Annotated in this window: 57 protein-coding genes and 1 pseudogene (2 of these 58 cut by a window edge); 27 read left to right on the top strand and 31 right to left on the bottom strand. The window is 71.6% G+C overall.

Annotated elements, in window-relative coordinates:
• Positions 1–189, top strand: partial view of a TetR/AcrR family transcriptional regulator gene (locus tag ACA511_RS04865; protein WP_375022823.1) — the end only. It extends 492 nt beyond the left edge of the window; only the last 189 of its 681 coding nucleotides appear in the window; the start codon falls outside the window, past its left edge; its stop codon occupies positions 187–189.
• 11 nt (positions 190–200) lie between these two features.
• On the opposite strand, the gene ACA511_RS04860 is transcribed toward ACA511_RS04865, so the two are convergent.
• Complete coding sequence (locus ACA511_RS04860; protein ID WP_375022822.1) at positions 201–1,934, bottom strand: pyruvate dehydrogenase; 1,734 nt, start codon at positions 1,932–1,934, stop codon at positions 201–203.
• 114 nt (positions 1,935–2,048) lie between these two features.
• Here ACA511_RS04860 and ACA511_RS04855 point away from each other — a divergent pair, with 114 nt between their 5' ends.
• The 4 genes from ACA511_RS04855 to fahA all read left to right on the top strand — a co-directional run bounded on the left by ACA511_RS04855 (position 2,049) and on the right by fahA (position 5,894).
• A complete protein-coding gene (locus tag ACA511_RS04855) occupies positions 2,049–2,585 on the top strand; it encodes a MarR family winged helix-turn-helix transcriptional regulator (protein ID WP_375022821.1) in 537 nt (178 codons plus the stop codon).
• A gap of 104 nt (positions 2,586–2,689) precedes the next feature.
• Positions 2,690–3,895, top strand: coding sequence for a homogentisate 1,2-dioxygenase (locus ACA511_RS04850; protein WP_375022820.1), 1,206 nt, complete (start codon positions 2,690–2,692; stop codon positions 3,893–3,895).
• On the top strand, positions 3,892–4,731 hold the full coding sequence (locus tag ACA511_RS04845) for a hypothetical protein (protein WP_375022819.1): 840 nt from the start codon (positions 3,892–3,894) through the stop codon (positions 4,729–4,731). The genes ACA511_RS04850 and ACA511_RS04845 overlap by 4 nt, the downstream gene beginning before the upstream one ends.
• The gene (gene fahA / locus ACA511_RS04840) at positions 4,728–5,894 is read left to right on the top strand and encodes a fumarylacetoacetase (RefSeq protein WP_375022818.1); all 1,167 of its coding nucleotides are present in this window, start codon (positions 4,728–4,730) and stop codon (positions 5,892–5,894) included. The genes ACA511_RS04845 and fahA overlap by 4 nt, the downstream gene beginning before the upstream one ends.
• Positions 5,895–6,088: 194 nt before the next feature.
• Here the strand turns inward: fahA and ACA511_RS04835 are convergent, their stop codons facing one another.
• Positions 6,089–6,886: an NAD(P)H-binding protein gene (locus ACA511_RS04835; RefSeq protein ID WP_375022817.1), complete on the bottom strand. Its 798-nt coding sequence runs from the start codon at positions 6,884–6,886 to the stop codon at positions 6,089–6,091.
• 76 nt (positions 6,887–6,962) lie between these two features.
• On the opposite strand from ACA511_RS04835, the gene ACA511_RS04830 reads away from it, so the two are divergent.
• Positions 6,963–7,472 (top strand): TetR/AcrR family transcriptional regulator, encoded by a 510-nt coding sequence (locus ACA511_RS04830; RefSeq protein ID WP_375022816.1) that lies wholly within the window; start codon positions 6,963–6,965, stop codon positions 7,470–7,472.
• 187 nt (positions 7,473–7,659) lie between these two features.
• On the opposite strand, the gene ACA511_RS04825 is transcribed toward ACA511_RS04830, so the two are convergent.
• The 3 genes from ACA511_RS04825 to ACA511_RS04815 all read right to left on the bottom strand — a co-directional run bounded on the left by ACA511_RS04825 (position 7,660) and on the right by ACA511_RS04815 (position 9,124).
• Positions 7,660–8,061 (bottom strand): cupin domain-containing protein, encoded by a 402-nt coding sequence (locus tag ACA511_RS04825; RefSeq protein ID WP_375022815.1) that lies wholly within the window; start codon positions 8,059–8,061, stop codon positions 7,660–7,662.
• Between the two features lie 104 nt (positions 8,062–8,165).
• Positions 8,166–8,678 carry a nitroreductase family deazaflavin-dependent oxidoreductase gene (locus ACA511_RS04820; protein ID WP_375022814.1) on the bottom strand — a complete coding sequence of 171 codons (513 nt, stop codon included), beginning with the start codon at positions 8,676–8,678 and terminating at the stop codon, positions 8,166–8,168.
• On the bottom strand, positions 8,675–9,124 hold the full coding sequence (locus ACA511_RS04815; protein ID WP_375022813.1) for a DUF6069 family protein: 450 nt from the start codon (positions 9,122–9,124) through the stop codon (positions 8,675–8,677). Before ACA511_RS04815 ends, ACA511_RS04820 begins: the two co-directional genes overlap by 4 nt.
• Positions 9,125–9,245: 121 nt before the next feature.
• Here ACA511_RS04815 and ACA511_RS04810 point away from each other — a divergent pair, with 121 nt between their 5' ends.
• Positions 9,246–9,695: a MarR family winged helix-turn-helix transcriptional regulator gene (locus ACA511_RS04810; RefSeq protein ID WP_375022812.1), complete on the top strand. Its 450-nt coding sequence runs from the start codon at positions 9,246–9,248 to the stop codon at positions 9,693–9,695.
• Positions 9,696–9,872: 177 nt separating this feature from the next.
• Here the strand turns inward: ACA511_RS04810 and ACA511_RS04805 are convergent, their stop codons facing one another.
• The 3 genes from ACA511_RS04805 to ACA511_RS04795 all read right to left on the bottom strand — a co-directional run bounded on the left by ACA511_RS04805 (position 9,873) and on the right by ACA511_RS04795 (position 12,089).
• A complete protein-coding gene (locus tag ACA511_RS04805; protein WP_375022811.1) occupies positions 9,873–11,297 on the bottom strand; it encodes a hypothetical protein in 1,425 nt (474 codons plus the stop codon).
• 244 nt (positions 11,298–11,541) lie between these two features.
• Positions 11,542–11,829 (bottom strand): hypothetical protein, encoded by a 288-nt coding sequence (locus tag ACA511_RS04800; RefSeq protein ID WP_375022810.1) that lies wholly within the window; start codon positions 11,827–11,829, stop codon positions 11,542–11,544.
• Complete coding sequence (locus ACA511_RS04795; RefSeq protein ID WP_375022809.1) at positions 11,826–12,089, bottom strand: hypothetical protein; 264 nt, start codon at positions 12,087–12,089, stop codon at positions 11,826–11,828. Before ACA511_RS04795 ends, ACA511_RS04800 begins: the two co-directional genes overlap by 4 nt.
• Before the next feature lie 70 nt (positions 12,090–12,159).
• Here ACA511_RS04795 and ACA511_RS04790 point away from each other — a divergent pair, with 70 nt between their 5' ends.
• The 6 genes from ACA511_RS04790 (at position 12,160) to ACA511_RS04765 (ending at position 16,921) form a co-directional block, all read left to right on the top strand.
• The gene (locus tag ACA511_RS04790) at positions 12,160–12,900 is read left to right on the top strand and encodes an ArsR family transcriptional regulator (RefSeq protein ID WP_375022808.1); all 741 of its coding nucleotides are present in this window, start codon (positions 12,160–12,162) and stop codon (positions 12,898–12,900) included.
• Positions 12,897–13,271 (top strand): VOC family protein, encoded by a 375-nt coding sequence (locus ACA511_RS04785; RefSeq protein ID WP_375022807.1) that lies wholly within the window; start codon positions 12,897–12,899, stop codon positions 13,269–13,271. The genes ACA511_RS04790 and ACA511_RS04785 overlap by 4 nt, the downstream gene beginning before the upstream one ends.
• Positions 13,272–13,382: 111 nt before the next feature.
• Entirely contained in the window at positions 13,383–14,195 is an 813-nt protein-coding gene (locus ACA511_RS04780) for a M24 family metallopeptidase (protein WP_375022806.1), read from the top strand.
• Positions 14,196–14,225: 30 nt separating this feature from the next.
• The gene (locus ACA511_RS04775; RefSeq protein WP_375022805.1) at positions 14,226–15,137 is read left to right on the top strand and encodes a metal-dependent hydrolase; all 912 of its coding nucleotides are present in this window, start codon (positions 14,226–14,228) and stop codon (positions 15,135–15,137) included.
• A gap of 74 nt (positions 15,138–15,211) precedes the next feature.
• The gene (locus ACA511_RS04770; RefSeq protein WP_375022804.1) at positions 15,212–16,378 is read left to right on the top strand and encodes an acyl-CoA dehydrogenase family protein; all 1,167 of its coding nucleotides are present in this window, start codon (positions 15,212–15,214) and stop codon (positions 16,376–16,378) included.
• Between the two features lie 12 nt (positions 16,379–16,390).
• A complete protein-coding gene (locus ACA511_RS04765; RefSeq protein WP_375022803.1) occupies positions 16,391–16,921 on the top strand; it encodes a TetR/AcrR family transcriptional regulator in 531 nt (176 codons plus the stop codon).
• Positions 16,922–16,976: 55 nt separating this feature from the next.
• Here ACA511_RS04765 and ACA511_RS04760 read toward each other — a convergent pair whose 3' ends face one another.
• Positions 16,977–17,183, bottom strand: coding sequence for a hypothetical protein (locus tag ACA511_RS04760; RefSeq protein ID WP_375022802.1), 207 nt, complete (start codon positions 17,181–17,183; stop codon positions 16,977–16,979).
• Positions 17,184–17,291: 108 nt separating this feature from the next.
• Positions 17,292–18,275 (bottom strand): alpha/beta fold hydrolase, encoded by a 984-nt coding sequence (locus ACA511_RS04755; protein ID WP_375022801.1) that lies wholly within the window; start codon positions 18,273–18,275, stop codon positions 17,292–17,294.
• Between the two features lie 101 nt (positions 18,276–18,376).
• Here ACA511_RS04755 and ACA511_RS04750 point away from each other — a divergent pair, with 101 nt between their 5' ends.
• The gene (locus ACA511_RS04750; RefSeq protein WP_375022800.1) at positions 18,377–18,877 is read left to right on the top strand and encodes a nuclear transport factor 2 family protein; all 501 of its coding nucleotides are present in this window, start codon (positions 18,377–18,379) and stop codon (positions 18,875–18,877) included.
• 80 nt (positions 18,878–18,957) lie between these two features.
• On the top strand, positions 18,958–19,491 hold the full coding sequence (locus tag ACA511_RS04745) for a GNAT family N-acetyltransferase (RefSeq protein ID WP_375022799.1): 534 nt from the start codon (positions 18,958–18,960) through the stop codon (positions 19,489–19,491).
• Between the two features lie 25 nt (positions 19,492–19,516).
• Here ACA511_RS04745 and ACA511_RS04740 read toward each other — a convergent pair whose 3' ends face one another.
• Both ACA511_RS04740 and ACA511_RS04735 read right to left on the bottom strand, forming a co-directional pair.
• A complete protein-coding gene (locus ACA511_RS04740) occupies positions 19,517–20,677 on the bottom strand; it encodes a glycosyltransferase (RefSeq protein ID WP_375022798.1) in 1,161 nt (386 codons plus the stop codon).
• A gap of 1 nt (position 20,678) precedes the next feature.
• Positions 20,679–21,260 (bottom strand): TetR/AcrR family transcriptional regulator, encoded by a 582-nt coding sequence (locus tag ACA511_RS04735; protein ID WP_375022797.1) that lies wholly within the window; start codon positions 21,258–21,260, stop codon positions 20,679–20,681.
• Positions 21,261–21,412: 152 nt separating this feature from the next.
• Between ACA511_RS04735 and ACA511_RS04730 the strand changes: the two genes are divergently transcribed.
• Positions 21,413–21,604 (top strand): hypothetical protein, encoded by a 192-nt coding sequence (locus ACA511_RS04730; protein ID WP_375022796.1) that lies wholly within the window; start codon positions 21,413–21,415, stop codon positions 21,602–21,604.
• 54 nt (positions 21,605–21,658) lie between these two features.
• Here the strand turns inward: ACA511_RS04730 and ACA511_RS04725 are convergent, their stop codons facing one another.
• The gene (locus tag ACA511_RS04725) at positions 21,659–22,240 is read right to left on the bottom strand and encodes a hypothetical protein (protein ID WP_375022795.1); all 582 of its coding nucleotides are present in this window, start codon (positions 22,238–22,240) and stop codon (positions 21,659–21,661) included.
• Between the two features lie 382 nt (positions 22,241–22,622).
• Here ACA511_RS04725 and ACA511_RS04720 point away from each other — a divergent pair, with 382 nt between their 5' ends.
• On the top strand, positions 22,623–23,579 hold the full coding sequence (locus ACA511_RS04720) for a helix-turn-helix domain-containing protein (RefSeq protein ID WP_375022793.1): 957 nt from the start codon (positions 22,623–22,625) through the stop codon (positions 23,577–23,579).
• Positions 23,580–23,628: 49 nt separating this feature from the next.
• Here the strand turns inward: ACA511_RS04720 and ACA511_RS04715 are convergent.
• From ACA511_RS04715 to ACA511_RS04690, 6 genes and pseudogenes are all read right to left on the bottom strand, one after another.
• Positions 23,629–24,042: pseudogene (locus ACA511_RS04715) on the bottom strand (DUF4032 domain-containing protein); the annotation flags it as partial.
• Positions 24,043–24,060: 18 nt separating this feature from the next.
• Positions 24,061–25,326 carry an ABC transporter ATP-binding protein gene (locus tag ACA511_RS04710; protein ID WP_375022792.1) on the bottom strand — a complete coding sequence of 422 codons (1,266 nt, stop codon included), beginning with the start codon at positions 25,324–25,326 and terminating at the stop codon, positions 24,061–24,063.
• 8 nt (positions 25,327–25,334) lie between these two features.
• Entirely contained in the window at positions 25,335–26,165 is an 831-nt protein-coding gene (locus ACA511_RS04705) for a carbohydrate ABC transporter permease (RefSeq protein WP_375022791.1), read from the bottom strand.
• On the bottom strand, positions 26,165–27,103 hold the full coding sequence (locus tag ACA511_RS04700) for a carbohydrate ABC transporter permease (RefSeq protein ID WP_375022790.1): 939 nt from the start codon (positions 27,101–27,103) through the stop codon (positions 26,165–26,167). Before ACA511_RS04700 ends, ACA511_RS04705 begins: the two co-directional genes overlap by 1 nt.
• 13 nt (positions 27,104–27,116) lie before the next feature.
• Complete coding sequence (locus ACA511_RS04695) at positions 27,117–28,484, bottom strand: extracellular solute-binding protein (RefSeq protein WP_375022789.1); 1,368 nt, start codon at positions 28,482–28,484, stop codon at positions 27,117–27,119.
• Between the two features lie 343 nt (positions 28,485–28,827).
• Positions 28,828–29,796 (bottom strand): hypothetical protein, encoded by a 969-nt coding sequence (locus tag ACA511_RS04690; RefSeq protein WP_375022788.1) that lies wholly within the window; start codon positions 29,794–29,796, stop codon positions 28,828–28,830.
• A 188-nt stretch (positions 29,797–29,984) separates the two neighbouring features.
• Here ACA511_RS04690 and ACA511_RS04685 point away from each other — a divergent pair, with 188 nt between their 5' ends.
• From ACA511_RS04685 to ACA511_RS04675, 3 genes are all read left to right on the top strand, one after another.
• Complete coding sequence (locus tag ACA511_RS04685) at positions 29,985–31,112, top strand: hypothetical protein (protein WP_375022787.1); 1,128 nt, start codon at positions 29,985–29,987, stop codon at positions 31,110–31,112.
• A gap of 103 nt (positions 31,113–31,215) precedes the next feature.
• Positions 31,216–32,292 carry a quinone-dependent dihydroorotate dehydrogenase gene (locus ACA511_RS04680; protein WP_375022786.1) on the top strand — a complete coding sequence of 359 codons (1,077 nt, stop codon included), beginning with the start codon at positions 31,216–31,218 and terminating at the stop codon, positions 32,290–32,292.
• Between the two features lie 139 nt (positions 32,293–32,431).
• Positions 32,432–33,682, top strand: a complete 1,251-nt coding sequence (locus tag ACA511_RS04675; RefSeq protein ID WP_375022785.1) for a sodium:proton exchanger — start codon at positions 32,432–32,434, stop codon at positions 33,680–33,682.
• Here ACA511_RS04675 and ACA511_RS04670 read toward each other — a convergent pair.
• The 4 genes from ACA511_RS04670 to ACA511_RS04655 all read right to left on the bottom strand — a co-directional run bounded on the left by ACA511_RS04670 (position 33,624) and on the right by ACA511_RS04655 (position 37,660).
• Entirely contained in the window at positions 33,624–35,093 is a 1,470-nt protein-coding gene (locus ACA511_RS04670; RefSeq protein WP_375022784.1) for a methyltransferase, read from the bottom strand. The genes ACA511_RS04675 and ACA511_RS04670 overlap by 59 nt on opposite strands.
• Before the next feature lie 93 nt (positions 35,094–35,186).
• Positions 35,187–36,014: an N-acetylmuramoyl-L-alanine amidase gene (locus ACA511_RS04665; protein WP_375022783.1), complete on the bottom strand. Its 828-nt coding sequence runs from the start codon at positions 36,012–36,014 to the stop codon at positions 35,187–35,189.
• An 85-nt stretch (positions 36,015–36,099) separates the two neighbouring features.
• Complete coding sequence (locus ACA511_RS04660; protein ID WP_375022782.1) at positions 36,100–36,336, bottom strand: hypothetical protein; 237 nt, start codon at positions 36,334–36,336, stop codon at positions 36,100–36,102.
• A gap of 322 nt (positions 36,337–36,658) precedes the next feature.
• The gene (locus tag ACA511_RS04655; protein WP_375022780.1) at positions 36,659–37,660 is read right to left on the bottom strand and encodes a LacI family DNA-binding transcriptional regulator; all 1,002 of its coding nucleotides are present in this window, start codon (positions 37,658–37,660) and stop codon (positions 36,659–36,661) included.
• Between the two features lie 380 nt (positions 37,661–38,040).
• Here ACA511_RS04655 and ACA511_RS04650 point away from each other — a divergent pair, with 380 nt between their 5' ends.
• Positions 38,041–38,730, top strand: a complete 690-nt coding sequence (locus ACA511_RS04650) for a TetR/AcrR family transcriptional regulator (protein ID WP_375022779.1) — start codon at positions 38,041–38,043, stop codon at positions 38,728–38,730.
• Between the two features lie 268 nt (positions 38,731–38,998).
• Here ACA511_RS04650 and bldC read toward each other — a convergent pair whose 3' ends face one another.
• Together bldC and ACA511_RS04640 are read right to left on the bottom strand one after the other, a co-directional pair.
• The gene (gene bldC / locus ACA511_RS04645) at positions 38,999–39,202 is read right to left on the bottom strand and encodes a developmental transcriptional regulator BldC (protein ID WP_012850682.1); all 204 of its coding nucleotides are present in this window, start codon (positions 39,200–39,202) and stop codon (positions 38,999–39,001) included.
• A gap of 273 nt (positions 39,203–39,475) precedes the next feature.
• Positions 39,476–40,393, bottom strand: coding sequence for a hypothetical protein (locus ACA511_RS04640; RefSeq protein WP_375022778.1), 918 nt, complete (start codon positions 40,391–40,393; stop codon positions 39,476–39,478).
• An 84-nt stretch (positions 40,394–40,477) separates the two neighbouring features.
• Here ACA511_RS04640 and ACA511_RS04635 point away from each other — a divergent pair, with 84 nt between their 5' ends.
• Positions 40,478–41,560: a Leu/Phe/Val dehydrogenase gene (locus ACA511_RS04635; RefSeq protein ID WP_375022777.1), complete on the top strand. Its 1,083-nt coding sequence runs from the start codon at positions 40,478–40,480 to the stop codon at positions 41,558–41,560.
• A gap of 357 nt (positions 41,561–41,917) precedes the next feature.
• Positions 41,918–42,124, top strand: coding sequence for a DUF3073 domain-containing protein (locus ACA511_RS04630; protein ID WP_176404772.1), 207 nt, complete (start codon positions 41,918–41,920; stop codon positions 42,122–42,124).
• Positions 42,125–42,446: 322 nt separating this feature from the next.
• Here the strand turns inward: ACA511_RS04630 and purM are convergent, their stop codons facing one another.
• On the bottom strand, positions 42,447–43,472 hold the full coding sequence (purM, locus tag ACA511_RS04625; RefSeq protein ID WP_375022776.1) for a phosphoribosylformylglycinamidine cyclo-ligase: 1,026 nt from the start codon (positions 43,470–43,472) through the stop codon (positions 42,447–42,449).
• Positions 43,469–44,923 (bottom strand): amidophosphoribosyltransferase, encoded by a 1,455-nt coding sequence (gene purF / locus ACA511_RS04620; RefSeq protein WP_375022775.1) that lies wholly within the window; start codon positions 44,921–44,923, stop codon positions 43,469–43,471. The genes purM and purF overlap by 4 nt, the downstream gene beginning before the upstream one ends.
• Before the next feature lie 126 nt (positions 44,924–45,049).
• Between purF and ACA511_RS04615 the strand changes: the two genes are divergently transcribed.
• The gene (locus ACA511_RS04615) at positions 45,050–45,460 is read left to right on the top strand and encodes a hypothetical protein (RefSeq protein WP_375022774.1); all 411 of its coding nucleotides are present in this window, start codon (positions 45,050–45,052) and stop codon (positions 45,458–45,460) included.
• On the opposite strand, the gene ACA511_RS04610 is transcribed toward ACA511_RS04615, so the two are convergent.
• Both ACA511_RS04610 and ACA511_RS04605 read right to left on the bottom strand, forming a co-directional pair.
• Positions 45,426–46,052, bottom strand: coding sequence for a LamG domain-containing protein (locus ACA511_RS04610; RefSeq protein ID WP_375022773.1), 627 nt, complete (start codon positions 46,050–46,052; stop codon positions 45,426–45,428). The genes ACA511_RS04615 and ACA511_RS04610 overlap by 35 nt on opposite strands.
• 43 nt (positions 46,053–46,095) lie before the next feature.
• Entirely contained in the window at positions 46,096–46,539 is a 444-nt protein-coding gene (locus tag ACA511_RS04605) for a sterol carrier family protein (RefSeq protein ID WP_375022772.1), read from the bottom strand.
• A 65-nt stretch (positions 46,540–46,604) separates the two neighbouring features.
• Here ACA511_RS04605 and ACA511_RS04600 point away from each other — a divergent pair, with 65 nt between their 5' ends.
• The 3 genes from ACA511_RS04600 to ACA511_RS04590 all read left to right on the top strand — a co-directional run bounded on the left by ACA511_RS04600 (position 46,605) and on the right by ACA511_RS04590 (position 50,985).
• A complete protein-coding gene (locus ACA511_RS04600; protein ID WP_375022771.1) occupies positions 46,605–48,539 on the top strand; it encodes a serine/threonine protein kinase in 1,935 nt (644 codons plus the stop codon).
• A gap of 136 nt (positions 48,540–48,675) precedes the next feature.
• Entirely contained in the window at positions 48,676–49,836 is a 1,161-nt protein-coding gene (locus ACA511_RS04595) for a S8 family peptidase (RefSeq protein ID WP_375022770.1), read from the top strand.
• A 246-nt stretch (positions 49,837–50,082) separates the two neighbouring features.
• A complete protein-coding gene (locus ACA511_RS04590) occupies positions 50,083–50,985 on the top strand; it encodes a coiled-coil domain-containing protein (RefSeq protein WP_375022769.1) in 903 nt (300 codons plus the stop codon).
• Between the two features lie 206 nt (positions 50,986–51,191).
• Here the strand turns inward: ACA511_RS04590 and purL are convergent, their stop codons facing one another.
• Complete coding sequence (gene purL, locus ACA511_RS04585) at positions 51,192–53,393, bottom strand: phosphoribosylformylglycinamidine synthase subunit PurL (RefSeq protein WP_375024680.1); 2,202 nt, start codon at positions 53,391–53,393, stop codon at positions 51,192–51,194.
• Between the two features lie 1,238 nt (positions 53,394–54,631).
• On the bottom strand, positions 54,632–54,926 hold the final stretch of the coding sequence (gene purQ, locus ACA511_RS04580; protein WP_375022768.1) for a phosphoribosylformylglycinamidine synthase subunit PurQ. It continues 386 nt past the right edge of the window; only the last 295 of its 681 coding nucleotides appear in the window; its start codon lies off the right edge, out of view; it ends in the stop codon at positions 54,632–54,634.

Here is a 54,926-nt window from a genome sequence, read left to right as displayed (position 1 = left end):
GAGCGAACCCTCGCCGACCTGATCGCCGCCCGCGACGGCCTCCCGCCGCTGCGCGCCCGCGTCATGGCCGGCGCGTTCATCACCGCGCTCCGCATCGCGACCGTGACCTGGATCGACGAGCGGCGCGCCCGCACCATGCCCGAAGTGGTCGACGAGACCCTCACCGAGATCGCCCGCGAGTTCCGCTAGGCCCCGTCCCGCTATGGCCGGGGGATGTTGCGGAGGTTGCTCCGGGCCAGGTCGAGCATCCTGCCGACGCCGCCGGTGAGGACGGTCTTGCCCGCCGACAGCGCGAATCCCTTCACCTGCTGCGGCGTGATGTGCGGCGGGATGGACAGCGCGTTCGGGTCGGTGACGATGTCCAGCAGGTACGGGCCGGGGGAGGCGAGCGCGCGTTCCATCAGCGTGCGGACGTCGGACGGGCGCTCCACCCGCGCCGACTCGATCCCCATCGCCGCGGCGACCGCCGCGAAGTCGACGGGCTCGTGGTCGGTCTCGAACGCCGGGAAGCCGTCCACCATCATCTCCAGGCGCACCATGCCGAGCGACGCGTTGTTGAACACGATGATCTTCACCGGGACGCGGTGCAGCCGCACGGTGAGCAGCTCGCCGAGCAGCATGCCGAGGCCGCCGTCGCCGGAGAGCGAGACGACCTGGCGTCCGGGCGCGCCGTACTGGGCGCCGATGGCGTGCGGCAGCGCGTTGGCCATGGAGCCGTGGACGAACGAGCCCATCACGCGGCGGCGCCCGTTGGGGGTGAGGTAGCGGGCGGCCCAGACGTTGCACATACCGGTGTCCACGGTGAATATCGCGTCGTCGGCGGCGAGGTCGTCCAGGACGCTCGCGACGTACTCGGGATGGATCGGGATGTGCTTCTCGATGTCGCGCGTGTAGGCGGAGACGACGTTCTCCAGAGCGCGCGTGTGGCGGTGCAGCATGTCGTCCAGATACGACTGGTCCTGCTTCTGCTCGACCTGTTCCATGACGAGCCTTAGCGTCTCCCCCACGTCGCCGTGGACCGCCAGGTCGAGCGGTGTGCGCCGTCCCAGTTTCGCTGGGTCGTCGTCCACCTGGATGGTGTTCTTGCCAGGCAGGAACGGGTCGTACGGGAAGTCTGTGCCCAGCAGCAGGACGAGATCGGCCGCCTGCATCGCCTCGTAGCAGGCGCCATACCCGAGCAGTCCGCTCATCCCCACGTCGAACGGGTTGTCGTACTGGATCCACTCCTTGCCGCGCAGCGCGTGGCCGACCGGCGAGAGCAGCCGGTGCGCCAGTTCCATCACCTCGGCGTGCGCGTCCTTCACGCCGGAGCCGCAGAACAGCATCACCCTGCGCGCCCGGTTCAGCGCGCCGGCGAGCTGCGCCACCTGGTCGGGCGGCGGCCGGACGATCCCCTTCGTGACGAGGAAGTCGTGCTCGCCGGCCGGCGCCACGGCGTCCCTGCCGGCGGTGTCGCCGGGCATCGTCAGCACCGCGACGCCACCGTGCCCGAGCGCGTGCTGGATCGCCGTCCGCAGGATGCGCGGCATCTGCTCCGGCGTGACGATCGTCTCGCAGTAGTGGCTGCACTCGACGAACAGCCGCTCGGGATGCGTCTCCTGGAAGTAGCCGCTGCCGATCTGCACGCTCGGGATCTGCGACGCCAGCGCCAGCACCGGCGCCCCCGACCGGTGCGCGTCGTAGAGGCCCTGGATCAGGTGCGTGTTCCCGGGGCCGCAACTGCCCGCGCAGACGGCGAGCCGCCCGGTCGTCTGCGCCTCGGCGGCCGCCGCGAACGCGCCCGCCTCCTCATTGCGGACGTGCACCCACTCGATGCCGTCCGTCCGGCGGACGGCGTCGACGACCGGGTTGAGACTGTCGCCCACCACGCCGTACACGCGCCGCACGCCGGCCTGCCGCAGCACCTCGATGAACTGGTCGGCGACGGTCGCCATCGGCCCTCCCCCGTGTCGCTCCCGCTCGGGGAATGCCCGGTGATCTCCCCCTGACACACTGGCCGCCCGGCGGGTTAAATGGTCAATCCATGAATCGGATTGGGGTGCGAGGCGATGGGCGCGGACGATGAGCGGGCCGATCCCGATTTCTGGACGTTCGTCGACCTCGCGGGACGCCGCCTGGCCGACGAGTTCGGGTTCCCCGACCGGCTCGCGACCCGGCTGCTGCTCACCCTCAACCGGGCCTCGGCGATCGTCACCTACGACCTGGAGTCCACGGTGCACCGCCCGCGCGGGCACTCGTGGGCCGGGTTCCGGCTGCTGTTCGTGACCTGGCTCGCCGGTCCGCTGGAGCCCGGACGGGCCGCCACCCTCGCCGGGATGAGCCGGGCCGCCGTGTCCAACCTCGCGAAGACGCTGGTCGCGGACGGGATGATGACCCGCACGCCGGGTGAGCGCGACGGCCGGTCGGTCATCCTGTCGCTCACCGAGCGGGGCCGCGCGGCCATGCTGGAGATCTTCACCGCGCAGCACGAGCGGGAGCGGCAGTGGGCGGCGACGCTGACCGAGACCGAGCAGCAGATGCTGATCATGCTGCTGGACAAGCTCATCGCGGGCCGGACGTCCTTCGACGTGCGGGAGCGCACCTAGCCGGCCCGCGGGCCATGACCGGGTTAGGCCCTTCCCTGCACGGAAGAAGAGTCGTAGTGTCGGCAGAAAGTAGTTAATGCGTTAATCATCGGAGGCGAGGGACCATGGCCCATTACCGCCGGGTCGGCCACGTGCCGCCGAAACGCCACACCCAGCACCGTCACATCGGCCCCGGGAACGGCGAGGAGCGGCTCCACTTCGAGGAACTGATGGGCGAGGAGGGGTTCTCGTCCGACTCGTCCCTGCTGTACCACCGGGAGATCCCGTCGGCGATCACGGACTCCCGGACCTGGGACGTCCCCGACACGGCGACGACGCCCAACCACCCGCTGAAGCCGCGCCACCTCAAGCTGCACGAACTGTTCCCCAAGGAGACGTGGGCCGAGACCGACGTCGTCACGGGGCGCCGGGTGATCCTCGGCAACGGCGACGTGCGCCTCTCCTACGTGGTCTCCGCCGCCGACTCGCCGCTGTACCGCAACGCGACCGGCGACGAGGTCGTCTACATCGAGTCCGGCGCCGCCACCGTCGAGACGATCTTCGGGACGCTCTCCGCCGAGCAGGGCGACTACGTCGTCGTCCCGGCGTCCACCACGCACCGCTGGCTGCCGGTAGGCGACCAGCCGCTGCGCGCCTACGCGATCGAGGCGACCGGCCACATCGCGCCGCCCAAGCGCTACCTCTCCCGCTACGGCCAGTTCCTGGAGAACTCCCCGTACTGCGAGCGCGACCTGCACGGCCCGTCCGAACCGCTCCTCGCGGACGGCGCCGACACCGAGGTCTACGTCAAGCACCGCACCTCGCGCGGCATCGCCGGCACCCGGATGACGTACGCGCGGCACCCGTTCGACGTCGTCGGCTGGGACGGCTGCCTGTACCCGTTCACGTTCAGCGTCCACGACTTCGAGCCGATCACCGGCCGCGTCCACCAGCCGCCGCCCGTCCACCAGGTGTTCGAGGGCCACAACTTCGTCGTGTGCAACTTCGTGCCGCGCAAGGTCGACTACCACCCGCTGTCGATCCCGGTGCCGTACTACCACTCGAACGTCGACTCCGACGAGATCATGTTCTACTGCGGCGGCGACTACGAGGCGCGCAAGGGCTCCGGCATCGGCCAGGGCTCGGTGTCGGTCCACCCGGGCGGCCTCGCGCACGGCCCGCAGCCCGGCGCCTACGAGCGCAGCATCGGCGTCGAGTTCTTCGACGAACTCGCGGTCATGGTCGACACCTTCCACCCGCTCGAACTGGGCGAAGGCGGCCTGGCCTGCGAAGACCCCGGCTACGCCTGGACGTGGGCGGGCCGGCGATGATCCCCGCGTTCGCCCTCGGCCTGTGCGACGACGCCGCCGTGTTCCCGCCGGGCCTCGCGCCGCTCGCCGACGCCGTCCCGGCCCACCGCGCGCACCGCGCCGCCCCGTACGCCGGCCTCGTCGGCCCCCTCGTCCTGCCGGCGACCGCGCTGGACGAGGCGTACCCGCTGCTCCGCGACGGCGAGCCCCTCGACGTGTCGATCACCGCGCCCGCCGGGCCGTGCCAGGCCGCCAAGGCCCTGCTCGCGGCCGCCGACCTGCCCGTCACCGTGCGCGGCCTGGAGGTCGCGGTCCCGCCCGGCATGCGGCCGGACGAGTTCTTCCGGCTGCTCGGCCCCGTCACCGCGCCCGTCTACGTCGAGATCCCGCGCGACGACCGCCGCCCCGCGATGATCGCGGCGGTCGCGGCCCGCCGGCACCGCGCGAAGTTCCGCACCGGCGGCGTGAAGGCGCACCTCTACCCGAGCCCGGACGAACTGGCCGCCGGGATCACGTCGGTCGTGGACGCCCGCCTGCCGTTCAAGGCGACGGCGGGGCTGCACCACCCCGTCCGCAACACCGACCCGGAGACCGGCTTCCACCAGCACGGCTTCCTGAACCTGCTGCTCGCGACCGACGCCGCCCTGCGCGCCCGTCCGGTCGCGGAACTGGCCGCGATCCTCGCCGACCGCGACGCGCCGTCCATCGCGTCCCGCGTCGCGTCGCTCGGCGAGGCCCGGACGATCGCCGCCCGCGGCCGCTTCCTGTCCTTCGGGACGTGCAGCATCACCGACCCCCTGAACGAACTCGCGGACCTGGGCCTGCTCGCGTCCGCCCTCCAGGAGACCACCCGATGACCCGCATCGCGATTCCCGAAGGCTCCCTTTTCGGGCTCGCCAACCTCCCCTACGGCGTCTTCTCTCCCCCCGGCGGCGCACCCCGCGTGGGCGTCCGCGTAGCCGACTCCGTCGTGGACCTTGCCCTGGCGTTGGACGACGAGGTCTTCGCGGCTCCGTCCCTGAACCCCTTCCTGGCCCAAGGCCACGCGCGCTGGGTAGAAGTACGCGAACAGATCCTCGACCTGGTCTCGGACGACGTTCCCGACCCGGCCGTCCACCCCGTGGACGCGGTCACCATGCACATGCCGTTCGACGTCGCCGACTACGTCGACTTCTACGCGTCCGAACACCACGCGTCGAACCTGGGCCGCCTGTTCCGTCCCGACTCCGAGCCGCTGATGCCGAACTGGAAGCACCTCCCGGTCGGCTACCACGGCCGCGCCGGCACGGTCGTCCCGTCCGGGACGGACATCGTCCGCCCCACCGGCCAGCGCAAAGGCGAGAACGCGCCGACCTTCGGCGAGAGCCGCCGCCTGGACATCGAGGCCGAAGTCGGCTTCGTCGTAGGCACGGGCTCCCCGTTGGGCACCCCTGTGCCCACGGACGACTTCTCCGAACGCGTCTTCGGCGTCGTCCTGGTGAACGACTGGTCGGCCCGTGACATCCAAGCCTGGGAGTACGTCCCCCTTGGGCCGTTCCTAGGGAAGAGCTTCGCGACGTCCATCTCCCATTGGGTCGTCCCCCTCCTCGCCTTGGAAGCGGCCCGCGTGGCGACCCCGTCCCAAGACCCGGAGCCCCTCCCGTACCTCCAGGAGAAGAACCCGTGGGGCCTGGACCTTTCCCTTGAGGTCTCATGGAACGGACAGGTCGTCTCCCGTCCGCCCTACCGCGAGATGTACTGGTCCCCTGCGCAGATGCTCGCGCACATGACGGTGAACGGCGCCGCGTCCCGCACCGGCGACCTGTTCGCCTCGGGCACCATCTCAGGCCCCGCCAAAAACGAACGCGGCGCCTTCATAGAACTGACCTGGGGCGGCAAGGAACCGATCGAGGTCAACGGCGAAACCCGCACGTTCCTAGAGGACGGCGACGAGATCTCGATAACCGCCACCGCCCCGGCCCCGTCCAACACCCGAATAGGTTTCGGCGAAGTAAAAGGCCGCATCCTCCCCGCCCCCTAACCGCCCCAACCCCCGTTGACCTGCGGCGTGTTGTTGTTATCCGCCCCTCCATAACAACAACACGCCGCAGGTCAACGAACTCGTCCGGCGGACATCCACCACGGCCCGACGTCCCGGACGGTTCCCCGCGCGCGGCGACCCCTTCGGCGAGCGGATCCAGGCACCGGACGGCCATGCGCCGCCGCCGCACACGTCTATGCGAGAAACTCGCGCAGTGAACGCGGTTCGCGACCCAGGATGTCGGCCACGGTCGTGGTCGTGCTCGCCCAGCGCCCGTCGCCGATCTGCGACATGAGTTCGGCCAGGTCACGGGCCGCTTCGGCGGGCATGCCGCGCCCCTTCAGGTGGACGGCGGCCTCTTCGACCGTCAGGTCCACGTAACGCACGGTCCGGCCGAGCGCCCGGGTGAGTTCGGCGGCGACCTCGTCATGCGTCGGCGCCGCCGGCCCGGTGAGCTCGTACGTGGCGTCGGCCCCGACGGGACGCGTGAGCAGCACGGCCGCGACCGCCGCGATGTCACGCGCGTCGATGTAGCCGACCCCGCCCCTGCCGTACGAGCCGAAGATCCGCCCCTCCTCGTCGACGTCGCCCGCGAGATTCTGCATGAAGCCGACGGGCGCCAGGATCGACCACGGCACTCCCGACGCCTTCAGATGCGCGTCGACCCGCCCGTGCATGCCGAACCCGAGCAGGCTCGCCGACGACACGCCGCGCACGGAGACGGTCACCACCTGCGCCACGTCCGCGGCCGCCGCGTGATCGATGACCGCCTGGTGCGCACGCGCGAAGCCCGGCCACAGCGCACTGTTGAGAAAGAGCCTGTCACCCGGTTCGAGCGGGATGCTCTCGGGCCGCTCCAGGTCGCCGACCACGTAGTCGCATCCCAGTTCCTCGCCCTGTTCCGCGCGCCGCACCACGGCTCGTGCCGCGCCGCCGAGTTCGTCGATCAGCGCACGTCCGATCGTGCCCGTCGCACCCGTCACCACGATCATCGCAACCCCCTAAGCGGAATGCCAGCTTCCGGTTATATACTAAGCGGAAGCCTGTCGTCCAGTTCAAGGGAGTTCAATGCGCGCCGACGCCCGCCGCAATCGGGACAAGATCCTGGAGGCCGCACGCGACGCGGTGGCCGAGCGCGGCGCGGACGCGCCGATGGAGCTGATCGCCCGCCGGGCCGGCGTCGGCGTCGGCACGCTCTACCGCCGCTTTCCCGACCGCGGCGTGCTGCTCGCCGCCCTGGCGGAGCAGTACGTCCACGAGCTCATGGACGGTCTCGACCGCGCAGTGGCGGCCGAGCCCGACGCGCGGGCGGCCGTTCGCGCCTTCGTCGTCCACAGCGTGGAGAAGGGCCGCGGCGCCATCGCGGCCGCGCTGGCCGGGACTACCGCTCCAGAGGCCAGGCAGGCGCTCGTGCAGCGACTCGACGAGCTGGTACGGCAGGCGCAGGCGGACGGTGCGATGCGTTCAGATGTCGGCACCGACGACCTCATGGAACTGCTCAACGTTTTCGCCTGCCACCCGGGCGTCATCCCGGAGCGCTTCCTGTCCCTCATGCTCGACGGCCTCGACCGGCATTAGCCCCACCATTCCAGCAGGTGCTTTTCACCGGTCTGGCAGGCGCCGGCCGCCTCACGCCCAGATCCCGGAGCCGCCTCACGCTGAGCTCGGCAGGCAGGTAGACGGGGACCGGACGGACGGCAGCCCCCGCCCGCCCGGTCCCCTCTCCCGCGTCGGCGGTGTCCGCGGCGCGGACCGCCGCCGGTTCTCAGGGGCGGGGGACCCGCAGGTGCCGGCGTTCGGCCATCTCCTCATCGCCGACCACGGTCAGGATCGGGGTTCCGGGAGGCGCGAACATGGTCACCACCAGCTGCGACTGCGCGTCCGGGAGGTTGTTGGCGCCCTGGATGTGGATCACGTCGCCGCCCGGCTCGAACACGCTGTCACCGGCCTTGATCACCCGGGGCGCCTGCCCCTCCAGTTCGAAGAGGATCTCGCCCTGGGTCACGTAGCCGAACACCGGCCCGGGGTGTCGGTGCGGCGGCGCGCCGGGGTCGCCGGGCGGCAGCGTGACGCGGATCGTCCTGGCCTCGGCCCCGTCCATGATCCTGGCCGCGGCATCCGGCGGGGTCGAGACCACCTCGACGCCCGGGGGCAGGTGAGAGCTCATGCGTTCCTCCCAGCAGTGATTGTCCACAGGTAAGGACAAGACGTCCTGCCCGTTTGTGACAGCACCGCGCGACGAAGGCCGCTGCGCCCGCCATGAGCCGGGCTCTATCCCGACACACTCGGATTCTTCGCTCCTTGGAACGGCGCATACTCCACCTGGCTCTGACGGGCGGGCCGGGGAGTGACGGCGTCCAGGATCACCAGTGGGATGTCTTGTCCGGAGGCGGCCTGGTAGGTGTCGTAGAGAGGGAAGACCGAGGTCACCAGGTCCCAGAGCGGCGGCCTCTCCTGCGGGGCGGCCGTGCGGGCCCGCGCGGTGAACGTGTCGGGTCCGATCTGCACGGTCACGTGCGGATCCGCGGTGAGGTTGAGGTACCAGGCGGGGTTCCGGGGGGCTCCGGCGTTGGAGGCCACCAGCAGGTAGCGGTCCCCGTCCCGGCCGTAGATCAGCGCGGTGCGGCGCAGCCTGCCCGACCGGCGGCCTCGCGTGGTGAGCAGCAGCGTCGGCCAGCCCTGGTAGAGGTGGCCCTCCGCGCCATCGGTTTCGAGGTAGGCGCGGACATGGTCGGCGACCCAGGGGGTGGGGCTGTCGAAGATCTGCTCGTCGGGTGCGGTCACCGTCCGCCCCCGCCGCCCGCGCGGCGGACCTTGGCCGTCCACCAGAAGACCGGGATGAGGACGGCGCCCACGGCCACGTGCGCGAGGGCGAGCACCGCCTTGCTCCCGCCGGACGCGTGGACGCTGAGGACGGGCAGGAACGACACCGCGAGGAAGACCAGGGCGGTGGCCGTCCAGATCCGGGCCGCCAGCGGCGTCACCCGCTCCAGCACGGCCAGCAGCGCCCAGCCGAGCAGCGACGGGACCAGCGCGAAGACGCCGATGGCGGACGCCCCCAGGTCCCGCGGCTCCTGCCCCTCCTGCTGGATGACCAGGTCATGGCCCAGCAGCGGATCTCCGGCCGCCCAGACCACCAGGGCCGCCGCGACCGCGCCCGCCACGGCGAGCGCCCGCGCACCTCGGGGACTTGGGACGCCGACATGCCTGCCCGCACTCACCTGCGTCATCGCGACCAGCTCCTTAAGCAGCTCGATAGTTCAGCTCATGAAGTTCTTGTGCCGCCGGATCGTAGCATTTACTGAAGGAGCTGAACAGTTCAGACGCTTAAACGGCCGCTATGCTGGCCGTATGAGCCCCGACGCCGACACCGATGCCGATCAGGTCGTGGCGGAGCTGAGCGGCCTGGTCTTCGAGGTCACCGGGCGGCTGCGCGCCCAGTTCAACGCCGCCGCGGCGGAACTCGGCCTCCCCCCGGCCCAGGCGCTCGTCCTCACCAACCTGTCCGGCGCCGCGCCGATGCGTCAGCTGGCCGACTGGCTGTCGTGCGAGCCGTCGAACGTCACCGGCATCGTCGACGGCCTGGAGCGCCGCGGTCTCGTGACCCGCCGGTCCGCCCCGGACGACCGCCGCGTCAAGCACGTCGTGCTCACCGAGGCGGGAGAGCTCAAACGCCGGGAGTTGCGCTCCAGCGCCCAGGCGCTGGCCACGACGTTCTTCGACCTTCCCGGCGGCGACCGGCGGCACCTTCGCGACCTGCTGGCGCGCATCTTGGCCGGCCCGCCGTCACGGAACCCCTGATCGCGTACACGCGGATCCGGCAGGTCGCCGGTGGACCGTTGCGGTAGCCGTCCGCGCGGAGCAGCTCGTCCGCCCGGGGGACCTTGTCGAGCGTCGTCACCGGGGGGCCTTGTGGTCCCGCTCCACCGCAACGCGTCCGCCCGCCGGCAACTGCGTTGCGGCGGACGGGGCGGCGGGTCAGGCGCCCAGTGCGCCGAGGATCGACGCCAGGATCGCGGAGGCCGGACCGGCGATGTCGGCGGCCTGGGTGAGGCCCGTGCGGAGCATTTCCAGCTTCGTCTTCGCGGCCGCCTCGTCGGGTTCCGCTCGGTCGAGGTCGACGGCCACGCCCTGGATGACGCCGGCCGCCTCCTCCTTGTGCTCGTCGGGCAGATCGGTGCTGGACAGGACGAGCCGCAGCAGCTCGGCGAGGTGCTCCTGCCCGGCCAGCGAGGAATGGGTGTTCTGGAAATCCTGGACGACCGTGTTGACCGGCCGATTGATGAACGTGGTCTGGCCGTGGAAATTGAAGTTCTCAACCATGGTGGCGCCGCTCTCGACGATGGCCGTGTAGCCGTTGAGGATGTAGGTGTTCTCGCGCTTGCGGAAGAGCGGCCTGGCGAGCGACCGCCGGATGCGCTCCTCCGCGCGGGCGACGCGTTCGAACGCCGCCCGGTCGATTTGCGTCGCGCTTCCGTCGCCGGTGGCGGGGAGATACTCCTCGAACGGGTAGAGCGCGGTGGAGGTGGAGTAAGGGTCGGGCGGGGCGTCGAGCGTTCGCAGGATCTCGCCGAACAGCCTGCGCAGATACTTCGGGGAGACCTCGCCGATGGGGAACACGATCCGGTTCTCCATCGCGTCGGCCCGCACCAGGACGAGGCACGGCAGCAGATCCGGGTCGACGCCGAGGGTGCGGGCGATGTCGTAGGCGCGGTGCCGCTCGTAGGGCTTCCATTTGAGCCAGCTCAGCGTGTTGAAGACCCGGTACAGCTCCGGTTCGAGGTTGTCGCGCCAGTAGCGCTTCGTCGCCGACCAGTTCGCCGGACGTTCAAGGACGAACAACCTGAATATCGGGCCCGACAGGGCATTCAGTTCGTCGAAGTGCGTGCGGACGTAGGTGGCCAGTTCGACGTCCGCGTCGGTGTAAAGGAGGATTCCCCACAGCCGGGGCAGCGACTGGGGCGACGTTGAGCGCGCCCCCAGTTGCAGGCTGCGGAACAATGCCTGCGGATCGGGCGCGGGGCCCATGGAGTAAGCGCCCGTCGCCGTTCGCTCGATGCTCAGTACGACGGTGTCGCCGTCGCACAGCCCGGCGTCCTCCACCGAGATGTCCTCGGGGTAGCTCTCACCGTCCGTGTCGTGAAGCCACACGCGGATGATCTCCCCGTGCGGAGGGAACTGCGGAGCGTCGTCGTCGCCGGGCCCCGGAGCGTCGTCCGGGCGGGCGCGGCCGTGCTCGCGCGCGGTCGCGAGGGCCAGGGAGGTCAGTTCCGCGATGCTCGACTGCGGCCGGACGGCGACCTCCACCGTCTCGCCGAATCCGGCCCGGTCCAGTTCGCGCCAGCGGGCCAGCGGGTCGGCCGAAGCGGCCCCGGGGGACGAAAAGGCCGCGATATCCTGCATGGGGTAAGCGAGACGAGCGCCGAAAGGCCCGTAGAACGCGGCCCAATCGCCCTCTCTGACGGCGATCCGTAAACGGAGCTTCTCCACTCTCGGCGCTCCCGCCCGTCGCAAGCCGACCACTACATGGAGAAGTCGACAGTACACGGATAGTCGCCCCAGGCGCAGCCGAAGAGGGCGGACCATTCACGAGACGTCGGCCGCCGCACCGGCGAACCGGTCCGGCGGCCGACGTCCCGAGCCTCGGTCAGGCGCTCGCGCGTTCGCCGAAGAGTGCCTTCACGAATCTGAAGAGCATGAGCACCGGCAGAATGAAGGCGTAGAAGAACATGAAGTACTCGCCGCCGTCGAAGATGAAGCCCAGATACACCGCGTAACCGAGGAACCCCACTCCGAAGGCGAGGTTGAGCAGCCTTTCGCCGACGCTCTGGCCACCGCCGATCGCCGCCATGATGAGCATGACGACGCCCGATCCCAGCAGGAATACCACGTACCACGAGAATGCGGCATCGGCGCCGAAGTCGATATTCATCATGCCCTTCCGAATATGCGCGGCAAAGTCGGATGATCATAGCGGGCGGCGGCTTGTGGATCTTCGGCTGACCAGATCAGGCCACCTGCCGATCCGGCCGCGCGGCCGCTCCACGGAAAGGCATGCCACGAACGATCGCCCGGCACGGCCGACTTTCGGGACCGCTGCGCGGGGCGGCGGGAGAGGACGATTCCGCGTGCGTCCAGGCCGGTGGCGACGTGGACGCGGGTAGTCGCCGCCGTCGCGATGCTCTCCTCCTTCATCTGATACATCAAAGCGGTTTGATGTATCCTCCGCCGTGTGGGGCTTTCAGATCAAGGCGCTCCGGCCTTCGTGCGGTTGGCGGCCCATCCGCTGCGGTGGCGGCTGCTGAGCGAGCTGTCCGCGGGCGACTACCAGGTTCGTGAGCTGGTGGAGCTGGTCGGGCAACCGCAGAACCTGGTCTCCTACCATCTGCGGCGGCTGCGCGAAGGCGGGCTCGTCACCGCGCGGCGCAGCAGCTTCGACGCCCGGCAGACCTACTACCACCTGGATCTGGAGCGCTGCGCGCGGGCGCTGGCCGCGACCGGCGCCGCCCTTCACCCCGCCTTGCGGCTCAGCCCGGCCCCACCCGCGATCGAGTCGGCCCGTCCGTCCGCCGTGCTGTTCACCTGTACCGGCAACAGCGCCCGCTCACCGATCGCCGAGGCCCTGCTGCGCCATCGCGGCGGCGGACGCGTCGAGGTGGCCAGCGCGGGCAGCCATCCGCGGCAGCGCCTGCACCCGGACGCCGTGCGCGTGCTGCGCGAGCGCTACGGCATCGACGTCGGCGACCGGCGGCCCCGGCATCTGGACGCCCTGGCCGGCCGCCGGTTCGACTACGTGATCACCCTGTGCGACAAGGTCCGCGAGGTCTGCCCCGACTTCCGCGACGAGCCGCGACGCGTCCACTGGAGCATCCCCGACCCGGCCGCGGCCGACGGCGCCGAGCAGGGCGGCGCGTCCGCCTTCGTCCACGCGGCGACGGAGATCGACACCCGCATCCGCTACCTGCTGCCCCAACTCGTCCACCCAGCACGAGAGGTCCGGCAATGACCGAAACCGACCAGTTCGCAAGCGTCCGCTACATCGTCGACGACGTCCAGGCCGCCATCGAGTTCTACACCGCGCATCTCGGCTTCACGCTGCTCACGAACCCGGCGCCCGCCTTCGCCGACGTGGCGCGCGGGCCGCTGCGGCTGCTCCTGTCCGGGCCGGGCAGTTCCGGCGCCCGCGCCACTCCCGAGCCCGGCGCCGCCGGACGCAACCGCGTCCACCTCGTCGTCGGCGACCTCGACCGGGAGATCGGCCGGCTCCGCGCCGCCGGGCTGGCCTTCCGCGGCGACGTGGTCGCCGGCCCCGGCGGGCGCCAGATCCTGCTCGCCGACCCGTCCGGCAACCTCGTCGAACTCTTCGAACCCGCCTGACCGCGACGGCGCGCCGGCTGCCGGGGCCTCTTCTTGACTTTCGTTCGACCGCGGCCGATATTAGATCGCGCGTCCAATTAAACTGCCGAGCGGCACACGGAGCGTGAGGCGATGAACGAGAGCCCGGAGCGGTTTCGGGACCTGCAGCGGCTGGCCTACGAGGCGGCCGAGGCGGTGGCGGGGAGTCTCGAACCCGGGATCACCGAACGGCAGGCGGCGCGGCGGATGCGCCGGTGGCTGGAGAGCCGCGGCGTCGACGACTGGTTCCACGTCCCGTTCGCGTGGTTCGGCGACCGGACGGCCTTCCGCGGGATCGTCCTGCCGCACCAGTTCCTGCCGACCGGACGGCGGCTGGCCGAGGGCATGCCCTACGTCCTGGACGCGGCGCCGATCGCCGACGGCTACACCGCGGACATCGGGTACGCGGGATGCCTGGGCGCCAACCGGTCCTGGGAACGGCTGACGGCCGACCTGGCGGTGTACCGCGAGCTGATCGTGGAGCTGGTGCGGGAGCGGCGCACCTTCGCCGACGTCTACGCCGAGGTCGACCGGCAGATCCTCCGGCACGGGTACGAGAACCGGCACCGCAAGTATCCCGGCAGGGTCATCGGCCACCAGGTCGGCCGGGTCGGCGGCCGGCTGCCCCGCAAGCTCGTCGTCGGAGCGTTCGGGGCGCGCACCCTGCAGACCGTGGGACGCGAGCTGATCAAGGAGCGTTTGCAGGGGCGGTCCACGCTGTGGAACGGCTCCCGCCTATCGCGGCACGCCCCGACACCGGGCCTATGGGCGGTGGAGCCGCACCTGGCCCTCGGGGACGTCGGCGCCAAGTTCGAGGAACTGCTGGTGGTCACCGAGGACGACGCCTACTGGCTGGACGACGACCTGCCCCACGTCCGGCGCTGGGCCGCCGCGCACGCCCGCTGAGCTGAAGCGGGCGCGGCAGAGGAAGGAACCATGACGGAAACTCAGGTCGCCGGCGGCATGGACGAGCGGCACCCCGTGATCGTCCCGCGGCGGGTGCGGTTCGACTGGAGCGGCACGCCGCTGCACTGGATCCCCGGCGAGCCGGTCGCCACGCACTTCATCAACACCCTGCACCTGCTGCTGCCGGCCGGGGAGCGCTGGTTCGTGCACGTCTACAAGCAGACGCTGCCGCTGATCGGCGAGGACGAGGTCCGGCTGCGCGCGGAGGTCAAGGGCTTCATGGGCCAGGAGGCCGTGCACGCCTACTCCCACCAGGGCGTCCTCGACCGCCAGATGCTGGAGCGCGGGCTGGACCCGCGGCCGCTCACCCGCAGGGTCGAGTGGCTGTTCACCACCCTGCTCGGCGACCGGCCGCCGCTGCGGATCATCTCGCGCAGGCGCTGGCTCAACCTGCGCGTCGGGATCATCGCCGGGATCGAGCACTACACCGCCGTGCTCGGCCAGTGGATCCTGGACGCCCGCGAGCTCGACGAGGCCGGCGCCGACCCCACCATGATGGACCTGCTGCGGTGGCACGGCGCCGAGGAGGTCGAGCACCGCTCGGTCGCGTTCGACGTGTACGAGTACGTGTCCGGCGCCTATTGGCGGCGGTTCGTGACCTTCTTCGCCGGTGTGCTCGCGATGCCGCTGGCCGTCTACGCCGGCTCGGCCTTCCTGTGCGCCAAGGACCCCACCCTGCACGGTGTGCGGCCGCGTGTCCGCGACTACCGCCGCGCCGTCCGCCGCGGCCTGCTGCCCGGGAACCGCTTCATGATCGCCGCAGCGCGCCGCTACCTGCGGCGGAGCTATCACCCGTCCACCGAGTGCTCCACCCAGAAGGCGCTGGACTACCTGGCCGCCTCGCCCGCCGCCCGGTCGGCCGGCACCGGGCGCGCCGGCTGACCCGCCGTCGCGACGCGTCCGGCCGCGGGACGGGCCTGTCCCTCGACCATACTTAGGAGTATGGTCTCCGTACCATGGAGTATGGAGACGAGATCGTGCGGCGCGTGCGGGAGCTCGCGCCCCAGTTGGCGGAGCGCGCCGAGGCGGCCGAGGCCGCGCGCCGGCTGCCGGACGAGACCATCGCGGACCTCGCGGCCACGGGCCTGTTCGGCATGCTGGTCCCCCAGCGGTTCGGCGGGCCCGAGCTGGGCTTCGCCGCGATGGCGGCGGCCTGCCGGGAGGCGGGCGCGGCCTGCGCGTCCACCGGCTGGCTGTCGGTGATCTACACCCTGCACAACTGGATGGTCGGGCTGTTCCCCGAGCGGGCGCAGGCCGAGGTCTGGGCGGAGCGGCCGCACGCGCTGATCCCGTGCGTCCTGTCGCCGTCCGGCACCGCGAAACCCGCGGACGGCGGCCACACCGTCACCGGCCGCTGGGGATGGGGCAGCGGGGTCATGCACGCCGACCACGTGATGGTCATGGCGCTGGTCACCGTGGACGACACGATCGAGCCGAGGCTGTTCCTGATGCCGCGCGACGACGTCACCGTCCACGACGTGTGGCACACGAGCGGGATGCGAGGGACGGGCAGCAACGACATCGAGGTGCCGGGCGTGTTCGTCCCCGAGCACCGGTCGGTTCCGCTGCTGGAGCTGACCGAGGGGCGCTCGCCCGGCTCGCACGTCCATCCCGGGCCCCTCTACCGGACGCCGCTGGTGCCGGTGTTCGCGCTGACCGGCGCGGCGCCCGTGCTCGGTGCGGCCGAGGGGGTGCTGGCGCGGTTCACCGAGCGGATGACGACCCGGGTGATGGCCTACAGCGGGGAGCGGCAGCGCGACCTGATGAGCGGGCAGATCCGGTTCGCCGCGGCGACCGCGGACCTGTCCGCCGCGCGGCTGCTCCTGGAGGGCGCGCTGCGGGACGTGACGGACGCCGTCGCCGAGGGCCGCGCCCTCGGCATGACGGACCGGGCGCGGGCCCGGCTGGTCGCGGCGCACGTGGCGGCGACGTCCCGGCGGGTCGTGAACGAGCTGTGCTCCGCCGCGGGCGCGAGCGCGCAGTTCACCGCCTCCCCGTTCCAGCGGGCGCAGCGGGATGTGAATACGATCTCTGGCCATGTGGTGTTCGACCCGGACGCGGCCTATGCCCTCTACGGCCGGATCGGGCTGGGCCTGGACCCCGGCCCGGTCGTCCTCGTCTGACCGGCGGTGGGCGTGACGACCCGCGCGAAGGTGGCGCGGCGGGACTGGATCGAGGCGGCCTACCAGGAGCTGGCCCGCGCCGGCGAGCGCGGCGTGACGATCAACGCGCTCGCGGCGCGGCTCGGCGTCACCAAGGGCAGCTTCTACTGGCATTTCACGGACCGTCCCGAGCTGATGCGCGCCCTGCTCGACCGGTGGGCGCACGAGCGGACGGACGAGGTGCTCGGCCTGTCCCTCGGCAGCACCGCCGACCCGCGCGAGCGGCTGCGCCGCATCCAGGCGCTCGGCCGGGAGATCGCGCCCATCGACCGGGCGATGCGGCTGTGGGCGCAGCACGAGCCGGCGGCGGAGGAGGCGGTGCGGCTCGCCGACCGGGCGCTGCTCGGGCACATCGCCGCCTGCCTGGACGATCTCGGGTTCGGCGCCGCGGACGCGCGGCTGCGCGCCCGGCTCATGCTGCGGTCGTGGGTGGGCGGCTACCTGATGCCCGGGGAGGACGGCTCCGACCTCTACGAACGCACGTTGGAGATCTTTCTCGCGTGAGGCGGGCAGGCGGGCGCGGGCGCCGCCGCGCCCGCCGGTCGGCCGGTCGGCCGGGTCAGTCGCCCCTTCTCGGGTGGTCGCTGCCGCCCGTCCCGACGCGCCGGATGCGTCCCGCCACGTCCTTCTCGGCGTCCTCGGTGCCCGGGGCGGCGTCGGCGTCGGTGTCGAGGTGCCCGGGGGCGTCGCTCGCTCCGGTCCCGACGCGGTGGATGCGCCGCCTGATGTCCGCTTCGGCGGCGCCGCTGGTGGGTTCCTTGCTCATCTCGGGTTCCCCCGTCCCTGCTGCTTCTGAGGCCCCGCGCTTCCGCCGGGTCGGCCACAGTGCTGTTGCTACCCCGCTGACCTGTGCTTACCCCCGGGGCGGGCCGCGTCAAGCGAGGTGGGAGAGGAAGGCGAGCATGGCTTCGTTGACCTCACCGGGCGCCTCCATCTGCACGAAATGGCCCACTCCACCGATGACATGGACGTCGCGCAGGCCCGGCACCAGGCTCCTCATCTGGTCCAAGGCGTTCGACCCCATCATCTGCAGGACGGGGTCACGTTCGCCTACGAGGAACATCGCCGGGACGGTGACGGGCTCGTCCGGACGGTTCTGCTTCTCCGTCCAGACGTGGTCGTAGGCCCGATACCAGTTGAGGCCACCGGTGAAGCCCGTCCGGCGGAACTCATCGGCGTAGTACGCGAACTCGTCCTGCGACAGCCACGGCCAGGGCAGGGGCGGGGCCTCGGGCAGCACGTCGAGGTAGCCGTTGCCTTCGCTGGGGTGCCGCCAGATGTCGAGGTATCGGTATCCGCCGCTGAGTGCCCAGAAGATGTTCGCCAGGAAGCGGTCAGGGGCCGCCCCCAGCTCATCGTCTGCGGGCCCCTCCTCCTGGAAGTAGTGCACATGGACGAAGTGCCGTTCGGCCATCCGCGCATAGATCTCAGTGGGCGGACGCGTTGAAACGGGCATGCGCGGGACGCTCAACTGCATCAGCGCCTTGACCCGTCCGGGGGCCCACTGGGGCAGGTCCCAGACGAGAGCGGCTCCGAAGTCGTGTCCGGCGAACACGGCTTCCTCGATGCCGAGCCCGTCCAAGAGCCCGACCATGTCGGCGGCGGTGCGCCGCCGGTCGTACTCCCCCGGCGAGGCGGGACGACCGCTCCGGCCATAACCGCGCATGTCGACGGCGATGGCCCGATGCCCGGCCGCCGCCAGCGCCGGAAGCTGATGGCGCCAGCTGTACCAGAGCCCGGGGAACCCGTGGCACATCACCACCGGAAGCCCGTCCCCCGGTCCCTGCTCGACCACGTGAAGCGCGATGTCGCCGACGTCGAGCATCCGGTGCCGGACGTCCTCCTCGCCAAGGCTCATACCGACGATCCTCGGCGTCCGTCCCGCCGCGATCTCCTCCCCTCCCGTTCACCGGGACACCACTGGACGCGCCACCCCCCGCCGGACGAGAGTCGCTGACCATGCCGAGCCCCGACCTCGCCGCGCGCATCGCCCGCCTGGAGGCCATCGAGGACATCAAGGCCCTCAAGCACCGCTACCTGCGCGCCTGCGACGCCAAGGACCCGAAGGGGTTCCGGGCGTGCTTCATCGCGTCCGGCGCCTCCGTCGACTACGGCCGGCTCGGCGCCTTCGACGACGCCGACGGCATGGCGCGGGTCTTCGAGCGCATCGCGCTCCAGCGGGTCGACGGCGGGCACGCCGTCCTCGACATGCACCACGCGATGCACCCGGACATCACCGTCCACGGCGAGACGACCGCGTCCGGCCGCTGGACGCTGAAGTTCCGCCAGGTCAACCTGCTGAACAACACCGAGACCGTGACCACCGGCGAGTACGACGACGAGTACGTCGTCGAGGACGGCCGCTGGAAGATGTCGAAGTGCCACTTCCGCCGCCACTGGTCGATCACCCGCCCGATCGGCGGCGACTGCCGCGTCGACCAGGCGGGCGACGGCGCGTAGCGACGGGGCGGGCCGTCCGCGGGCCGGTCGTTCCGGGCCAGGTCGGCGGGTCCGCGCGGTCCGGCGTTAGAGTCCCGTTCGTGAGCCTTGCGAACCCCACCTTCCGTTCGGCGACGCCGGCCGACGTCCCGGCGCTCGTCACGCTCGTCGAGTCGTCCTACCGGGGCGACTCCAGCCGCACCGGATGGACCACCGAAGCCGACATCCTCGACGGGCGGCGCACCGACCCGGACATGGTCGCCGACGCCCTCGGCGGCCCCGGAAGCAGGATGCTGGTCGCCGAGGCGGACGGCGGCCTGGTCGCCTGCTGCCAACTGGAGGACCGCGGCGGGCACGCGTATTTCGGCATGTTCGCGGTTGATCCCGCGCTTCAGCGCGGCGGCCTCGGCAAGAAGGTCCTCGCCGAGGCGGAACGGGTCGCGCGCGAGGAGTGGGGCGCGAAGGAGATGCACATGACGGTGATCAGCGTCCGGGAGGACCTGATCGCCTGGTACGTCCGGCGCGGCTACGTCCGGACCGGGGAGACGAGCCCGTTCCCCTACGGCGACGAGCGCTTCGGCCTGCCCAAGCGGGACGACCTCCAGTTCGAGCTGCTGGTGAAACCGCTCGCCTGAAGGCGGCCGGACGCCGCTGGACCGCCTACGCGCGGGGCGCCGCACGGACCAGGCGTTCGAGCCGGCCGACCGCGCCCGCCAGGCCCGGCGCGGCGGCGATGCGGTCGGCCAGGGAGGCCGCGGACGCGCGGTAGGACGGCTCCCCGATCACCGTGCGGACGGCCGCCGCGATGGCGGCCGGGCCGGCGTCCTCGCCGTCGAGGGCGATGCCGGCGCCCAGCCCGGCCGTGCGCCGGGCGAGGATCGGCTGGTCGGCGGCCGGGTTGGGGAGCGCGACGAGCGGCACGCCGTGGGCGAGGGCGGCGCTCACGGTGCCGTGGCCCGCGTGCGTCACGACCGCCGCCGCCCGCGGGAGGATCTCGCCGTGCGGCAGCCACGGCAGGACGGTCGCGTTCTCCGGCACGCGCAGCCCGGCGGCGTCCATCACCCCGGTGGTGACCAGCAGGCGGTGCGAGTCGTCGCCTGCGAACGCGTCGAGGGTGCGCTGGAGGCGTGACGTCTGGTCCCACGCCAGCCCGGTGGAGAAGCCGGCCACCACGAGCGGACGGGTGTCGTCCACGGGCCAGGGCGGACGCCAGCCGGACGGCCGCTGCTCCTGGAACAGCGGGCCGACGTAGTCGAACGACGGGGGCGCCTGCCCGGCGAGCGGGTCCAGTTCGCGGATGCCGGCGCAGAGGGCGGGGAAGGGCGTCCACGCGTCCCACAGGCGTTCGACGGCGGGACGGCCCATGGCGGCGCGCAGGGCGTTGACCGCGGGCAGCAGCATCGGGTCCATGCCCTCGCCCGGCGGGCAGAGCGCCCCGGGCACGCTGTGCACCAGCACCGTTGCCGGAATCGGGGACGTCTCCAGCGCGGCCAGCGCGCCGAACATCAGGCAGTCGGCGACCACTCCGTCGTAGGAGCCGTCCGCCAGGGCCTCTTCGACGTCCGCCACCTGCGCGCGGCAGGCCCACACCGCGTCGGCCAGCGCGGGCAGCCAGCCGTCCGGCGGCGTCGCGGCGGGGTAGCCCGCGGCGGCGCGGGGCAGCGTCCGGAAGCCGAACCCGGCCTTCTCGAAACGGGCCCGCTGACCTGCGTAACCGGCGAACACGACCTCGTGGCCCCGGGCCGCCAGCCCTTGAGCCAGCGCGGTCATGGGGGCCTGGTTCCCGGCCCCGTCCCAGGTCAGCAGCAACCAACCGGACATGTCACTCCCCCTTCAGCAGGGACTCGATCAGCAGCGCCACCGTCGCCTCGGCCCCGTCCCTCGGACGTCCCATGTCCCGGCGCAGCAGCTTCCAGGTGTAGACGTCGCAGACGCAGACCAGCGCGTCGACGACCGTCGCGCGGCGCTCCTCGGGGACCGCCGCCAGCCGCGGGCCGAGCTGGCGCTCGACATGCCGCCGGTGCAGGGTCCGCCCGAGCCGGACGATCGGCGCCGCGGCGGGGTCGGACTCGTCCGCGAGGTTGCGCACCACCGCGTCGCCGAACCTCTCGTAGTGGTCGAACCACGCCGTCACCGAACCCGCGACGTCCCCCGGCTCGGGCCGCTCCAGCTCGGCGCCCATCCCTTCGAGCACCTTCTCCAGCGCCAGCTCGATCAGCCGCGCCCGGCTGCCGTACGCCCGCAGCACCGTCGGCACGCTCACGCCCGCCTCGGCGGCCACGTCCTCCAGCCGGATGTCCGAGCGCAGCCGCGAGCTCAGCAGCGTCACGGCGGCGTCCAGGATCCGCCGCCGGTTCGCCTCGGCCGACTGCGCCCTGGCCCGCTGGGTGTACGACCTTTTCATGACAATCGACACTAACACGAAATGCGCGAAGCCTCCGCTGAGGTGCACCAGGTTTGAGGGTTCCCCGGTGCTTGCTCCACCCAGCAAGGGGGCAGCGCGGCCAAACCTTCACTAGGCGTCTCAATGACAGGATTCATGGTGGAGGTGAGAGCGTGAAGTTCGTGCTCGAGGTCGATCTGAGCGAGGGCGCCGTCGCCGAGGATGCCGCCAAGGAACTGGGGCGCATCCTGCGGTACTGGGCGGGGAACGTCCGGCATTACGAGTTGAAGGCCGGCGACGAGTCGGTCGTCTACGACTCCGGCCACCGCGATGTGGGCCGGTGGCAGATCACGGAGACCCCCTGACGTGAAACGCCCGGCCGGGGAGCCCGGCCGGGCGTTTCGCGGGGGGCGGTCAGCTCATGTGAGGTTCTTCGGCCGGTACGCCTTGTACTGGCTGCCGCTGGAAAGGCCGTACGTGCGGGTGCGGTGGTCGGTGCCGTAGCCGCCGCGCTGCTCGTACGCCCAGTAGGCGGTGTGCTTGCCGGACGTCCACTTCTCGAAGATGACGACGTGCCGGGTGGTGTTGCTCCCGATCGCGTCGATGATCAGGTCGCCCTTCTTCAGCTGGGACATCTTGATGCGCTTGCTGTACGTGGACGACGCGAGGCCGACCGTGTTGGGGCCGGGCTTGGGCAGCCGCAGCGTCATCGACGCGTAGCCCGAGCAGTCGGTCCGGTAGCCGCCGTGGGTCCTCGACTGGCTGTAGGGCACGCGGCTGCTGGTGTGCGGGTGCCAGGTCTTGGCCCGGGAGATGACCTGGGCGCGGGTGACCTTCGGGACGGCGGCCACCGCCACCTGGCCGTCCGCCGCCTGCAACTGGACGCCCCGGACGGGCGCCGCCGGCGCGGCGGACGTGGTGGCCCCGGCCAGGCCGAAGGCCGTGCCGCCGGCCAGCGCCAGCGCGCTGGCGCCGATGAGAAGGGTGCGGGGGGAAGCCATTGATAATCCTCCGTGAATGGCTGCGGAATTGCGTCCCGCGAGGGACGCCGAGGGGGAGCCGTCGATCGACTCGGCAAACCCTAGGGACCGCATTGCCGCATTCGCCAACTTCTCCGGGAAGTTGGGACACGCGCCGTCCGGGACAGCGCTGACCTGCACAATCTCCGCCGCGCTCCGGTCGTCGGCGGGACGGCGGGACAGAATTCGACGACTCGCGACGATCACCTTGGGTGCGCAATGGCGGACCGTGGGTGATCAACGGCATATCCCGCCACAACATCTCGGGAGCGGGCATAATGTGGGCGGCGCTGACCGAGTTCCGATGCGCACATATGGGCCGGCGACTTCCCGACCGGCGGTATGACCTGCGGGAGAATCGCGAATGAGCCGAAGCCGACCGCCGACTCCGCTGCCCGACGGGCTGCCGGAGGCGGTGCGCACCCTGCTCACCGAACTGCGCGACCTGAAAGAGGAGTCCGGGTACGACCTCCGCGCCCTCGAACGCAGGACCCATGCGAGCCGATCGTCCTGGGGGCGCTGGCTCAGCGGCGAGACGTGGATCCCCGTGGACGCGGTCGCGTCATTGGCCGACCTCTGCGGCGCGGACGTCCGCCGCCTCGAGATCCTCTGGGAGATAGCCGACCAGGCGCGCCGCCGGCCCTCGAAGGATCAGCCGTCCGATCCGCCACCGAGCACGGCCGCCGCCCCGCCGGACACGGCGGCCCCCGTGGCGGAGGCGGAGCGGCCGGGCAGGGGCCGGCGGCGGGTCCTGTTCCTCGCCGCCGTCGCGGGGTGCACGGTCACCGCCGGGGCCGGCGGGGTGGCGCTCGGCGCGGCCCTGCGCGGGACGCCGGTGTCCGGAGACGGCGGCGCGCCGCCCGCCGCCGGGACGGCCCGCCCGCAGGTCAGGGCGATCACGCGGCAGGAGGCCCTGGCGCGGACGCGGGCGTGGCATCCGCACGGCCCGAAGCGCGTGCCGTACGACCAGACGGCCAGCTACCAGGGCTACCGGACGGACGGCTCCGGCTACGCGTCGATGGTGCTGCGGCTCCCGAAACCGGGCCCGAACTCGGCGCTCCTGGAGGCGTCGTACTGCCGCCACGTCCCGCAGGCGGCGCTGCGGCCGGGTGATCTCGTCATCAAGGCGAGCGGCGGCGCCGGCGTCCGCGAAGTGCTGATCTTCGAGAGGTGGACCAGCGGGCGGCGCACCGCCTACTGGGCCTACCAGCAGCGGCGCGGCTACGGCACCGATCATCTGGTCACGCGCGAAGGGCTGGCCCCGAACAGCGGGCACCACGGCTGCCGCCCGTTCAACCTCCGCGACGACGAGGTCGGCTAGCGGCGGAGCCGGGGATCCGGTGGATCGCGTACTCGCGGGCGAGAGATGATCAACTCGTCCTGTCCGGGGGACGGCCGGTCTCGGTCAGGTCCGCCGGGACGGAGGGCAGGACGGACGCGAAGTAGTCGCGCGCGGCGGCCGTGGTCCCGACGTCCCGGCCCGACTTCTCCGACAGGAACCAGCGGTGTTCGAGCACCTCGTGGAACAGTTCGACCTCGTCCAGGCGGTCGCGCAGCCCGGCCGGGACCGCGCCGACGACCGGCTCGTACACCTCGGCGAGCCACCGGTTGGAGGCCACCACCTCGGGGACGGGCCCGCCGCGGACGCGCTCCAGATGGCCGCGGAAGCCCGCGATGTCGTTGAGGAGGCGGCGGGCCTGCTTCTCCTGGGCGTCCAGCCCGGTGCGGGCCATGAGGATGCGGCGGTGGCGGCCGGGCTCGGCCACGCGCGACGTTCGACAGCGAGCAGTCGCCCCGTCGGCTCACGGCTCCGCCACGGACGCGCCCGGCGCGGGCTCGCGCTGCGCTTCCCGCTGCGCCTCGCGCGACTCCTCGGCGAGCCGGCCGAGCTGCGCGACGCGCTCCTCGTCCCGGGTGAGGTTCTCGCCGGTGGACGGGTCGAAGATGTGCGCCCTGGTGGTGTCGATCCACAGCTCCGCCTCGCGCCCCGGCGAGATCAGGCTGGCCGCGTCCAGCGCCACGACGGCCTGGGTGCGCAACTGGTCGCTGTCGAGTTCCCGCGAGAGGTCGCGCAGCCGGGCGGCCAGATCCTCGGGCGCCTCGTACGGGACGTAGGCGTACAGCTCGTTGCCCAGCCATTCGGTGACGTCCACCCGGGCCCGGACGATGCTGCCCTTCGCCCGTTTCTCCTCGCCGACCAGAAAGGCGTCCTCGAAGTGCTCCGGACGGATTCCCACCAGCACCACCGAACGGTCGCCGATCGCGGCGGCCTTTCGCTCGTCCCGCAGTTCGAAACGGCCGAGCGGCGTCTCCAGGAACGTCCCGTCCACGGACGCGGGCAGGAAGTTCATCGACGGCGACCCGATGAATCCCGCCACGAACAGGTTGACGGGCTCCTCGTACAGTTCGCGCGGGCTTCCGACCTGCTGCAGAACGCCCTTGCGGAGCACCGCGACCCGGTCGCCGAGCGTCATCGCCTCCGTCTGGTCGTGCGTGACGTAAACGGTGGTGACGCCGAGGCGGCGCTGCAACCGGGCGATCTCGGTGCGCATCTGCCCGCGCAGTTTCGCGTCCAGGTTCGACAACGGCTCGTCGAAGAGGAACGCGTCCGCCTGCCGGACGATCGCGCGCCCCATCGCGACCCGCTGCCGCTGCCCGCCGGACAGGTTCGCCGGCTTGCGGTCGAGATGCTCGGTCAATTCCAGCAGTTCGGCGGTCTCCTTGACGCGCCGCCGCACCTCGTCGTCCGTCACTTTGGCGAGGCGCAGCGGGAACGCGATGTTCTCGAACACGGTGAGGTGCGGGTACAGCGCGTAGTTCTGGAACACCATCGACAGGTTCCGCTGCCGCGGCGCGACCTTGTTGACGACCTTCTCGCCGATGACCATCTCGCCGGACGTGATGTCCTCCAGCCCGACGATCATCCGCAGCAGCGTCGACTTCCCGCAGCCGGACGGCCCGACCAGGATCATGAACTCGCCGTCCTTGACGTCCAGGGACACGTCGTTCACGGCCGGGAAGCCGTCGCCGTACCGCTTGACGATGTTCTTCATGGAGATGGCGGCCATGATTCCTCTCAGCCTTTGACGGCGCCGGACGTCAGCCCGGCCACGATGCGGCGCTGGAACGCCAGGACGATGAGCACGACCGGGACGGTGACCACCACGGCGGCGGCGCAGATCGCGGTCGTGGGCTGCTCGAAGTACGACTCGCCGGTGAAGAACGCCAGCGCCGCCGGCACCGGCCGGGCGCTGTCGGTGGACGTCAGCGAGATCCCGAAGACGAAGTCGTTCCAGCAGAAGAAGAAGGTCAGGATCGCCGCGGTGAACACGCCGGGCGCCGCCAGCGGGACGATCACCTTCCGGAACGCCTGCCAGGTGGTGGCGCCGTCCACCTGCGCGGCCTGCTCCATCTCCCACGGGATCTCGCGGAAGAACGCCGACAGCGTCCAGATCGCGAGCGGCAGCGCGAACGAGATGTAGGGGATGATCAGGCCCGGCCACGTGTCGTACAGGCCGATGTCGCGCCACAGGTCGAACAGCGGCCCGACCAGCGACACCACCGGGAACATCGCGATGGCCAGCGCGAACGACAGGATGATCTTCTTGCCGGGGAACTCCAGCCGGGCGATCGCGTACGCGACGAGCGTCGCGAACACCACCCCGACGAACGTCGCGATCAGCGAGATGCCGATCGAGTTGATCAGCGCGGAGGTGAACAGGTCGGTCTTGAAGACCGTCTCGTAGTTCTGCCACGTCCAGTCCTGGGGGAAGAACCCCTGGACGTTGCCGATCTCGCTGGGCGTCTTGAACGACAGCATCACGATCCACAGGATCGGGAACGCCGTCCACACCAGGATCAGCAGCGAGGCGACGATCCACAGCGACTTCGAACGTGCCGACTCCATCAGCGGTCACCTCGCACTTGGGAGAGGTCCACCCGGAACCCCTTGATGAACACGGCCGCGATCAGCACCACCGACAGGAACAGCAGCACGCCGACGGCGTTGCCGAGGCCGAGCTCCGTCCGGGTGATGATCTGCTGGTAGGTCAGGAACGACAGCACCTGCGTCTTCTCCTGGCCGGACGTCATGATGAAGACGTTGTCGAAGATCCGCCACGCGTCCAGCGTCCGGAACAGCACCGCGACGAGGATCGCGGCCTTCATGTTCGGGATCGTGACCCGCTTCAGCCGCTGCCACGCCGTCGCGCCGTCCACCGTGGCGGCCTCGCCGAGGTCGCGCGGCACCTGCGCCAGCCCGGCGAGCAGCAGCAGCGACACGAACGGCGTCGTCTTCCAGATCTCCGACAGGACGATCACGAACAGCGCGGCCCAGCGGTCGGAGAACCAGGCGAAGTCGCCGAGCCCGAACCAGGAGTTCACGAACCCCGACTGGACGTCGAACGCGTACTTCCACGCGAACGCCGAGATGACCGTGACGATGCCGTACGGCAGCAGGATCGCGGTCCGCACCGTCCGCCGCCCGAACACGGCGCGGTGCATCACCATGGCCAGCGCGAACCCGATGACCAGCTCCACGCCCACCGTGACCACGGTGATGATCAGGGTGGTGAGCACGGTCTGCCAGAACAGCGGGTCGGACAGCGCCGTCGCGTAGTTGCCGAGGCCGACGAACCGCCGGTCGTCCGGCGCGGTGATCCGGTAGCTGAACAGCGACTGGTACAGCGCGTCGATCAGCGGGTACGCGGTGACCAGCAGCATCACGACCACGGCGGGTGCCGACAGCAGCAGCCCCAGCCTGCGCTCGGCCCGGCCGCGGTCGGAGATCTCCGCCCGGACGGGGGCGCCGGCCGGACGCTTGAGCGCCGTATCTGCGGACGTCATCCGCACACCTCCGTTAGAGCAGGGCCTTGCCTTGCAGGACCTCGCGGATGAACTCGGCGGACTTCCGCGGCGTGCTCGCCGGGTCCACCGACGCCGGCGGGTGCCACCGGTTCTGGATGGCGCCGGACACGTCCGCGTAGTAGGGCGTGGCGGGACGCGGCGCCGCCGCGGCGATGGAGTCCCGCATCAGCGGGGCCATCGGGAACTCCTTGAGGACGTCCGGATCGTCGAAGATCGCGGGACGGGCGGCGACGTTGCCCTCGTCGAGCATGTACCGCTTCATGTTCGCCGGGGACGTGATGCACGCGACCGCCTCGATCGCCAGGTCGTCGCGGTGCTCGCCGTACGCGCCGACCCCGATCTCGATTCCGCCGAACGGCGGCTTGCTCTCCTTGCCCGGGTCCGCCCGCGGGTACCGGGCCCACCCCAGGTCGCCGACGACGTTCTCGTCGATCGCGCCCGCCTCGGCGTCGCCCTTCTCGGCCCGCCACACGTAGCCCCAGTTGAGCAGGAAGCCGCCGCGCGGACCGTTGATCGTCGACCGGGACTGCTCCTCGATGTCGGTGGACAGCGTCGGGCTCGCCGCCGTCGACCGCGCCAGCCTGGAGATGATCGACGCCGCCTGCCGCCCGGCCGGCGAGTCGATGTCGATGGCGGCCTTGTCGCCCTTCTCGGCGTCGCTGAGGATCCGGCCGCCCGCGGACGCGATCAGCGAGTTGATCCAGACCGTGTACCCCTCGTACCGGTTTCCCTGCACGCCGATGGTGGTGCCGGTGCGGACGGCCGCGTCGATCAGCGCGTCCCACGTGAAGCCGGGTGCGGACGGGTCGATGCCCGCCTTCCGCGCCACCGACTTGCGGTACCAGAGCAGCTGGGTGTTGGCCCAGAACGGCGCCGCGTAGAGCTTGCCCTCCCACGTCGAGCTCTGCACCGCCGTGTCGAACACGCCCTCGGTCAGCGGCGCCGCCTCGCTCCCGGTGAACGGACGGAGGAACCCGGCGTTGGCGGCCTCCGCGACGAACACGGGGTCCAGGCTCATGAGGTCGAGCCCGGAGTCCTTGGCGGCGAGCCGCCGGATCAGCTGCTCGCGCTGCTGGGTCGCGTCGCTGGGCAGCAGCGACGTCTCGATCCGGTACTTCCCGCCCGCGGCCCGGGTGCAGGACTCGGCGATGGCCGCCTGCCCGCCGTTGTCGGGGTTGATGTACCAGGTGAGCTTCGGAGGCCCGCCGTCGCTCCCGCACCCCGCGAGCCCGCCGGCCGCGAGGACCAGCGCCACCGCCGCCCGCAGGAGCCCCGGCGGCCCGTGCGACCCGGCCGCTCCGCCCCGCCGCCGGGGACGTCCCGGCGCGCCCGCCCCCACTCGTCCGACTCGCTCGACCATGCGGGCCTCCCGAAGCCTCCCACCAGGCTGCGAGCACGTCCGCGGGCCGCACCCGCGGCGGGACCGGATCTCCATGCGAACATCGCGCCTGGCCACTGTCGAGATGCGGTATGTCCTAGGTCAAACGAAATATGTCCGGGGTGACAATGACCTACCTCATAGGCCACATGGGTTTCAGTTGTGCGGCGGCGTCCCGTCCCGCGAAAGGACGCGATTTCGGCCCGCTTTCCTCGGAAACGCTCGCTTTAACGCCGGCGAAAAAGAAGGCGCGGAGGGATCGCGGACCCCGACCGATCCGCGAGTCCTCCGCGCCTTCGCCTGTGCGGGCGCTTGCGGCGCCCCGCTAGTAGCCGCCGTCCGAGCCGTAGCCGCCGCCTCCGTCACCGGTGTTCGAGCCGGTGGCGGCGGCCCTCTTGCCGGTCGGGGTGGTCGCCCACCAGACCCCGCCGACGCCCTGGCCGTTCGTGTCGCCGGGCTGCTCGTCCTTCTCGTAGTAGTACATGGGCCAGCCGTTGATGGTGAGCTGGCATTTCCCGTCGTCCTTGCGCTCGATGAAGTTGACGGCCTTTCTGCTGACGCCTTCGAGCTTGAGCTTCTTCCAGCCCTTGAAGGTCGCCGGCGGCCATGCCTTCTTGCAGGCGCCGAAGCAGTTGGTGGTCGGCGGTTTGTCGGTGTCCTTGTCGAAGCGGTAGAGCGTCCGGCCGTCGCCGTCGGTCAGGATGAGGCCGAGCTTCGGGTCCTTCTTCGCCTTGACGACCGTCCAGCCCTTCCAGCGCTTGTCGGCGGCCTTCTTGACCGGGGCGGCCTTCTTGCCCGTCGGGGACGCGGCGTACCAGGTGCCGCCCACGCCCTGGCCCTTGACGTCGCCGGGGCTCTGGTCCTTGGCGAACCGGTACAGCGGCCATCCGCCGAGCGTGACCTGCCAGGTCCCGTCCGGCCGCTTCACCTTGCCGACCAGCGACTGCTGGACGCCCTCGACCCTCGTCTCCGCCGTGCCCGCCGCCACCGGCGGCCACGCCTTCGCGCACGCGCCCGCGCAGGTGGAAGCGGGCGGGCGGGCCGTGTCGCTGTCGAACCGGTACAGCGTCCGGCCGTCGCCGTCCGTGACGACCTTGCCGAGTCTGGTGACGCTGGCGACCTCCAGCGCGGCCGGTGCGGCGGCGGGCGCGTCGGCGGGCGGCGCGGCCTGCGCCTGGGAGCCCGCGGCCGTGTTCTGCCTCCCCCCGGCCCGCTCCTGCCCGCAGGCGCTCAGCACCAGCCCCGAGGCGGTGAGGGCGGCCGCGACGGGGATCACCCAGCGTGGAAATTTCATGGTGTCGTCCCTCCAGGTCGTCAGGGCCCGGCTCCGGTCCAGGTCCCGTACGTCGATCGCGGACGAGCCGCCGCACCGCTCTCCCGGATCGACGAGCAGTACGGTGAGCCGCGCGGATGGGTTCAAGCCGGGAACCGGACGCCCGCAGAACGGGTCAAAGCGGGCGAAGACCGGCAAGGAAGGCAGCGGTGACCGGACACGAGCCTGCGGGCGGCACGATCGACCTGAGCAAGGAGCCGGTTCCGGCGCGGACCGGCCCGGCGTGGATCGTCGTCCCGGCACGGATCGTCGCGCTGGTCGTCGTGCTGCCGCTGCGCCTCGTCCACGACCTGTTCGTGCTGGTCGGCCGCGGGATCCGCCGGGCATGGCACGCCCTGACCCGGGTGCCGGGACGGCTGGCCCGCTTCATCGGACGGATCCTGCGCGGCATCGGCTTCGCGCTGTACGGGTGGCTGCTCGCCCCCGCCGGACGCCTGGCCGCGGCCATCGGACGCGGGATCGGCGCGCTGCTCGGCCTTCTCCTGGTCCGGCCGCTGCGCTGGCTCGCCGTCGTGGTGATCCTCGGGTTCCTGCGGTGGTTCGGACGCGGGTCCGGGCGGCTGGCGCGCTGGTTCCACCGCGTGCTGATCGCCCCGGTCGGCCGGTTCCTCGCGCTGATCGGACGCGGCATCGGCCGGCTGCTGGAGTTCGCCCTGCTCCGTCCGCTGCTGGCGATCGGCCGGGGGCTGGCCTGGCTGCTCGCGATCACCGGACGCGGGTTCACCCTGCTCTTCCAGGGGATCGGGTTCCTCCTCGGCGTGCTCGTGGTCCTGCCGGCGGTGCTGCTGTGGCGGTACGTTCTCCGCCCGCCGCTGCTCGGCCTCGCGTGGCTCGGGCGCGGCGCGCTCGCGGTCCTCGGCGCGCTCGGGAGCGTCCTCGCGTCCGGCCTGCGCGCCTTCGCGGACGGCCTGGTCTGGTCATGGCGGCTGCTCGGCCGCTGCCTACGCCGGCTGGGACGCGTGCTGTTCGTCCTTCCGGCTCGGGCATTGTGGCGATACGTCCTGGCTCCGGTCGTCGCGGGAGCCGTGGGGACGTGGCGGCTCGCGTCCCGCGTCCTCCGGTGGCTCTGGCGGACGCTCGTCGTCACCCCGGTCCAGGTCGTGATCGTCGCGCCCGCGCGCTGGGTGCGGGCGAGCGTCCTGCGCCCGATCGGGCACGGCGTCCGCGCGGCGTGGCGGGTGTCGGTGCGCGAACCCGCCGGCGCGGTCCGGCGGACGATGCGGCAGGCCGCCCGGGACGTCCGCCTCACGCTCCGCCGCACCTTCCGCGGAAACTGAGCCCGCGCGGACCGCCTGCACTCCCCATCGCGCCCGGCAGGGGCGCCGCCTCCGGCCGACCTCGACGGGTTCTCGGCACGGGCGGCCTGAGATACTCGCGGTGATGTATCGACTCCTGTTCTCACTGGTCATCAGCCGCGTCCCGGCGGAGACCGTCCACCACCTGACATTGCGGGCGCTGCGCGGGATCCAGGCCGTGCCCGGGGCGGCGGCGCTGCTGCGCCGGCTGCTCGCGCCGCGCGACCCGGCGCTCGCCGTGCACGCGCTCGGGCTCGACTTCCCGAGCCCGCTCGGCCTCGCCGCCGGATTCGACAAGGACGCCGTCGCCTACGAGGCGCTCGGCGCGTTCGGGTTCGGCCACGTCGAGATCGGGACGGTGACGGGACGCCCGCAGCCCGGCAACCCGCGCCCCCGGCTGTTCCGGCTCCCGCCCGACCGGGCGGTCATCAACCGGATGGGCTTCAACAACGAGGGCTCCGAGGCCGCCGCCCGCCGGCTGCGCGAGCGCCGCCCCGGCACGATCGTCGGCGTCAACATCGGCAAGACGAAGGCCGTCCCGGAGGCGTCGGCCGCGGCCGACTACGTGGCGAGCGCCGAGCGGCTCGCCGCGTACGCCGACTACCTCGTCGTCAACGTCAGCTCGCCCAACACGCCCGGCCTCCGCGACCTCCAGGCCGTCGAGCATCTCCGCCCGCTGCTGGCGGCCGTCCGCGAGGCCGCCGACCGGGCGTCGGCGCGCCGCGTCCCGCTGCTGGTCAAGATCGCCCCCGATCTGGCGGACGACGACGTCGACGCGGTCGCCGACCTCGCCCTCGACCTCGGCCTGGACGGCATCATCGCGACCAACACCACCATCGGCCGGGACGCCCTGCTCAGCCCGCCCGCCCTGGTGAAGGAGACCGGCGGGCTGTCCGGGGCGCCGCTGAAGGACCGGTCGCTGGACGTCCTGCACCGGCTCCGCGCCCGCACCGGCGGACGGCTCACGCTCATCTCGGTCGGCGGCGTCGAGACGGCCGACGACGTCTGGGAACGCGTCCGCGCGGGCGCGACCCTCGTCCAGGGCTACACCGGCATGATCTACGGCGGCCCCTTCTGGGCGCACCGCGTCAACCGCGCCCTCTCCCGCCGCCTCCGCACCAGCGCCTTCCGCACCCTGGCCGAAGCCCGCCGCCGCGACTGACCCGGCCCGCGCGCCGACCACGGCCCCGGCTTTGCCCGGTGGTCGCGCCCCCGGCCTTGCCCGTTGGTCGCGCCTCCGGCTTTGCCCGTTGGTTGCCGCGCGTCCGCATCGCCTGGACGACCCGGGGCACGGTGCGGGTATGGCCGGCGAGTCGATCGCGCGCGAGACGCTGCTCGTGCGGGTCGCGGCGGCGCTCGTCCTCGCGCTCCCCGCGGCCGTGACGCGGGCGGGCGGGTTCCATCCGCCGGCGGTGGCCGCCATGGTGATCTTCGGCGCCGGGGTGCTGGCGGCGGCGGTCCTGCTCATGTGGGCGGCGGAGACGGCGCGCGCCGACATGTCCGGGGCGCTCGCGCTGGCGCTGCTCGCCCTCATCGCGGTGCTGCCCGAGTACGCGGTCGACCTCTACTACGCCTACGCCGCCGGGACGAGACCGGCGTACACCGCCTACGCGGCCGCCAACATGACGGGCGCGAACCGGCTGCTCGTCGGGGTGGGGTGGGCGCTGGTGGTGCTGGCGTTCACGCTCGCCGCACGCCGCGCGTCCGGACGTTCCGGCGGCGGCCGGGGACGGCACGCGGCGCCCGGGACCGGCGTGCGGGACGTCCGCCTGACCCCTCGGCACCGCAGGGAACTCGGCTTCCTCGCGATCGCCGCCGTCCTGGGCTTCGTACCGGCGCTCACGGGCGAGATCGGCTGGTATCTCGCGATCGTGCTGATCGCCGTGTACGTCCTCTACCTCGCGCGGATCTCGCGGCGCCGCGACGCGGACGTCGAGCAGCTCACCGGCGTCCCCGCCCGCCTGGCCGCGCTGGCGAAGGGACGGCGGCGGACCGCGGTCGCGGCCGGGTTCGCGCTCGGCGCGGGCATCGTGTTCGCGTCGGCGAAACCGTTCGCGGACGCGCTGGTGGACGCGGGCGCGTCGCTCGGCATCGACGAGTTCCTGCTGGTGCAGTGGCTGGCGCCGCTCGCGTCCGAGGCGCCGGAACTGCTCGTCGCCGTCATGTTCGCGTGGCGGCTGCGAGACGCCGACGCGATCGGGACGCTGCTGTCCAGCAAGGTGAACCAGTGGACGCTGCTGATCGGCACCCTGCCCATCGCCTACCGGATCGGCGGCGGCGACTGGTCGCTGCCGCTGGACTCCCGGCAGACCGAGGAGGTGCTGCTGACCGCCGCGCAGACCGTCCTCGGGCTCGCCCTCCTCGTCGACCTCGTCTTCCGGCGCTGGGAGGCGGCGGTGCTGTTCGCGCTGTTCGCCGTGCAGTTCGTCCTGCCGGACGAGAGCGCCCGGCTGGTGCTCTCCGGCGTCTACCTGGCGATCGGGTTCTCCGTGCTCATCGCGCGGCACCGCGACCTGGGCGCGGCGATGGCGACGGTCGTCCGGTCCAGGTGAAGAAGCCGTCCGCGATCAGCTCCGGCAGGACGACGTCGGCGTGCGCACGGACCTGCTCCGGTTCCATGGCCGTCAGCTCGGCGATCGCGTCGAGCAGCGGTTCGACGGGCAGGGTGCCGTCGCACACTCCGGCGAGGCCGGCCTCGACCGTGCCGACCCCGGCGGCGCGGCGCAGGCGCCCGGTCTGCCGCAGGACGATCCGCTCCGGGTCCTCGGCGCCGGGCGGGCCCACCTGTTCCTGGACGAGCCCGTCCACCGCCGCCAGCCTTCGTCCACAGCCTGTGGAAAACTCTGCGCCCTTCCGGAGCCCGTCCAGGACCTCTTCCACATAGGCGCCGACCGGTTCCTCGACGGCGTGCCGCACCTCCTCCACACGGACCACCGGACGCTCGCTCCGCCGCAACGTGATCCATCCGAAGCCGACCCCGACGACGTTCCGCCGCTCGAAGTAGTCGAGCCATTCCTCGTACCGGGCCCGGTACTCGGGCGTCCCGGCCTCACCGGAATCCCGCAGCCACAGCTCGGCGTACTCCGCCGGATCCTGGACGTCCCGCTGGACGATCCAGGCGTCGCACCCGTCCGCCCAGGCGCCGACGCGCTCCTCCCACGGAACGCCGCCGATGTGCAGCCAATTGGCCAGGAGCTGGCAATATCCGCCGTCGCTCAGATACTTCGGGGCCTCCCCGACAAGCGTTCGGCAGAAGTCGTCGCCCGCCATCCCGGACTCCCGGTAAGTGAACCGGGGCCCCTCGTCCGGCGCCACGACGAATGGCGGATTCGACACGATCAGATCGAACCGCCGACCGCGGACGGGCTCCAGCAAGGACCCTTCGAGAAGCTCCGCGCCGTCCACGCCGGACAGCGCGAAGCTCATCGCCGCCAGTCGCAGCGCCCGCGGATTGACATCCGTCGCCGCGATACGCGCGGACGGATTCCGCGCCGCCAGATGCACGGCCTGGACCCCGCAACCCGTCCCGAGATCGAGCACGTTATCCACAGCCCTGTGGACAACCAGTCGCGCCAAATTGCCCGACGCACCGCCCGCCCCCACCACGTGATCACCCGCGGGAACACCCGACCCCGGCCGCACCTTCAGATCCGATACGACGTACCCGACATGTCCGTCCCCGCCGACACCCTCGACGGGCTCCACTCGCAGCAGCGCCCGCATTTCCCCGCCGGACGTCTCGACGAGCCCCGCCGCCGCCAATTCGTCCGACTCGATCGCGTCCGCGGGAACCGGCACCTGCAACCAGAACAACCGGGTCAGCACCTCGACGGCCGACCCGCCCCGCGTGGCCCGCAGCGCCGGCACGATCTCATCCCGCGCCAATGCCCCGCCGGCGACCGCCCCGAGCAGTTCCCGCACCCCCGCAACGGTGTAACCGCTACCGACCAGCAACTCGCGCACCCGAAGAAGACCACTCACCCGCCCATCCTCCCGGACGATCACGTCACCCGCTTGGACGAGTCACGCGACATCCCGGGTCCGAGGGCGCCCCGGTCAACTGCTCAAGTACCCCTCGAACCCCTTGGCCAGGGATTCGGCTATGCGCTGGCGGAAGGCGGCGCTGGAGAGTTTCGCCGCGTCGGCCTTGTTCTGCATGTTGCCGCACTCGATGAAGACCTTGGGGACGGTCGACATGTTGAGGCCGCCGAGATCGTCGCGGCGGTCGATGGCTTTCTCGCCCAGGTAGTTGGAGTACGGGATGCCGGTGCCATTGTGGTAAGCGTCGCGCAGGGCCTTGCCGAGCCGGGCGGAGCCGGACACCATGTCGGCGTTGCGGCCGATGGAGACGGGCTCGATGACGTGGAATCCGTGGCCGGACGGGGAGGCCCCATCAGCGTGGATGGAGACGGCGGCGTCGGCCTTGAGCTTGTTGCCCACGGCGGCGCGTTCGGTGACACAGGGGCCGACGCCCTTGTCGTCCTTGCGGGTCAGCGCGACCTTGGCGCCGCGCGCGCGCAGCAGTTTCGCGAGCCGGTTGGAGACGTCCCAGGTGAAGGCGTGCTCGGTGTAGCCGGCCTTGGTCTCGGTGCCGGTCGTGTCGCACGCCTTGCTGCCGTTGCCGATCTTGACCTGCTTGTTGACCTCGGTCGGGTGGTCGGCGTTCCCGCCGTTGTGCCCGGGGTCGAGGACGACGACCTTGCCGTCCAGCGAGGCGGCGTCGTCCTTCGCGGACGCGGGCGTGCGGGCGCTCTCCGCGGACGGGGCCGTCGGCGGAGTCGCGGCCTGGCCGGTGGCCGGATCGGAGGAGTCGCCGCACGCGGCGAGCGCGCCGAGGCACAGCGCGAGACCGACGACCGCCGAGCCGCCTCGATGGATGCGCACAGGCCGATTCCTCCGTAATGACTTCGTTACCGGGACCCTGACAGTCTGCACGGCCGCGGAGGTTCGTCAAACGAAGTCCGGGAAATCAGCGGAGCGGGTCCTCCTTGCCGAGCAGCGCGGCGAGGGCCCTGGCCTCGTCGGCGTCCAGGCCGAGGACGACGCGGGGCCGCCCCCACGGGTGGTCGATCGAATGGGCCACGTAGCTGGCGACCGACTCCGACACCTGCTCGGCCAGGCCGCGCGAGTGCCGCCACTCCGACCAGGCCCGTTCCAACTCACTCGCCGCGCGCTGCGCGCACGACACCAGTTCCGGATCACGCACGGGCTGAACCCTCCAGTGGACTTTCCCTGTGTCCGGCGGGGCCTCGTCCGGGCGGCCTCACCCGAGGCCGCCCGGGTCCACCCGTCGGACGGTGAGTCCCCATTAACCCCCGGAGGCGGGCCGAAGGCTGGCGAATGCGGCAGGCTTGGCCAGCCCCTTACCCGGCGCACACCGGTTCCAGGGACGATCGACCGTCCGCCTACCCCGGCCATAACCGGCCGCGGACGCGGCCTCACCGGCCGGGACGCGCAAGTGCGGGAGCGCGCATGTACGGGAGCGAAGTGCGGCGGGGGGACGAGCTTCGGGCCACCGGGGGCGGCGGTCACGGGGCGGGAGCGGGCCCCGACGTCGAGCGCACCACGAGGTGCGGGACGACCAGGTTCTGCCGGGCGTGCCGGGACGGGTCGCCGATGCGCGCGGTGAGCAGCTCGGCGGCCACGCGTCCCATGTCGCGGCGCGGCTGGTCCACGCTGGTCAGTGAGATGTGCCGGATCGCGGCGAGGTGGGTGTTGTCGTACCCGACGATCGACAGGTCGGCGGGGACGCCCATGCCGAGTTCGTCGGCGGCCGAGAGGGCGCCGGTCGCGACCAGGTCGTTGGGAGCGAAGATCGCGGTGGGCCGGGCGTCGCGGCGCAGCAGGGAGCGGGCGGCGCGGTAGCCGCCGTCCTCGGTGAAGTCGCCGGGCTCGACGACGATCTCGGCGGCGAGCCCGTGCCGGTGCATCGCCTTCTCGTAGCCGGCGCGGCGGTAGCGCGCGGTGGTCGAGCGCGCCCCCTCGATGTGCGCGATGCGGCGGTGCCCGAGTTCGACGAGGTGGTCGACGGCCAGGCTGGCGCCGAGTTCGTCGTCGTCCACCACGATGTCCACGCCGTGGACGTCGCGTTCGCCGACGACCACCACCGGGACGCTGGCCGCCGCCTCCTTGAGCGACTCGGGGACGACGCTGAGCAGCACCAGCCCGTCCACCCGCATCTCCAGGAACGCCTCGACCGCCTCCGCCTCGAACAGCGGGTCCCAGCGGCCGCTGCCGACGAGCATCCGCAGTCCCTCGCCGTGCAGGCTCTCCTGGAGCCCGTCGAGGAACTCGGCGAAGAACGGGTTGTGCAGGTCGGCGACGATGGCGCCGATCAGCCGGGTGCGGCCCTCGACCAGGCTCCGCGCGACGGCGTTCGGCCGGTAACCGAGCTCCCGGGCGGCCTGCAGGACGGCCTGTCTCCGGCGCTCGCTCACATGCGGCGACCCCCGCATCACCAGGGAGACGAGCGACTTGGAGACGCCGGCGCGCTCCGCGACGTTGCGGATCGTCGGTTTCGGCGCGGGCACCGACCTCCCCTCGTCGGGCGCGGCGGGAGAGGATCCGCTGCGCGGCCGGGGGACCGCGTCCTCTCCCCGCCTGTCGTACGGGGGATTCGGTTCATCAGCTGACATGGCACTCCGTCCGGGGGGACCTGCAGGACCTGCCGCGACGACGCGCCGTCAGGGGACCGGCGCGCCGTCCTCCGCTCGGGAGGAGATGCCATGATGCCGCGCCTTCCCCCCATATCGTCGCAACAGGGAGTAACGGGCATACGCCAATGGTGGTTCAGGGCTGTGGTGTTCCGGATCACAGCCGTGTCCGCGGCCGATCACGACCCGGTGAAAAAGCCCGCCCCGTCCGCGGTCGGCGGGGACGCCCGCGCGTCCGGCTCGGATACGCTGCCCAGGTGGGAGATCGTGCGGTGGCCGGCGGCAAGGCCCGAGGCCGGCAGGGCGGCGGACGGGGCCGTCGCAGGCTCAGCGTGGACGAGCGGCGGGACGAGCTGATCGATGCGGCGCTGCAGCTGTTCAGCACCCGATCGCCCGAGGACATCTCGATCGACGACGTCGCCGCCGCCGCGGGCGCGTCGCGCGCGCTCGTCTACCACTACTTCGGCGGCAAGTACGAGCTGTACATCGCGGCGCTCGGCAGCGCGGCGAAGAAGCTGTCGGTGCTGCTCGAACCGCCCACCGAGGGCAAGCCCCTCGAACGCCTGCACATCTCCCTGAAGCGGTACTTCGACTTCGTGGAGACCCACGCGGCCGGCTACACGGCGCTGCTGCGCGGCGGCCCGGCGGACCGGTCGGGCGAGGCGGGCGAGATCGTCGACGGCATCCGCCGGCTCCTGCTGGACCGGATCCTGCACTCGCTGGACGTGGAGGCCCCGCCGCCGATCCTGCGCATCACGCTGCGCTGCTGGATGGCGATCGTGGAGACCGCCGGCCTGGACTGGCTGGAGAACCGGGACGTGGCCCGCGCCGACCTGGAGCGCCTGCTCGTCGACCAGCTGGTGGTCATCATGCAGGCGGCCGGACGGCACGACCCCGGCACCGGCGCCCTGTTCGACCGCCTCTCCCAAGAGGAGATGAGCAAGTAGCCGCCGGGAGCACCGTGGCTCCCGTGGCTGTCGTGGCCGGTGTCCGGTTGTGGACGGATGAGTCTAGGGTGTCCGAAATTCTGTGCAGGCCAGAATCCCGCCCGCGTGTTCGCGGGCGGGACACCGGCCGAACGGTGATCGGCTCGGGACGCACGGTTCTCGGATGACCGTGGTCCCGGCCGTTCGTCCAGGAGACCTCTGAACCGGACCTCGCGTGCGAGATCGGCCAGCGGCCTCCCGGCCGTCCCCCCTCGTAGTGCCGTGCGCGTTATTCCGAGCGCTGCTGCGGGATGCCGGCGAGCAGCGCCCGCACCTCCGCCTCGCGGTAGCGGCGGTGCCCCCCGAGCGTCCGGATGGACGTGAGCTTCCCCGCCTTCGCCCACCGCGTGACGGTCTTGGGGTCGACGCGGAACATCGTCGCCACCTCCGCCGGCGTCAGCAGGGGCTCGGCCTCTGGCGTACGTGCTGACATGTTTGCGGCCTCTCCTCCGTGGACCGATGACAGCGATCCTGCGATTGATCCTCGCGTGGTCACTGATGTCCCCTATGGCCCGAAAGAGCCACTATGACATCACAACGTGTAACCTTGCCACCACTCAGCGCAACAAGCAAGTTCCTGGCGGTAGTTGCGTGCAAACATCCCCGCGGCCGCGGGGTGCCGCACCTGAGCGAGAGCAACTGGGTCACGCTGCGTGATTCTAGCGATACGTATAGTCGTATCGCGCGCGGATTCGGGAAATTTGTTTTAGTTCGCCGCCTCGAGCGCCCGGACGGGCCGCCAGCGGGCCAGGAGCCGCTTGTACATCGCCACCGTCAACTCGACCTCGCCGCGCTCCATCCCGGTCAGCGCGACGGTCATCTCGGCCACCGACTCGTCCGCGCGCAGGGTCCGGTCGTCCAGCAGGTGGACGAGCCCGCCGTAGTCGAGTTCGACCAGGGCGCGCGCGTGGAACCCGCCCAGCCACCGGGCGAGCGTCTCCAGCCGTCCGGCCGACAGGAGGTAGACCTCGCGCGTCCCGTCGCCGAGGTTCTCGCGCACCACCGGGAGCGCCGCCGCCACCCGGCGGCGCGCCTCCCCCATCGACGTGACGTAGCTGAGGGTCCGCGCGGGCGCGGCCGTCGCGGGGCCGTGGCCCGCGAGTTCCTCCGCCGCTTCGTCGGACGTGCGGTACCCGGTCCCGGGCGTGCCGAGCATCAGGCACCGCTCGCCGCGCGCGAACGGCACGAACCAGTCCAGCGGGACGTGCCAGGTGCTCGTCAGGATGTGCGGGCGCAGCGGCCGGCCGGCGTGCTTCCACCGCTCGAAGTCGCTCATCGCGCGCTCCGCCACCGGCGGCGGGACGAACGCGGCCGCGACGCCGGCGGCGTGCTCGTTCCTGAACCGTTCGAAGGCCAGCCAGGAGCGCAGCCGCGTCCCCCACGGGCACACGTAGATCATGTCGTCCAGGCGCCGGACGTAGGCGTCCCTGCTCTCCCGCTCCGGGGCGACCTCCGGCGGCGTGCCGGTCAGCCTGAGCGCGGCCTCGCGGTGTTCCACGTCGAGCGCGTGGATCCGCCGCGGGCGCCGCCGGGAGTCGGCGTAGACCGTCCACAGGGTCCGCGCCGGCTCCGGGAACGCGGTCACCGGTTCATAAACCCGTAGGTACGCGGCGTACGGAAGCACCACCGCATCGTGGCACGAGATCAGGGCGGACGTGGACCATCCCGCGCCCTAGTCTGATCTGGAGACAGAGAGGAGGGCACTACCGTGCCTAATGTCTTCGGGGCGCCCCACAAGGGCACCGAACCCCGACACGAGCAGGTCGTCTTCTGCCAGGACGAAGCCAGTGGCCTGCGCGCCATCATCGCCGTCTACTCCACCGCGCTCGGCCCGTCCCTGGGAGGAACCCGCTTCTTCCCCTACGGCACCGAGGAGGAGGCGCTCGCCGATGTGCTGAACCTGTCCCGGGGCATGGCCTACAAGAACGCCCTGGCCGGCCTCGACCTCGGCGGCGGCAAGGCCGTCATCATCGGCGATCCCGCCATCGACAAGTCCGAGGCGATGCTGCGGGCGTACGGACGCTTCGTCCAGTCGCTGAACGGCCGCTACTACACGGCGTGCGACGTCGGCACGTACAGCGAGGACATGGACATCGTGGCGCGGGAGTGCCGCTTCGTCACCGGACGGACGATCGCGCACGGCGGTGCGGGCGACTCCTCCATCCTCACGGCGTTCGGCGTGTTCCAGGGCATGCGCGCCGCCGCCGAGACCGTGTGGGGCACGCCCACCCTGCGCGGCAAGCGGGTCGGGGTAGAAGGCGTGGGGAAGGTCGGCCACCGGCTGGTGGAGCACCTCCGTGAAGACGGCGCGGACGTGGTCATCTGCGACGTTAACGAGGTCGCGATCGACCGGGTCCGGTCGCTGCACCCCGAGGTGGAGGTCGTCGCAGATGCCGACGCGATGGTCCGCGCGGACATCGACGTGTACGCGCCGTGCGCGCTCGGCGGCTCCCTCAACGACGACAGCGTGCCCGTGCTCCAGGCCAAGGTCGTGTGCGGCGCGGCGAACAACCAGCTCGCCCACACGGGCGTGGAGAAGAGCCTCGCCGACCGGGGCGTCCTGTACGCGCCCGACTATGTCGTGAACTCCGGCGGCGTGATCCAGGTCGCGGACGAGATCGAGGGCTTCAACTTCGACCGCGCCAAGGCCCGCGCCTCCGGCATCTACGACACCACCCGGAAGATCTTCGCGCTGGCCGCCGACGATGGCGTCCCGCCCGCCGTGGCCGCGGACCGGCTCGCGGAGCGCCGGATGTCCGAGATCGGCAGGCTTCGGGGGATCCTCCTCTGAGATCGGAACTGCCGAGTCCGGACGAAACGGACGAGATGGATGAGATGGACCGGCTGGGACGATCCGGGCAGCGCGCTTCCTAGACCTGTTTAGACCGTTGCAAGACCGTTGTAAGGGCCGCCGTGGGGCACTGTACGACCGTCCCACGGCGGCCTTGGCACGTACTCGTGACCACGGGATACACTGTTGTTATCCGCAACAGGGGCGCCGCCACGTACCGTCGATGTACCGAGCCAGGCGCAAAACGGGTACGGTTGTACCCGTGACTGACGCATGGCTCATCAGGCACCGGTTCGTGTGGTACACGCGCGCGTTGATGGGCCCACGAAAGCCCTGACCATCGAGGGGGTCGAGCCAATGGGTCGCGGCCGAGCCAAGGCCAAGCAGGTGAAGGTTGCCCGGCAGCTCAAGTACAACACCGGCAACACGGACCTCGACCGCCTGAAGGACGAACTGGGAGTCCCGGACTCCGGTGACGACTCGTATGACGAGCTCGCCGAGAAGTACGCCGACTACGCCGATGACTACGGTACGGAGCCCCGCAAGGACGGCACCTCCGGTTGATCGGCTGACAGCACGCCACTGCCCCCACGGGCAGTGGCGTTTGTCGTGACTTCTGCATGTTCGCGGCGGTTTTCCCTCATGGGGGTGTGTGGGTCATGGTTTCCGGCAGCCGCCGAGAGAGCCTCTGAGGCACCTTCGGCGGCTCGCACTTCCCGTGTGACGCATGGGGGCTGAGAGACGCTCACCGCGCCTCTCAGCCCTGCACACGGCATGTCCGGCGTCGGTTCCCCGGCCGGTGTGGTCAGGCGCACGCTTCGGCGTGCGGGTCGCACACGTGAGTCAGGCGTGTGAGTTGGTTGGGCGAGTCCCTTGTGCGTGTGAGTTAGACGAGGGTGGCCTTGCCGGTACCCGCGGTGATCTCGCCGAGCGTCCAGGCGGGCACGCCGCGGGAGGACAGCAGGCGGAGCGCCGCGTCGGCCGCGTCCGGGCTGACGATCGCGGCCATCCCGACGCCCAGGTTGAACGTCTTGTCCATCTCGGCCTGCGGCACGCCGCCATGCTCTTGCAGGACGCGGAACAGGGCAGGCGCCTCCCAGGACGAGCGGTCCAGCACCGCGTCCACCGCCGGGGGCAGGGAGCGCGCCAGGTTGGCCGCCAGGCCGCCGCCCGTGATGTGCGCGAAGGCGCGCACCCCGCCGGCCTGGATCAGCGCCAGGCAGTCCCTGGCGTAGATGCGCGTCGGGGCGAGAAGTTCCTCACCCAGCGGACGGCCGAGTTCGGCGGGCGTGCCCTCCAGGGTCAGGTCCGTCGTGGCGAGGATGTGCCGGACGAGCGAGTACCCGTTCGAGTGGATGCCGGACGAGGCCATCGCGAGGACCACGTCCCCCACCCGGACGCGGTCCGGGCCGAGGATCTCGTCGGCCTCGACGACGCCCGTCCCCGCACCCGCGAGGTCGAACTCGTCCGCCTCCAGGAGGCCGGGGTGTTCGGCGGTCTCGCCGCCGACGAGGGCGCATCCGGCCAGGGCGCAGGCGTCCGCGATGCCGCCGACGATGTCGGCGACCCGTTCCGGGACGACCTTCCCGCAGGCGATGTAGTCGGTCATGAACAGCGGCTCGGCCCCGCACACGGCGAGGTCGTCGATGACCATGCCGACCAGGTCGTGCCCGATCGTGTCGTAGACGCCGAGGCGCCGCGCCAGGTCGACCTTGGTGCCGACACCGTCCGTGGACGTCGCGAGCAGGGGGCGCTTGTACTTCAGGAACGCGGAGGCGTCGAAAAGGCCCGCGAACCCGCTGACGTCGTCGACGACCTCAGGTCGCCGTGAACGGGCCACCCGGGACTTCATCAGCTCTACCGCGCGCTCACCCGCCGCGATGTCGACACCGGCGGCCTCGTAGGACGTCACCTGCCGACCTCGAGCAGATGCTTGCCGCTGGCGTCCTGCTCCACCGGGATGGGGTAGATGCCGTCGAAGCACGCCCGGCACAGGTTGTCCTTGGCGATGTGCGAGGCGGAGATGAGCTCGTCCAGGGAGATGAAACCGAGCGAGTCGGCGCCGATGGAGTCGCGGATGCCCTCCACGGACAGGTTCCCGGCGATCAGCTCGGCGCGGGTCGCGAAGTCGATGCCGTAGAAGCAGGGCCAGGAGACGGGCGGGCTGGAGATGCGCACGTGCACCTCGGCGGCGCCCGCGTCCCGCAGCATCCCGACGATCGCCCGCTGGGTGTTGCCGCGCACGATCGAGTCGTCCACGACGACGAGCCGCTTGCCCTCGATCGCCTCGCGCAGCGGGTTCAGCTTGAGCCGGATGCCGAGCTGCCGGATCGTCTGGGACGGCTGGATGAACGTCCGCCCGACGTAGGAGTTCTTCACCAGGCCCTGGCCGTAGGGGATGCCGGACGCCTCCGCGTAGCCGATCGCGGCCGGGGTGCCCGACTCGGGCGTCGGGATGACCATGTCGGCCTCGACGGGGTGCTCGCGGGCCAGCCGGCGGCCCACCTCGACGCGGGTGGCCTGGACGCTGCGCCCGGCGATCGTCGTGTCGGGCCGCGCCAGGTAGACGTACTCGAACAGGCAGCCCTTGGGCCGCGGCTCGGCGAACCGCTCGGACCGGACGCCCTCGCCGTCGATCGCGACCATCTCGCCCGGCTCGATCTCCCGGACGAAGCGCGCGCCGACGATGTCGAGCCCGGCCGTCTCGGAGGCGACCACCCAGCCGCCGGCCTCCAGCTCGCCGAGCACGAGCGGGCGGACGCCCTCGGGGTCGCGGGCGGCGTACAGGGTGTCCTCGTCCATGAAGACGAGGGAGTACGCGCCGCGCGTGGCCGGGAGGATCTCCCGCGCCGCCGCCATGGGGCCGCCCTCGGTCTGGTGGGCGAGCAGCGCCGTCAGGACCTCGGTGTCGGTCGTGGCGGTCAGCACGCCGGGTTCCAGCTTGGCGGCGAGCTCCAGGGTGTTGATCAGGTTGCCGTTGTGGACGAGGGCGAGCCCGCCCGCGTCCGTCGACCGGAACGTGGGCTGCGCGTTCTCCCACGTGGGCGATCCGGTCGTGGAGTAGCGGCAGTGGCCGACGGCGATGTGGCCGCGGAGGGTGTTCAGGACCGATTCGTCGAAGACCTGGGCGACGAGGCCCATGTCCTTGAAGACGACGATGCGGGATCCGTCACTGACGGCGATTCCCGCCGACTCCTGGCCGCGGTGCTGCAGGGCGTAGAGGCCGTAGTAGGTGAGCTTGCTCACCTCGGCCCGTGACGCCTGGTCGGCAGGGACCCAGACGCCGAACACACCGCAGGCATCCTGCGGAGCACGGTCGGAGGGGTCGATGTCGTGGCTCAGACGTCCGTCACGGAGAGGCACGCTCGCCAGTCTAGATGCCCGGTTCACCTGCTCCGATCGGTGGCATGTCTTAACGGACCTTTACCCCCCTGAACCACGGGCATCACGCGGTCCGGGGGAATCTGAGGACGGACACGTGGAGGGACCATGACACTGCCCGGCTACCAGACCTACGCGCCGCCCGCCCCGCCCCGGAAGAGCGGGATGGCGCGGGCCTCGCAGGTGCTCGGAATCGCCGGGCTGGCGGGTCTCGTGCTCTGCCTGGCGGGCATGGTCCCCGCGCTCGTCGGCCTCGCCTTGGGGACGGTCTCCCTCGTCCGGCGCGACCCCGACCGGCGACCCGCCATCGTGGGCGTCACCTGTTCCGCCCTGGCCCTCCTCATAGGCGCGGGATCACTTTTCTGGTTGCTCAGCAAGGCCGCGCAGTGCGGGGACGAGGCGCGGTACCCGGACGAGCCGTCACGCCAGGCGTGTGTGGAACGCGAGTTCCCCTTCGCCCAGGCGAAAGGTCAGTCGGCCGGTCTCAGTCCGACAGGGCTCGGACGGCTTCCTCGTTGAGCGCCGAGGCGTACACGCGGAAGTCCTCCAGGAGGCCGCCGAACCCGGGCTTGGTGGGCTCTCTGCCCAGGTAGATGGGTCCGGCCGGTGTGACGACGGGGTGTTCCAGCGGGACGGTCACGTCCGGCCGGCCGTCGATGTAGAGGACCATCCCCTGCGGGTTCACGACGAAGGCGACATGGGTCCATTCCCCCACCGACAGCCTGGTGCGGCTGTCGACGTAGTCCGGGCCCTTGACGGTGAACAACTGGACCCGCAGCCTCATCGCGTCCGGATACAGCCATAGGCCGAGGCCGCGCGCGTCGTTCTCGGCGACCGGCTTGTAGACGAGGCTGCGCCACTCGCCGGTCGGCGCCTCGGTGACCTGGACGAAGAACGCCAGGCTGAACCCGAACACCTGGCTCAGGACGAGCTGGGGCGCGGCGGGGATCACGGCCCGGTCGTGCCCGCTGAGCGACAGCGCCTCCCCCTCGCGGCCGGGGACGATCCCCGCCGTCTCGTCCAGTTCGGCGGCCGGACCGGCGCCGGTCGCGTCCGCGACCCTGCGGCCCTCCACGGTGTCGACGTCGAACGTCCAATGCGCGATCAGCACGGGATCACCTCCAGCAAGGCGGATACTCCCGCACGGCGGCCGCTCAGTCGATGGGCAGGGGAAGATATCCCGACAGATCTGCGCGCGCGCCGCTGGCGCGGACCCGTCCGTCCGCCACCGCGTCCGCCCAGGCCAACCCCCCCGTGGCCAGCGCGATCCAGGTCGGCGCGTCCATCTCGACCACATTCGGTGGTGTTCCACGGGTATGGTGCGGGCCGTCGATGCACTGAACGGCGGCGTGCGGAGGGACCCGGACCTCCACCGAACGACCGGGGGCCAGCTCGGCCAGCCGGTCGAGCAGGAACCGCACCGCCCCCTTGACCACCGGCCGGGACGGTTCGGCGCCTCCCGCCCCGGCCGCGGCGAGGACGGTGTCCAGGGCCGCGCGACGCAGCGCGACGGGCTCGTCCGGGCCGGTGACGGGCGGCAGGCCGAGCGCGGCGCGCTGCTCGTTCAGGACAGCGAGAGAAAGCGGAGTTCGCGGCATCGCGAATGAAGTTACCCGGTCGGCCGCCATGTCGCGGAGGCGGTAAAAAGGACCCCGGAGCAGGCATGGGGAGTGAGCGGAACGGGGAGCCGGGGACGCCGTCCCCGGAGGACACGGAGGTTCGTCAGATGCCCGAGGCGCTGCCCCTGCAGCCGGGTGACCCGCGGAGACTCGGCTCGTTCGAGATCACGGGCCGGCTCGGCGTCGGCGAGCAGGGCGCCGTCTTCCTCGGCAGGGACCCGTCCGGCGGCGACGTCGCCGTGAAGGTCCTCCACGTGCGGCTCAGCGGCGAGCCCGTGGCCAGGTCGCGGTTCACCGGCGCGTTCTCCGCCGCCCGGAGGGTGTCCGGGTTCAGCACGGCGGCGATCCTGGCCGCCGACGTGGACGGAGACCGTCCCTACGTGGTGAACGAGTGGGTGGACGGGCCGTCCCTCCAGCAGCTCGTCGACGAGGAGGGCCCGCGCGGCGCCGCCGTCGTCGAGCGGCTGGCGGTCGGCATGGCGGTCGCTCTCGCGGCCGTCCACCGGGCGGGTGCGCTTCATCACAATCTGAAGCCCGGAAACGTCCTGCTGGGACGGGACGGGCCCAGGATGAGCGACTTCGGCATCGTGCGCGCGCTGGAGGCGGTGAACGTCGCGTTCACCGGCCACATCACCGAGAACCCGTCCTACAAGGCCCCGGAGCAGCTGAGCGGAATGGGCATCGGCCCCGCCGCCGACGTGTTCGCCTGGGCGTCGACCCTTCTGTTCGCCGCCACCGGGGAGCCGCCGTTCGGGGTGGGTTCGCCCCACGAAGTGATGCAGCGCATCGTCTACGACGAGCCGGACCTGTCGGGGGTACCCGATTCCATCCGCGAGATCCTGGCGAGCGCTTTGGCCAAGAATCCGGCGGAGCGTCCTACGGCTCCGCAGGTTCTTGAACGGCTTCTGGCCCCCGGCAGCCCGCTGCCCGGCCGCATGCCCCCTTCGATGGTGGAGGAGGGGCGCGCTCTGGCCTCGGGACGGACCGCCCAGCCGAACGTCCCGCCGATGGTGCCGCCCTCGCGTCCTCCTATGGGCGCCCCAGGGCGTCCATCGGGGCACGTTCCCATGCCCGGCCCCGTCCCGGCCGCACCGCCTGTACCGCCGCCGACGTCGGGCCCCCTAGGGCCGCCGCAGGAGGGCGCGTCGCCGTCCATCCCGCTCCTCGGGAAGCTCTCGCGCACCCGCCGGACGCGCCGCGAGCCCGAGCCCGCACCCGCCCCGGCACCTGAGCCGCTCGCGGTCGACCTGGACCCGGCGGCCTTCGAGGCGACCACGACCTTCGGCGCTGTGGGGGCGGTCGGCGCCGACCGGCGGGACGGCCCCGTCGAAGCGGACCAGACCGCGAGGTTCGAAGCAGTCGCCCCCGACCCGACGGCCACGTTCGACGCGGTCGACATGCACGACCATCCGAACACCACCGAACCGCACCTCATCCCTGGGCTCACCCGTGACCGGGACGACGGCGGCCGGAGTTCCTCACCGCTGTCCTCCATCGCGCGGATGCGGCGCCCAGGCAACCACGTGCTCGGCGTCGCACTGTCACTGTTCATCGGCGTCGGCGTCGGTATCGCCATCATCGCGCTGGTGTTGTGGCCGCAACTCAAGGACGACAACGGGGCGCCCCCGGACAGCACACAGGCGTCGAACAACCGTCCGGTGACGACGATCCCCGCCTCCTTCGCGGGGACCTGGAAGGGAACCCTGGTCAACACCAACCGCAACGTGTCCTTCCCGGTGGAGGTCACGTTCGAGGCAGGTGGCACCACCGCGCAGGCGATATATCCGCGCGAGAAGTGCACCGGCACGCTGACGCTGACCCGGGGCACCGAGAGCGCGCTGAAGATGAACCTCGCCATTGGCAAGCCCTGCACGAGCGGAATGGCCGAGATCACCCGGCAGCCGGACGGCACGCTCCAGTACACGTGGAGCCGGCCCGGGACGAAGCTCGGCTACGGAGGCCGCCTCGCCCGCGGCTGACCGATAGCCACATCTGGGCAGTACGCCCAATTCATCCCCTCATATCAGGACAGTTCCGCTAAGGTCTCCCTCGATCGAAATCATCGATCTTGTGACGGGGCCCGCCGCGCGCGGACCCCCGGCAGAAGGAGAGGCCTTGCGGGCTGTCCACCGAAGGCTGCTGCTCGCCGGCGCGGTCGCGACGTGCCTCGGCGCCGCCGCGACGCTCCCCGTGCTCGCCGACTCCGCGTCCCTTGTCCAGGTGACCGCGGCGCAGGGCACCCCCGTGCCCGGCCAGTACATCGTCACGCTGAAGCCCGGAGCGTCCACCGACTCCGCCGCCAAGAAGGCCGGCGCGGCCGGAGTCAAGCGCTTCGACGGCGTGCTGAACGGCTTCGCGGCCAAGCTGACCGGCGACCAGCTGGACAAGCTGCGCCACGACGGCCGCGTCGCCGCGATCGAGCAGGACCAGGTCGTCAAGACCAACACGACCCAGCGCGCCCCGCTGCCCTGGGGCCTCGACCGGATCGACCAGCGATCCAAGACGCTCTCCAAGAGCTACTACTACAAATCGTCCGGAAGCGGCGTCAACGCCTACGTCATCGACACCGGCATCGACGTCACGCACCCGGACTTCGGGGGCCGCGCCTCCGTCGCCTGGACGGCGCCCCAGTTCGGCGGCGACGGCAACGACTGCAACGGCCACGGAACCCACGTCGCGGGCATCATCGGCTCCAAGACCTACGGCGCGGCCAAGTCCGTGAAGCTGCGGGCGCTCCGCGTCCTCGACTGCGAGGGCTACGGCTACATGTCGGACATCGTGGGCGCCGCCCAGTGGCTCCGCACCAACGCCGCCAAGCCGGCCGTCGCGAACCTGTCGGTCGGCGGGCCGAAGTCCACGGCGGTGAACACGGCCGTGATGAACCTGTCGAAGTCCGGTGTGTTCGTGTCCGTGGCCGCCGGCAACGACAACAAGGACGCCTGCAACTTCTCGCCGTCCGGCGCGGGCTGGGTCATGACGGTCGGCGCGACCACCAAGTACGACAACCGCGCGGCGTTCTCCAACTGGGGCAAGTGCATCGACATCAACGCCCCCGGCTACGGCATCTACTCCACCTGGCCCGGCGGCGGCCAGAAGGGGCTCAGCGGGACGTCCATGGCGGCCCCGTACGTGAGCGGTGTCGCGGCGCTGTACCTGTCCACGCACAAGACGGCCACCTTCCCGACGGTGCAGAAGTGGCTGAACGACAACTCCACGCACAGCCTCAAGCGGCTGCGCTCGCAGGCGAACCGGCTCGTCTACAAGGGCACGATGTGAGACCTGTCACGTAAGATGGCCCGGCTCCCCAGGAAGGGAGCCGGGCTTCTCACGTACCACGCCGTCCCACCGGATCCAGGGGTCTACCCTTGGCGGGGCCGACGGTTCTTTAGCTTTCATTGACCTTCGGGCCACCGGACGTCCGTACCTACGGCCATGAGGAGAGGAGAACACGTGGAGACCCCCGCCTCCACTTGTCGGCCCACCGCGCGCCGGCGAGGTGGCCGACGCGCCGCCGCGGCTCTCGTGGCCATCGCCGCGGTTCTGCCGCTGATCGGCACCGCGACGCCGTCCGCCAGCGCGGCGCCGCCCGTGTCCGCCCCCATGGACCCGGGCGACAGCGCCAAGTTCGCCAAGCTGAACCGCCAGATCGAGAAGCTCGACAAGGAGTACGGCGGCGACCTCGCCAAGCTGAAGGACGCCCAGTACGCCGCGCAGAAGGCGCTGAGCAAGTCCAACGACCTGCAGAAGGACCTCATCGAGGCCCGCGACCTCGTCGCCCAGCTCGCCGCGACCCAGTACATGACCGGCGGGGAGGACCCCACCGTCACGTTCCTGGCCGACGCCGACCCGAGCGAGCTGCTCAGCAACGCCACCCTGGTGAGCCACATCGCGCAGAACAAGGCCGCGAAGGTCGCGCAGATCCAGAAGCTCGTCAACGACCAGCTCGCGGCCCGCAAGAAGGCCCAGCAGAAGATGACGGAGCTGAAGAAGGAGATCAAGGATCTGCGGAACCGCAAGGGCCAGATCCAGCAGCTCGTCAAGAAGTACAAGCCCGAGTCGCCCAGCATCGGCATGGGCGGCGTCACACCCCGCATGCTCAAGGTCAAGAACACCATCGACCTGGAGACGGGCCCCTTCCCCACGATCGGCTGCGTCCGCCTCACCGGCGACCCGCAGGACCACGGCTCCGGCCACGCCTGCGACTTCATGGTCACGACCGGCGGCGTGATGGCCTCGGGCAGCGCCCAGGCCCAGGGCGACCGCGCCGCCCAGTACGCCATCTCACACGCGAGCGCCCTCGGCATCAAGTACGTCATCTGGCGCCAGCGCATCTACGACATGCGCAGCCCCGGCTGGCGCGCCATGGAGAACCGAGGCGGCGTAACCGCCAACCACTACGACCACGTCCACATCTCGGTCTTCTAGTCTGACCGTCGAGCAGCGCACGGGCATCACCCGCTCTCGCGTGCAGGGGATCGCCGAACTTCTGCTCCACGCCGACCAGGCTTAAGTCGATCCCCGTCCGGTCGGGCCGATGTCGGGCCAAATGTCCTCGCCGCCGCGGAGCGCCTTATCAGCGCGCGAAAGGGGGCGCCCCCGGGATGGGGCGCCCCCTTTCGGCTGCGTGTCGATCAGTCGGCGTAGCTGGGGAGCTGGCGTTCGTGGGCCTCGCGGAGTTCGGAGAGGCCGATGCTGAACAGCTCCTGCTGGTCGCCGTCCGGGCCGCGTCCGGTCACGTGGAGGGCGTCGCCGCCCGCCACCCCGATCTGGGTGACCGGGACGCCCGCGGACTCGCACAGGGCCGCCAGGCGCGCCTCGGCGCCCGGACGGACCACCAGCACGGCGCGCGCCACCGACTCGCTGAACAGCGACACGAACGGGTCGCCCGGGAGGGTGATGCGGGCGCCGAGGCCGCCGCGCAGGCACGACTCCACGAGGGTCTGCGACAGGCCGCCGTCCGACAGGTCGTGGGCGGCCGTGACCAGGCCGTCGCGGATGGCGGCGACCATCACCGACGCCAGCGCCGCCTCGGCCTTCAGGTCGACCAGCGGCGGCAGGCCGCCCAGGTGGTTGTAGACGACGTGCGCCCATTCCGAGCCGCCGAACTCCTCGCGCGTCTCGCCGAGCAGCGCGATCGTGGCTCCGTCACTGGTCAGCGACATGTTCACCCGGCGGCGGACGTCGTCGTGGACGCCCAGGACGCCGATCACCGGTGTCGGGTTGATCGGGGTGTCGCCCGTCTGGTTGTAGAAGCTGACGTTGCCGCCGGTGACCGGGATGCCCAGGTACTGGCAGCCGTCCGCGAGGCCCTCGACGGCGCGCGCGAACTGCCACATGACGCCCGGGTCCTCCGGGGAGCCGAAGTTGAGGCAGTTGGTGACGGCCAGGGGCCGCGCGCCGGTGGCGGCGACGTTGCGGTACGCCTCCGACAGCGCGAGTTGCGCGCCCGAGTACGGGTCGAGGCGCGTGTAGCGGCCGTTGCCGTCCAGGGACAGCGCGATGCCGAGCCCCGACTCGTCGTCGATGCGCACCACGCCTGCGTTCTCGGGCATGGCCATGACGGTGTTGCCCAGGACGTACCGGTCGTACTGGGACGTCACCCACGTCTTGCTGGCGAGGTTCGGGGACCCGGTCAGCCACAGGACCGTCCGGCGCAGCTCGTCGCCGTTGGACGGACGCGTGAGCCGCCCCGGCGTGTCCGCCTGCAGGGCGCCGAGATCGTGCGGCGGCTCCAGCGGGCGGTTGTAGACCGGGCCCTCGTCGGCGGCCGTGACCGGCGGGATGTCAACGATCGTCTCGCCGCGCCACGTCATGACCAGCCGGCGCGTGTCGGTGACCTCGCCGATCACCGTCGCCGGGATCTCCCAGCGGCCGCAGATCTCCATGAAGCGCTCGACCTTGTCGGGCGAGACGACCGCCATCATGCGCTCCTGCGACTCGCTCATGAGGATCTCCTCGGGGCGGAGCGTCGCGTCGCGCAGCGGGACGGCGTCGAGGTCGACGTGCATGCCGCCGGTGCCGGCCGCGGCCAGCTCCGTCGTCGCGCAGGACACGCCCGCGGCGCCGAGGTCCTGGATGCCGACCACGAGGTCCTCGCGGAACAGCTCCAGGCAGCACTCGATGAGCAGCTTCTCCATGAACGGGTCGCCCACCTGGACCGACGGCCGCTTCTGGTGCGATTCCTCGTCGAACGTCGCCGAGGCCAGGACGGACGCGCCGCCGATGCCGTCCGGGCCGGTCAGGGCGCCGAACAGGATCACCTTGTTGCCGGGGCCGGGGGCCACGGCGCGCTTGATGTCGCCGTGCTTCATCACGCCGACGCACAGCGCGTTCACGAGCGGGTTCTGCTCGTAGCAGGCGTCGAAGACGGTCTCGCCGCCGATGTTGGGCAGGCCGAGCGAGTTCCCGTAACCGCCCACGCCGGCCACCACACCGGGCAGGACGCGCTGGGTGTCGGGGGCTTCCGCCGGGCCGAAACGGAGCGAGTCCATGACGGCGATGGGACGGGCGCCCATCGACATGATGTCGCGCACAATGCCGCCGACACCGGTCGCGGCGCCCTGGTACGGCTCCACGTACGAGGGGTGGTTGTGCGACTCGACCTTGAAGGTGACCGCCCAACCCTGGCCGATGTCCACGACACCGGCGTTCTCGCCCATGCCGACTAGGAGCTTGTCGGTCTTCGGGGCCTTGTCGCCGAACTGGCGCAGGTGCACCTTGGAGCTCTTGTAGGAGCAGTGCTCGCTCCACATGACCGAGTAGATCGCCAGCTCCGCCGACGTGGGGCGGCGCCCCAGGATGTGCCGGACGCGCCGGTACTCCTCGTCGTTCATCCCCAGCTCGACGTGGGGCTGCGGACGCTCGGGGGTCGCGGCGGCGACGGCGACGGTGTCCGTGCCGGGGTCGACCGGGGCGGCGCCCTCGATCGCGGGCAGTGGGCCGGTCCCCCGCCCGATGGACGGCTGCGGGCCCGTCCCCGACCCGACCCTCGGCTGCGGGCCGGTGCCCCGGCCGAGCGCGGGCTGCGGACCCGTTCCCCGGCCCACGGCGGGCTGCGGGCCCGTCCCGTGGCCGATGCGAGGCTGCGGACCCGTTCCCGGGCCTTCGGCGCGGACGGGCACCAGCGAACCGGTGTTCATGCTGACGACCGGCTGCGGGCCCGTGCCGGGACCGACCGCGGGCTGCGGGCCGGTGCCCGAGCCGACCGCGGGCTGCGGCCCGGTGCCGGAACCCACGACGGGCTGCGGGCCGGTGCCGGAGCCCACGGCGGGCTGCGGACCCGTGCCGGAACCCACGGCGGGCTGGGGGCCCGTACCGGGGCCTTCAGGACGCGCCAGCGGGCCGGAGTTCAAGTCGATGACGGGCTGCGGGCCGCTACCCGGACGGACGGCGGCCTGCGGGCCCGTGCCAGGGCCCTCGGAACGGGCCAGCGGGCCGGATTCGAGGTCGATGAGAGGCTGCGGCCCCGTACCCGTGCCAACGGCAGGCTGAGGCCCGGTGCCGGAACCCACGGTCGGCTGAGGCCCCGTACCGGAACCCACGGCAGGCTGCGGGCCGGTGCCGGAACCCACGGCGGGCTGCGGGCCGGTGCCGGAGCCCACGGCGGGCTGCGGGCCGGTGCCGGACGCGCCGGGCTCCGCGGGCGGGCGGGGCGCGGCGAACCCGTTCGCGTCGGGCATGGTGAGCGAGGGGTCCGCGAGCGCCGGGTCGACGACGGTGGACGTCGGGTCGCCGGCGGCGCGCTCCTCCTCGAGGGCGCGGGCGAACTCCTGGCCCGGCCCGTCGAGGGGGTCCGAGGGCGGGGGCGGCTGCTCGCCGTCCAGCACCGGCATGGGCCCCGTGAACGGCCCGGGAGAGGCCTGGACGGCGGGGTCCTGCGGCGCGGGCCGACCTGCCTGGACGGCGTGCCGGTCCTCCTCGATGATGGCCTTGAAGCCCTGGGTCACCGCCGGGTTGACGGGCTGGAGCTCGGGGTCGTCCGCGTCGGACTTGAGCTCCCCGAGCCACTCCATCGACGGCTCGTCCGAGGAGTCCCGGGTGGCTCGTCCGGAAGCGTGGGGCCGTTGCTCACTCATGCGTTGACCAGTCTCTTGACGACAGAGGTGAAGAAACCGAGCCCGTCGGTGGACGGACCGGTCAGCGACTCCACGGCATGCTCGGGGTGGGGCATGAGCCCCACCACGTTGCCGGCCTCGTTGCAGATGCCGGCGATGTCGTCGAGGGAGCCGTTCGGGTTCAGGTCGACGTAACGGGCGACGATCCGGCCGGTGTCGGCCAGTTCGATCAGGGTCTCCCGGTCGGCGGTGTAGCGGCCGTCCCGGTTCTTGATCGGGATCACCAGTTCCTGGCCCTCGCTGTACTCGCCG

It is taken from the genome of Actinomadura sp. GTD37 (genome assembly GCF_041951365.1).
Classification (GTDB): Bacteria; Actinomycetota; Actinomycetes; order Streptosporangiales; family Streptosporangiaceae; genus Spirillospora.
The sequence above is the reverse complement of the archived record's forward strand: the minus strand, read 5'-3'. Positions and strand labels throughout refer to the sequence as shown.

What these genes read in the sequence shown, in the direction of transcription:
- ACA511_RS04860 (WP_375022822.1), bottom strand. Translation starts at nt 1,934, where the DNA reads ATGGCGACCGTCGCCGACCAGTTCATCGAGGTGCTGCGGCAGGCCGGC.
- ACA511_RS04855 (WP_375022821.1), top strand. Translation starts at nt 2,049, where the DNA reads ATGGGCGCGGACGATGAGCGGGCCGATCCCGATTTCTGGACGTTCGTC.
- ACA511_RS04850 (WP_375022820.1), top strand. Translation starts at nt 2,690, where the DNA reads ATGGCCCATTACCGCCGGGTCGGCCACGTGCCGCCGAAACGCCACACC.
- ACA511_RS04845 (WP_375022819.1), top strand. Translation starts at nt 3,892, where the DNA reads ATGATCCCCGCGTTCGCCCTCGGCCTGTGCGACGACGCCGCCGTGTTC.
- fahA (WP_375022818.1), top strand. Translation starts at nt 4,728, where the DNA reads ATGACCCGCATCGCGATTCCCGAAGGCTCCCTTTTCGGGCTCGCCAAC.
- ACA511_RS04835 (WP_375022817.1), bottom strand. Translation starts at nt 6,886, where the DNA reads ATGATCGTGGTGACGGGTGCGACGGGCACGATCGGACGTGCGCTGATC.
- ACA511_RS04830 (WP_375022816.1), top strand. Translation starts at nt 6,963, where the DNA reads ATGCGCGCCGACGCCCGCCGCAATCGGGACAAGATCCTGGAGGCCGCA.
- ACA511_RS04825 (WP_375022815.1), bottom strand. Translation starts at nt 8,061, where the DNA reads ATGAGCTCTCACCTGCCCCCGGGCGTCGAGGTGGTCTCGACCCCGCCG.
- ACA511_RS04815 (WP_375022813.1), bottom strand. Translation starts at nt 9,124, where the DNA reads ATGACGCAGGTGAGTGCGGGCAGGCATGTCGGCGTCCCAAGTCCCCGA.
- ACA511_RS04810 (WP_375022812.1), top strand. Translation starts at nt 9,246, where the DNA reads ATGAGCCCCGACGCCGACACCGATGCCGATCAGGTCGTGGCGGAGCTG.
- ACA511_RS04805 (WP_375022811.1), bottom strand. Translation starts at nt 11,297, where the DNA reads ATGCAGGATATCGCGGCCTTTTCGTCCCCCGGGGCCGCTTCGGCCGAC.
- ACA511_RS04800 (WP_375022810.1), bottom strand. Translation starts at nt 11,829, where the DNA reads ATGATGAATATCGACTTCGGCGCCGATGCCGCATTCTCGTGGTACGTG.
- ACA511_RS04795 (WP_375022809.1), bottom strand. Translation starts at nt 12,089, where the DNA reads ATGAAGGAGGAGAGCATCGCGACGGCGGCGACTACCCGCGTCCACGTC.
- ACA511_RS04785 (WP_375022807.1), top strand. Translation starts at nt 12,897, where the DNA reads ATGACCGAAACCGACCAGTTCGCAAGCGTCCGCTACATCGTCGACGAC.
- ACA511_RS04780 (WP_375022806.1), top strand. Translation starts at nt 13,383, where the DNA reads ATGAACGAGAGCCCGGAGCGGTTTCGGGACCTGCAGCGGCTGGCCTAC.
- ACA511_RS04775 (WP_375022805.1), top strand. Translation starts at nt 14,226, where the DNA reads ATGACGGAAACTCAGGTCGCCGGCGGCATGGACGAGCGGCACCCCGTG.
- ACA511_RS04770 (WP_375022804.1), top strand. Translation starts at nt 15,212, where the DNA reads ATGGAGTATGGAGACGAGATCGTGCGGCGCGTGCGGGAGCTCGCGCCC.
- ACA511_RS04760 (WP_375022802.1), bottom strand. Translation starts at nt 17,183, where the DNA reads ATGAGCAAGGAACCCACCAGCGGCGCCGCCGAAGCGGACATCAGGCGG.
- ACA511_RS04755 (WP_375022801.1), bottom strand. Translation starts at nt 18,275, where the DNA reads ATGAGCCTTGGCGAGGAGGACGTCCGGCACCGGATGCTCGACGTCGGC.
- ACA511_RS04750 (WP_375022800.1), top strand. Translation starts at nt 18,377, where the DNA reads ATGCCGAGCCCCGACCTCGCCGCGCGCATCGCCCGCCTGGAGGCCATC.
- ACA511_RS04740 (WP_375022798.1), bottom strand. Translation starts at nt 20,677, where the DNA reads ATGTCCGGTTGGTTGCTGCTGACCTGGGACGGGGCCGGGAACCAGGCC.
- ACA511_RS04735 (WP_375022797.1), bottom strand. Translation starts at nt 21,260, where the DNA reads ATGAAAAGGTCGTACACCCAGCGGGCCAGGGCGCAGTCGGCCGAGGCG.
- ACA511_RS04725 (WP_375022795.1), bottom strand. Translation starts at nt 22,240, where the DNA reads ATGGCTTCCCCCCGCACCCTTCTCATCGGCGCCAGCGCGCTGGCGCTG.
- ACA511_RS04720 (WP_375022793.1), top strand. Translation starts at nt 22,623, where the DNA reads ATGAGCCGAAGCCGACCGCCGACTCCGCTGCCCGACGGGCTGCCGGAG.
- ACA511_RS04710 (WP_375022792.1), bottom strand. Translation starts at nt 25,326, where the DNA reads ATGGCCGCCATCTCCATGAAGAACATCGTCAAGCGGTACGGCGACGGC.
- ACA511_RS04705 (WP_375022791.1), bottom strand. Translation starts at nt 26,165, where the DNA reads ATGGAGTCGGCACGTTCGAAGTCGCTGTGGATCGTCGCCTCGCTGCTG.
- ACA511_RS04700 (WP_375022790.1), bottom strand. Translation starts at nt 27,103, where the DNA reads ATGACGTCCGCAGATACGGCGCTCAAGCGTCCGGCCGGCGCCCCCGTC.
- ACA511_RS04695 (WP_375022789.1), bottom strand. Translation starts at nt 28,484, where the DNA reads ATGGTCGAGCGAGTCGGACGAGTGGGGGCGGGCGCGCCGGGACGTCCC.
- ACA511_RS04690 (WP_375022788.1), bottom strand. Translation starts at nt 29,796, where the DNA reads ATGAAATTTCCACGCTGGGTGATCCCCGTCGCGGCCGCCCTCACCGCC.
- ACA511_RS04680 (WP_375022786.1), top strand. Translation starts at nt 31,216, where the DNA reads ATGTATCGACTCCTGTTCTCACTGGTCATCAGCCGCGTCCCGGCGGAG.
- ACA511_RS04675 (WP_375022785.1), top strand. Translation starts at nt 32,432, where the DNA reads ATGGCCGGCGAGTCGATCGCGCGCGAGACGCTGCTCGTGCGGGTCGCG.
- bldC (WP_012850682.1), bottom strand. Translation starts at nt 39,202, where the DNA reads ATGTCAGCACGTACGCCAGAGGCCGAGCCCCTGCTGACGCCGGCGGAG.
- ACA511_RS04630 (WP_176404772.1), top strand. Translation starts at nt 41,918, where the DNA reads ATGGGTCGCGGCCGAGCCAAGGCCAAGCAGGTGAAGGTTGCCCGGCAG.
- ACA511_RS04615 (WP_375022774.1), top strand. Translation starts at nt 45,050, where the DNA reads ATGACACTGCCCGGCTACCAGACCTACGCGCCGCCCGCCCCGCCCCGG.
- ACA511_RS04605 (WP_375022772.1), bottom strand. Translation starts at nt 46,539, where the DNA reads ATGCCGCGAACTCCGCTTTCTCTCGCTGTCCTGAACGAGCAGCGCGCC.
- ACA511_RS04600 (WP_375022771.1), top strand. Translation starts at nt 46,605, where the DNA reads ATGGGGAGTGAGCGGAACGGGGAGCCGGGGACGCCGTCCCCGGAGGAC.
- purL (WP_375024680.1), bottom strand. Translation starts at nt 53,393, where the DNA reads ATGAACGACGAGGAGTACCGGCGCGTCCGGCACATCCTGGGGCGCCGC.